Annotated in this window: 36 protein-coding genes, 1 tRNA gene and 1 pseudogene; 19 read left to right on the top strand and 19 right to left on the bottom strand. The window is 69.1% G+C overall.

Translation table 11 applies throughout. The features are described from left to right. Window positions 1-155: 155 nt before the first annotated feature. Window positions 156-1,982, bottom strand: coding sequence for a S9 family peptidase (locus tag L1885_RS01880; RefSeq protein ID WP_235795153.1), 1,827 nt, complete (start codon window positions 1,980-1,982; stop codon window positions 156-158). Window positions 1,983-2,197: 215 nt separating this feature from the next. Continuing rightward, window positions 2,198-2,863: a histone deacetylase gene (locus L1885_RS01875; protein ID WP_372481838.1), complete on the bottom strand. Its 666-nt coding sequence runs from the start codon at window positions 2,861-2,863 to the stop codon at window positions 2,198-2,200. 127 nt (window positions 2,864-2,990) lie between these two features. Between L1885_RS01875 and L1885_RS01870 the strand changes: the two genes are divergently transcribed. The 5 genes from L1885_RS01870 (at window position 2,991) to L1885_RS01850 (ending at window position 11,396) form a co-directional block, all read left to right on the top strand. Further along, complete coding sequence (locus tag L1885_RS01870; protein WP_235795152.1) at window positions 2,991-3,593, top strand: hypothetical protein; 603 nt, start codon at window positions 2,991-2,993, stop codon at window positions 3,591-3,593. Then, window positions 3,590-4,255 carry a hypothetical protein gene (locus L1885_RS01865; RefSeq protein ID WP_235795151.1) on the top strand — a complete coding sequence of 222 codons (666 nt, stop codon included), beginning with the start codon at window positions 3,590-3,592 and terminating at the stop codon, window positions 4,253-4,255. The genes L1885_RS01870 and L1885_RS01865 overlap by 4 nt, the downstream gene beginning before the upstream one ends. Beyond that, complete coding sequence (locus tag L1885_RS01860) at window positions 4,255-8,952, top strand: putative T7SS-secreted protein (RefSeq protein WP_235795150.1); 4,698 nt, start codon at window positions 4,255-4,257, stop codon at window positions 8,950-8,952. Before L1885_RS01865 ends, L1885_RS01860 begins: the two co-directional genes overlap by 1 nt. Before the next feature lie 11 nt (window positions 8,953-8,963). Next, complete coding sequence (locus L1885_RS01855) at window positions 8,964-9,293, top strand: hypothetical protein (RefSeq protein ID WP_235795149.1); 330 nt, start codon at window positions 8,964-8,966, stop codon at window positions 9,291-9,293. A gap of 447 nt (window positions 9,294-9,740) precedes the next feature. Beyond that, entirely contained in the window at window positions 9,741-11,396 is a 1,656-nt protein-coding gene (locus tag L1885_RS01850; protein ID WP_235795148.1) for an N-6 DNA methylase, read from the top strand. A 115-nt stretch (window positions 11,397-11,511) separates the two neighbouring features. Here the strand turns inward: L1885_RS01850 and L1885_RS01845 are convergent, their stop codons facing one another. The 3 genes from L1885_RS01845 to L1885_RS01835 all read right to left on the bottom strand — a co-directional run bounded on the left by L1885_RS01845 (window position 11,512) and on the right by L1885_RS01835 (window position 16,935). After that, on the bottom strand, window positions 11,512-13,647 hold the full coding sequence (locus L1885_RS01845; protein ID WP_235795147.1) for a UvrD-helicase domain-containing protein: 2,136 nt from the start codon (window positions 13,645-13,647) through the stop codon (window positions 11,512-11,514). 88 nt (window positions 13,648-13,735) lie between these two features. Then, window positions 13,736-15,058 carry an McrC family protein gene (locus L1885_RS01840; protein ID WP_372481839.1) on the bottom strand — a complete coding sequence of 441 codons (1,323 nt, stop codon included), beginning with the start codon at window positions 15,056-15,058 and terminating at the stop codon, window positions 13,736-13,738. 62 nt (window positions 15,059-15,120) lie between these two features. Further along, entirely contained in the window at window positions 15,121-16,935 is a 1,815-nt protein-coding gene (locus L1885_RS01835) for a DUF4357 domain-containing protein (RefSeq protein WP_235795155.1), read from the bottom strand. A 465-nt stretch (window positions 16,936-17,400) separates the two neighbouring features. Between L1885_RS01835 and L1885_RS29070 the strand changes: the two genes are divergently transcribed. Next, a complete protein-coding gene (locus L1885_RS29070; RefSeq protein ID WP_235795146.1) occupies window positions 17,401-17,859 on the top strand; it encodes a helix-turn-helix domain-containing protein in 459 nt (152 codons plus the stop codon). A 59-nt stretch (window positions 17,860-17,918) separates the two neighbouring features. After that, entirely contained in the window at window positions 17,919-18,491 is a 573-nt protein-coding gene (locus tag L1885_RS01825) for a PIN domain-containing protein (RefSeq protein WP_235795145.1), read from the top strand. Window positions 18,492-18,498: 7 nt separating this feature from the next. Here L1885_RS01825 and L1885_RS01820 read toward each other — a convergent pair whose 3' ends face one another. After that, a complete protein-coding gene (locus L1885_RS01820; RefSeq protein WP_235795144.1) occupies window positions 18,499-18,654 on the bottom strand; it encodes a hypothetical protein in 156 nt (51 codons plus the stop codon). 514 nt (window positions 18,655-19,168) lie between these two features. Between L1885_RS01820 and L1885_RS01815 the strand changes: the two genes are divergently transcribed. After that, complete coding sequence (locus L1885_RS01815) at window positions 19,169-20,959, top strand: hypothetical protein (protein WP_235795143.1); 1,791 nt, start codon at window positions 19,169-19,171, stop codon at window positions 20,957-20,959. 89 nt (window positions 20,960-21,048) lie between these two features. On the opposite strand, the gene L1885_RS01810 is transcribed toward L1885_RS01815, so the two are convergent. Beyond that, on the bottom strand, window positions 21,049-21,222 hold the full coding sequence (locus tag L1885_RS01810; RefSeq protein WP_235795142.1) for a hypothetical protein: 174 nt from the start codon (window positions 21,220-21,222) through the stop codon (window positions 21,049-21,051). Window positions 21,223-21,231: 9 nt separating this feature from the next. Here L1885_RS01810 and L1885_RS01805 point away from each other — a divergent pair, with 9 nt between their 5' ends. Next, on the top strand, window positions 21,232-21,489 hold the full coding sequence (locus L1885_RS01805) for a hypothetical protein (protein WP_235795141.1): 258 nt from the start codon (window positions 21,232-21,234) through the stop codon (window positions 21,487-21,489). A 14-nt stretch (window positions 21,490-21,503) separates the two neighbouring features. Continuing rightward, the gene (locus L1885_RS01800; RefSeq protein ID WP_235795140.1) at window positions 21,504-22,013 is read left to right on the top strand and encodes a nucleoside deaminase; all 510 of its coding nucleotides are present in this window, start codon (window positions 21,504-21,506) and stop codon (window positions 22,011-22,013) included. Window positions 22,014-22,113: 100 nt separating this feature from the next. Here L1885_RS01800 and L1885_RS01795 read toward each other — a convergent pair whose 3' ends face one another. After that, window positions 22,114-22,566 (bottom strand): ATP-binding protein, encoded by a 453-nt coding sequence (locus L1885_RS01795; RefSeq protein WP_235795139.1) that lies wholly within the window; start codon window positions 22,564-22,566, stop codon window positions 22,114-22,116. Window positions 22,567-22,766: 200 nt separating this feature from the next. Here L1885_RS01795 and L1885_RS01790 point away from each other — a divergent pair, with 200 nt between their 5' ends. The 3 genes from L1885_RS01790 to L1885_RS01780 all read left to right on the top strand — a co-directional run bounded on the left by L1885_RS01790 (window position 22,767) and on the right by L1885_RS01780 (window position 24,945). Further along, window positions 22,767-23,645, top strand: coding sequence for a helix-turn-helix domain-containing protein (locus L1885_RS01790; RefSeq protein ID WP_235795154.1), 879 nt, complete (start codon window positions 22,767-22,769; stop codon window positions 23,643-23,645). After that, window positions 23,642-23,833 (top strand): DUF397 domain-containing protein, encoded by a 192-nt coding sequence (locus L1885_RS01785; protein ID WP_235795138.1) that lies wholly within the window; start codon window positions 23,642-23,644, stop codon window positions 23,831-23,833. Before L1885_RS01790 ends, L1885_RS01785 begins: the two co-directional genes overlap by 4 nt. A gap of 131 nt (window positions 23,834-23,964) precedes the next feature. Next, a complete protein-coding gene (locus L1885_RS01780) occupies window positions 23,965-24,945 on the top strand; it encodes a hypothetical protein (RefSeq protein ID WP_235795137.1) in 981 nt (326 codons plus the stop codon). 49 nt (window positions 24,946-24,994) lie between these two features. Here L1885_RS01780 and L1885_RS01775 read toward each other — a convergent pair whose 3' ends face one another. The 4 genes from L1885_RS01775 to L1885_RS01760 form a co-directional block, all read right to left on the bottom strand. Beyond that, complete coding sequence (locus tag L1885_RS01775; RefSeq protein ID WP_235795136.1) at window positions 24,995-25,813, bottom strand: hypothetical protein; 819 nt, start codon at window positions 25,811-25,813, stop codon at window positions 24,995-24,997. 80 nt (window positions 25,814-25,893) lie between these two features. Then, window positions 25,894-30,018, bottom strand: a complete 4,125-nt coding sequence (locus tag L1885_RS01770; protein WP_235795135.1) for an Eco57I restriction-modification methylase domain-containing protein — start codon at window positions 30,016-30,018, stop codon at window positions 25,894-25,896. Beyond that, entirely contained in the window at window positions 30,018-32,993 is a 2,976-nt protein-coding gene (locus L1885_RS01765) for a DEAD/DEAH box helicase (protein ID WP_235795134.1), read from the bottom strand. Before L1885_RS01765 ends, L1885_RS01770 begins: the two co-directional genes overlap by 1 nt. Window positions 32,994-33,031: 38 nt before the next feature. Then, window positions 33,032-39,397 carry a protein kinase domain-containing protein gene (locus tag L1885_RS01760; RefSeq protein ID WP_235795133.1) on the bottom strand — a complete coding sequence of 2,122 codons (6,366 nt, stop codon included), beginning with the start codon at window positions 39,395-39,397 and terminating at the stop codon, window positions 33,032-33,034. Window positions 39,398-39,701: 304 nt separating this feature from the next. Here L1885_RS01760 and L1885_RS01755 point away from each other — a divergent pair, with 304 nt between their 5' ends. Next, on the top strand, window positions 39,702-42,962 hold the full coding sequence (locus tag L1885_RS01755) for a type ISP restriction/modification enzyme (protein WP_235795132.1): 3,261 nt from the start codon (window positions 39,702-39,704) through the stop codon (window positions 42,960-42,962). A 25-nt stretch (window positions 42,963-42,987) separates the two neighbouring features. Here the strand turns inward: L1885_RS01755 and L1885_RS01750 are convergent, their stop codons facing one another. Then, the gene (locus L1885_RS01750) at window positions 42,988-43,368 is read right to left on the bottom strand and encodes a hypothetical protein (RefSeq protein ID WP_235795131.1); all 381 of its coding nucleotides are present in this window, start codon (window positions 43,366-43,368) and stop codon (window positions 42,988-42,990) included. A gap of 357 nt (window positions 43,369-43,725) precedes the next feature. Next, window positions 43,726-45,018, bottom strand: a complete 1,293-nt coding sequence (locus L1885_RS01745) for a PIN domain-containing protein (protein WP_235795130.1) — start codon at window positions 45,016-45,018, stop codon at window positions 43,726-43,728. An 861-nt stretch (window positions 45,019-45,879) separates the two neighbouring features. Between L1885_RS01745 and L1885_RS01740 the strand changes: the two are divergent. Beyond that, window positions 45,880-46,821 (top strand): annotated as a pseudogene (locus tag L1885_RS01740) (IS481 family transposase); the annotation flags it as partial. A gap of 199 nt (window positions 46,822-47,020) precedes the next feature. On the opposite strand, the gene L1885_RS01735 reads toward L1885_RS01740, so the two are convergent. Beyond that, a tRNA-Pro gene (locus L1885_RS01735) sits at window positions 47,021-47,094 on the bottom strand. 96 nt (window positions 47,095-47,190) lie between these two features. Then, on the bottom strand, window positions 47,191-48,120 hold the full coding sequence (locus L1885_RS01730) for a metallophosphoesterase (RefSeq protein ID WP_235795129.1): 930 nt from the start codon (window positions 48,118-48,120) through the stop codon (window positions 47,191-47,193). A 378-nt stretch (window positions 48,121-48,498) separates the two neighbouring features. On the opposite strand from L1885_RS01730, the gene L1885_RS01725 reads away from it, so the two are divergent. After that, entirely contained in the window at window positions 48,499-48,960 is a 462-nt protein-coding gene (locus tag L1885_RS01725; protein ID WP_235795128.1) for a GatB/YqeY domain-containing protein, read from the top strand. 294 nt (window positions 48,961-49,254) lie between these two features. Here the strand turns inward: L1885_RS01725 and L1885_RS01720 are convergent, their stop codons facing one another. Continuing rightward, window positions 49,255-51,555: a transglycosylase domain-containing protein gene (locus L1885_RS01720; RefSeq protein WP_235795127.1), complete on the bottom strand. Its 2,301-nt coding sequence runs from the start codon at window positions 51,553-51,555 to the stop codon at window positions 49,255-49,257. Window positions 51,556-52,084: 529 nt separating this feature from the next. On the opposite strand from L1885_RS01720, the gene L1885_RS01715 reads away from it, so the two are divergent. Beyond that, window positions 52,085-52,432, top strand: a complete 348-nt coding sequence (locus L1885_RS01715) for a WhiB family transcriptional regulator (protein ID WP_235795126.1) — start codon at window positions 52,085-52,087, stop codon at window positions 52,430-52,432. A 746-nt stretch (window positions 52,433-53,178) separates the two neighbouring features. On the opposite strand, the gene bagB is transcribed toward L1885_RS01715, so the two are convergent. Further along, on the bottom strand, window positions 53,179-54,750 hold the full coding sequence (gene bagB / locus L1885_RS01710; RefSeq protein WP_235795125.1) for an ATPase BagB: 1,572 nt from the start codon (window positions 54,748-54,750) through the stop codon (window positions 53,179-53,181). Continuing rightward, window positions 54,747-55,712: an ATPase BagA gene (gene bagA / locus L1885_RS01705; RefSeq protein ID WP_235795124.1), complete on the bottom strand. Its 966-nt coding sequence runs from the start codon at window positions 55,710-55,712 to the stop codon at window positions 54,747-54,749. The genes bagB and bagA overlap by 4 nt, the downstream gene beginning before the upstream one ends. 94 nt (window positions 55,713-55,806) lie before the next feature. Here bagA and sp36 point away from each other — a divergent pair, with 94 nt between their 5' ends. Together sp36 and L1885_RS01695 are read left to right on the top strand one after the other, a co-directional pair. After that, window positions 55,807-55,968, top strand: a complete 162-nt coding sequence (sp36, locus tag L1885_RS01700; protein ID WP_106965770.1) for a Sp36 family protein — start codon at window positions 55,807-55,809, stop codon at window positions 55,966-55,968. Beyond that, complete coding sequence (locus L1885_RS01695; protein ID WP_235795123.1) at window positions 55,965-56,435, top strand: RidA family protein; 471 nt, start codon at window positions 55,965-55,967, stop codon at window positions 56,433-56,435. Before sp36 ends, L1885_RS01695 begins: the two co-directional genes overlap by 4 nt. The last annotated feature ends 68 nt before the right edge of the window (window positions 56,436-56,503 follow it).

The raw sequence follows: 56,503 nt of genomic DNA, 5'->3' as shown, positions 1-56,503 counted from the left end.
CCCCCCGTAGCCCCCGGGTCCGCCCGCCCCCGTCGCACCGTCCGGCCCCGCCGGCCGTGCCCACCTCGCGGGCCACGGACGACGGCGACGGCAACGGGGCCGGCGACGGCGGCGGGGCCGGCGACGGCGGCGGGACCTTCGCTCAGGGGCTCCGCTCAGAGCGCGAGGTGCTTGGCCGCGAACTCCAGCTCCAGGCGGACCTGCTTGATGCGTTCCTCCACCACCAGGGAGCCGTGTCCCGCGTCGTAGCGGTACACCTCGTGGACCGCGCCCCGGGACGCGAGGCGGTCCACGTAGTTCTCGACCTGCTTGATCGGGCAGCGCGGGTCGTTCACCCCCGCCGAGATGTAGACCGGCGCCCGCACCGCGTCGACGTACGTCAGCGGTGACGAGGCCTCGAACCGCTCGGGCACCTCCTCCGGCGTCCCGCCCAGCAGCGTGCGGTCCATGGCCTTCAGGGCCTCCATCTCGTCGTGGTACGCCGTCACGTAGTCCGCGACGGGCACCGCCGCCAGGCCGACCGCCCAGGCGTCCGGCTGTGTGCCGAGGCCGAGGAGCGTGAGGTAGCCGCCCCACGAGCCGCCCGCCAGCACCAGCCGGTTGGGGTCGGCGAGGCCCGACGACACCGCCCACTCGCGCACCGCGGCGATGTCCTCCAGTTCGATGAGGCCCACGCGGTGCTTGAGGGCGTCCGTCCAGTCCCGCCCGTAGCCCGTCGAGCCGCGGTAGTTGACCCGTACCACCGCGAACCCGTGGTCCACCCAGGCTGCCGGCCCCGCCGCGAAGGCGTCGCTGTCGTGCCACGTCGGCCCGCCGTGGATCTCGAACACCGTCGGCAGGGGGCCCGACGTCCCGGCGGGCCGCTGCACGAGCGCGTGGACGCGCCCGCCGGGGCCCTCCACCCAGGCGTCCTCCACGGGCACGGACTCCGGTGCCTTGTAACCAGGGGCGTCCAGCACCGCGCGCCCGGTGGTGGAGCGCACCGTGGGCGGCTGGGCGGCGGACGACCACAGGTACTCGACGCTGCCGTCCGGCCGGGCCGTGGCGCCGGAGACCGAACCCGCCGGCGTCTCGACCCGCTCCAGAGCGTGCCCCGCCATGTCGTAGCGCCACAGCTCGCTGCGCGCCTCGTAGCTGTGCTCGACCAGCAGGCCGGAGCCGTCCGGATACCACTCGGCGCCCAGGTCGCCGGGCAGCTCGATCGCCAGATCGCTCTGCTCGCCGGTCAGCGGGTTCCACACCATCGGCTCCCAGCGGCCGCGCCGCTGGTGGCCGACGAGCAGCCGGCTGTCGCCCGCGACGGGGGAGAACCCCAGGACCTCGAGCCCCAGCTCGCGGGTGCCGCCCTCGGTGTCGTCCAGCTCCGCGACCGTCGTCCCGTCCAGGCGCACCACTCGCAGCGCGGAGTGCATGGCGTCCCCGTGCTCGGTGTGCTCGATCGCCAGCAGGTCGCCGTCGTACGACAGGTCGCCGACGCCCGCGGACTCCCGGTGCCGGTAGATCTCCACCGGCGCCTCGCCCGCGCCGCGCACGACGTGGATCGTCGTACCGTCCTCGTCGGTGGAGCGGCCCACGGCCGCGAGCCCGGACCGCCCCAGCGCGAGGCCCGCGGGGAAGGAAGGGGCCAGGCCGGGCACCGCGGGCTCGTCGGCGCCGCCGTCGGGCCGGCCCTCGAAGGGCTGGCGCATCCACACGCCGAACTCGTCGCCGTCCGTGTCCGAGAACCACCAGATCGACGCGCCGTCGGGCGCCAGCACGCCGTCCGTCGTCCCGTTCGGCCGGTCGGTCGCCTGGCGCTGCGCGCCCGTGGCGCGGTCCCACGCGTACAACTCGTACGTGCCCGTCGCGTTGGAGACGAACAACGCCTTGTCCGGCGCGTCCTCCGCCCAGTCGGGCAGGGAGACCCGAGGCGCCCGGAAGCGCTTCTCCCAGTCGGGCAGCGCGGCCGACGGGGAACTGGAGGAGTCGGTGATCTCAGTCATGGCTACATTCTGCTCCCGCCGACCGACACCGCGCCGGGCCCCGCCCCCACCCTGTGGAAAACTTCCCGCGCACCCGCGCCCGACCGCGTCGCCGGCGACGCCACCGCCGGCTCCGCACACACCCCGGGCGGTGCCGCAGCGGTCGCGACGGGGAGTGGTCACGTCCGGCGGTGGGTCGCGTTCGGGAGGGGTCGTGTCCGGGGGCGTGCGCGACGTCAGCCCAGCGACCCCGCCAGCTCGGCCACGCCGGCCACGTCCCACTGCCCGGCGACGCCCGGCCACTGCTCCAGATAGCGCGCCACGGCCTCCGCGTCGCCGGCGCCGGACTCCACGAGCCCGGCCGCGATCTGCGCGAGGTACGGGCCCGCGGGCGCGTTGGGCTCGACGTCGCGCACGCCCCACGGCGCGGTGAACGTCAGCACGGGCGCCCCCTCGTACGATCCCGGGTGCACGAGGGTCTCGTACCGCCCGCCCCCCAGCCGGGCCCGCCCCGCCGCCAGCACCTCCGCGAGGTCGAGTTCCGCGCCGGGGCCGGTGCCGGGGGCACGCCCCATCTCCTGGGCCACGACGTCCGCGAACTGCTCGACCGTGATCAGATGCGCGCGGACCCACACGCTGCCCGGCGTACCCGGAAGCACGGTGTCGGGGTCGTAGAACGCCCGCCCGCCGGTCCACACGTCGGACTCGGTCGCGAAGTACAGCGCCCCGGGCAGCCGCGTCAGTACGGAGGCCGCCGGCGGACGAGGATCGCGGCACCCCGGATACGTGTGCGCCGCACCGTGCGGACGCCCCCCGGCCAGGTAGCAACCGAAGCGCGCCCCGCGCATGTTGGAGCCGTAGGAGGCGTACCAGACGCGGGGCACGGAGGAGTCGGAGGCCACCCGCCCATCGTACGACCGGCCGCGTCACCTCCCGCCGCATGTGGAACGCCCCGGCCGCAGCGCTCTGTGACGTACGCGTGACGTGATGTCGTTGCGGCGCCTTTCGGGCCGTTGCGATGATGGGGGCATGTCCAACGACGGGGGCGAGGGTGCCAGGCTGCGGCTGGCCGACGTGGCGGGCAGCGATCAAGCCGGTCCTGCTGCCGGGCACCAGGGACGCACAGGGCCTCCGCTCGAGGCCGAGGCCGAGACCCCAGGGTCCCCGGGCGCGGCCGACCGGGATGCTCCGGGTCCGGCGAGCGGGTCCGAGCCGGACGGTGGCCCGGCTGCCGCGGTGAGACGCCGGCGGTTCGCCGAGTTGCTGGGCGAGTTCCGCCGTTCTGCCGTGCTGGTGCCCCTGGGCGAGGACGCGGGCGACGAGGGCCGGGGCGGGTTCCTCACGGCTGATTTCAACGGGATCCGCTTCATCCTGGCGTTCTCGGACGAGCACGCGTTGGCGCGCTACGCGGTGGCGCGGGGTGAGCCGGCGCGGGAGTGGGCCTACCAGTCGGTCCTCGGTGCGAAGTTGCTGGATGTGGCGGTGCCCGCGGCGGGGGTGCCGTGCGGTGTGGCGCTGGACTGTGCGGACGGCGAGAACGGCATGGTCTTCCCGCCGGTGCGCGGGATCGTGCCGGATGCGGCAGCGGTGGATGTCGGGGAAGACGGCGAGGACTCGGGGGGCGGCGCGTGAGCGGGGACGGCGGCAAGGACCTTGAGACCGACGGGCTCGGTCTGATAGCACAAGGGCTGAACGACGCCCTCTCCGAACTCGGGGAGCTGGGCATGGCCGGGGCGGCTGGCGCGGGTCGGGGGTTCAGCGGCATCGCCCTGTCCGGCCTCCAGTTGGGACATGAGGGCCTCACGGGTGAGTTGCAGACGTTCTGCGACCGCTGGGAGTGGGGTGTGCGGGCGTTGATCGGCGAAGGCAACGACCTCGCCGTGAAGACGGGTATCTCCGCGGGCACCCACTACCAGACCGAGCAGTATCTGGAGGGCAGCTTCAAGGTCGTCACCAATGCCGCCGTCGGCAATCCGTACGCGTCGGAGGACGACGTGGAGAAGATGGGGTGGAAGGACATCGCCACCTCGGGCATGAACGTGGACTTCAGCAAGGAGTCCTTCGACAAGGCCGCGGCCAACAGCGAGCAGGGCTGGAAGGACGCCGGACGGGACGTCATGACGTCCCACACCCTGGGGCCGATGGGCCTGAACCCCGAGAATCTGCACAGCCTCGCGGGCGTGTCCGACGAGCAGTACGACGACTACCTCGACCAGACCTTCGGGCCCTCGCCCGAGGCGCGGGCCGAGGCGGCTCAGCAGGACGGCGGCGGCCGGCAGGACGGGACGAACTGATGGGCCTGTTCGGGGACATCGGTGACGGGATCAACAAGGGCCTCGGCTACGGCGAGCATCTCGTCGACGAGGGCAAGAAGAAGGTCGGCGAGGGTGTCGACTGGGCCACCAACAAGGTCGGCGACGGCCTGGACCACGTCGGCCTGCACGACTGGGCCGACACGGTTGAGGACTGGGGCGACGGTGTCGCCTCCGACCTGGGGGCCACCCCCGGCGAGCAGCAGCTCGGGCAGACCGAGGAGGCGAACGAGCTCGTCCACGGCGACCCGGGCAAGATCGGCGAGAGCGCCAAGCACCTGACCGATTTCCACACGGCCTTCGACAAGGTCTCCTCCGGGCTGAAGAAGATCGACTCCTCGGGGTGGAAGGGGGAGGGCGGCGACGCGTTCCGTGAGAAGTTCGGTGTCCACCCGGCCAAGTGGGCCGAGGCGTCCGCCGCGTGCGAGGCGGCGGCGGGTGCGCTGGGCGCGTACGCCCACACCGTCACCTGGGCCCAGGGGCAGGCCAAGGAGGCCGTCGCCCTCTACAAGAAGGGCGTCCAGGCGTCCAAGGACGCGAGCGACGCCTACAACAAGAAGGTCGAGGCCTACAACGCGAAGATCGACGCGAACCAGGACCCGGGCCCGAAACCTGATCCGTTCGTCGACCCGGGCAAAGCCGACGTCAAAGCGGCCCGCGAGAAGCTGGCGGAGGCCCGCAAACAGCGCAACACCGCCGCCTCCGAGGCGCAGGGCAAGATCAAGGCCGCCCTCGCCCACGCACCCGCCGAGCCGCCGCCGCTGTCCCGCCTGCGGAACGACTTCACCGACGGCTTCCAGGCCGCGAACATCGAACTCGCCCACTTCGACGGCGGCATCCTCAAGGGCACGGCGGGCCTCGTCACGTTCGCCCGCGGCCTCAACCCGATGGACCCGTACAACCTCACCCACCCGGCGGCCTACGCGCAGAACGTCAGCATGACGCTGTCGGGCCTGGTGTCGACCGCCGCGCACCCCGAACGCATGGTCGAGGCCGCGGTCGACGGCTTCACGAAGGACCCCTCCGAGTTCCTCGGCCGCCTCGTGCCCCAGCTCATCGGCACCGACGGAGCGGGGCTGGCAGCGGGCGGACTCCGACTCGGTCTGAAGACCGCCGTCAAGGAGGGCCTGGAGGACGGCGCGGAGAGCGCGGCACGCACCGCCGTCAAGGACGGGGCCGAAGACGTCGCGCGGCGGGAGGGTGAGAAGGTCTGCGCGAAGGACCCCGTGGACGTCGCGACCGGCCGCATGGTGCTCCCCGCCACCGACGTCTCACTGCCGGGCGTGCTGCCGCTCGTCCTGAGCCGGCAGTTCGAGTCGTCGTACCGGCTGGGCGGGTGGTTCGGACCGACGTGGTCCTCCACCCTCGATCAGCGCCTGGAGATCGATGCCGAGGGCGTCCTCCTGCTCGGGGAGGACGGCCTGGTCCTGGCCTATCCGCACCCCGCCCCCGGCGTCCCCACCCTGCCATCTCACGGCCCGCGCCGGCCGCTCGACCGGGTCGACGGCGGATACACGGTCACCGACCCCGCGACGGGGGTGACATGGCACTTCGAGGACCTGAGCGACCGACTCGCCGTGCTGGCGCAACTCGACGACCGCAACGGCAACTGGATCACGTTCGGGCACGACGCCGAGGGCACCCCCGACTCCGTGACTCACAGCGCCGGCCACCGCCTCGTCATCACCACCGAGGACGGCCGCGTCACCGCCGTCCGGCTGGCCGGTGCCGGGGCGGACGGACACGACCAGGAACTGCTGCGCTACGGATACACCGGGGGCCATCTCACGGAGGTCACCGGATCCTCGGGCCTGCCGACCCGATTCGGCTACGACGAGCGCGGCCGCGTCGTCTCCTGGACCGACACGAACGACAGCCACTTCACGTACGTCTACGACGAGCAGGACCGCTGCACCCATCAGGAGGGCGCTGCCGGACACCTGCGCTCGGACTTCGCCTACGGTCCGGTCGACGCGTCGACGGGCGAGCACACCACGACGATCACCGACTCACTCGGTCACTCCACCCGCTATCTGATCAACGGCCGCTGCCAGGTGATCGCCGAAACCGATCCGCTCGGCGGGACCACCCGCTACCAGCGCGACCGGCACAACCGGCTGCTGGCACACACCGACGCCCTGGGCGCCACGACCACCTTCCGCTACGACGGGACGGGGAACCTGCTCACGCTGACCCGACCCGACGGATGCGAGACGACGGCCGAGTACAACGCGCTGGGGCTGCCGACGAAGATCCGGCACACCGACGGCACAATCGTCCGGCAGGACTTCGACGCATCCGGCAACCGCACGTCGCTGACCGGGCCCGAGGGGCAGACCACTCGCTTCGCCTACGACACGGCAGGCCACCTGGCTTCCGTCACGGACCCGCTCGGCAACACGACGACCATCACCTGCGACCGGGCCGGCCTGCCCCTGCGCGTCACGGATCCACTGGGCGCCACCACACGCTACGAACGCGACGCCTTCGGCCGCCCGACCACGATCACCGACCCGACGGGCGCCACGACACTCCTCGCCTGGACCGTCGAGGGCCGCCTCGCGCACCGCACGGCACCCGACGGCGCGAGCGAGTCCTGGACGTACGACGGCGAGGGCAACTGCACCGGCCACACCGACCCCTTGGGCGGCGTGACCACCTACGAGTACACGCACTTCGACCTGCTGACGGCACGCACCGCTCCGGACGGTGTGCGCCACACGTTCGGCCACGACACCGAACTGCGCCTGACGACGGTCACCAACCCGCAAGGGCTGGTCTGGAGTTACACCTACGACGCGGCGGGCCGCCTCACCGGGGAGACCGACTTCGACGGCAGGCACCTCGCCTATTCCCGTGACGCCGTCGGCCGTCTGACCGCGAGAGTCGACGCCCTCAGCCAGACGACGACCTTCGCCTACAACGCACTGGGCCAAGTCGTGAGCCGTAATGCGGCGGGCCGTGTCACCACGTACAGCTATGACTTCACGGACGAGCTGGCCCAGGCCACGGGTCCGGACGGCTCCACGCTGACGGTGCTGCGGGACCGTTACGGCCGAGTGAGGGAGGAGGTTGTGGACGGCCGCCGCATGACGTACTCCTACGATCGCGCAGGGCGCCGGGCGGGTCGTAGAACACCCAGTGGGGCAACGACCACCTGGTCCTACGATGCCGCCGGACGCCGGGACCGGATGCTGGCCTCGGGCAGAGCTGTCGACTTCCTGTACGACGGAGCCGGGAACGAACTGACTCGAAGCATCGACGCCACACTCACTCTGGAGCAGACCTTCGACAGCCTCGGGCGCCTGACCAACCAAAACGTGGGTGTTCAGGGGAGGCAGGTCCAGCGGCGTGCATACACCTACCGTGCGGACGGCCACTTGATCGGGATGCACGACAGCCTGTCCGGCCCGCGGAGTTTCGATCTCGACACGGCCGGCCGAGTGATGGCTGTGCGCGCCGCCGATTGGACGGAAACCTACGCTTACGACAAGGCGGGCAACCAGACTGACGGGACCTGGCCTGCGCACCATCCGCATCAGGACGCCGTAGGCATTCGTTCCTACACGGGAACGAGGATCACTCGCGCAGGCGATGTGCGCTACGAGCATGACGGTCTTGGAAGGATCGTTCTGCGCCAACGGACCCGTCTGTCGCGCAAACCGGACACGTGGCGCTACGTGTGGGACGCCGAGGACCATCTGGTCCTGGTCGTCACTCCCGACGGCACCCGCTGGCAGTACAGGTACGACCCTCTGGGACGCCGCACCGAGAAGGTCCGCCTGGGCAAGGACGGCAAGACGGTCGTGGAGAAGGTGGTGTTCACGTGGGACGGAACCACTCTGTGCGAGCAGACCACGACTTCCGCCGAACTACCGCACATGGTCACCCTCACCTGGGATCATCAGGGTCTGCACCCCCTGGGCCAGACGGAACGCATTACCGCTGTGGACATGCCCGAAGACGAGATCGATTCCCGATTCTTCGCCATCGTGACCGATCTCGTCGGTACCCCCAGCGAACTCGTCGGGGAAGACGGTCGGATTGCGTGGCGTTCCCGCGCCACCCTCTGGGGGACCGCTGCCTGGGCGGCCGACAGCACGACGTACACACCTCTTCGTTTTCCAGGGCAGTACTTCGATCCGGAAACGGGTCTCCACTACAATTACGCCCGCCACTACGACCCCACGACAGCTCGCTACGCGAGCCCGGACCCGCTCGGTTTGGACGCAGCACCAAACCCTGTGGCGTACGTTCTCAATCCGCATGCCTGGACCGATCCGCTGGGGCTGACACCCTGTCCCCCTCGTGTCAAGGACGGCGGGTGGGACGTGAGGGGGCGCAATCCGCTCAGTGTTGTCCCCGACGACGCCGAAATGCGGATCCTCAAACCGGACCCGAATGGCGGAGCTCAATTGGGTGTTGAGTACAAATGGAAAGATCCGGAGACGGGCAACACGGTTCGCCTGCGCGTGCACGACCGAGATGGGACGGCGCCCGCCGGTTCGAACGCGGCGAAAGGCGATGTCTACCGCTTGTCTATTGGAGGGCGTTATCAGGATGAGGCGGGTAACCTCTACCATCGGCAGGTTCACAACCCCAACAGCCCGCACTATAATCCCGGCGCTGCGAACAGTACACATATTCCTTGGCCGAGCCAGTTCCCGCTTCCGTACTAGTCTGCAAGTGGATGAAATTGATGAGATCTCACGAATTCCTCGCCATCCTGCGCATGCTCTTGGATGCCGATCCGAAGGTTCGGGAAGGCGTGGCAGATGAGATTACCGACCGTCTGAGTTCGTATGCACCGGCCCAGGCTTCGGCCTTGGCGACACTGCTTGCAGCGACAGCAGTCGCCGAAAAAGACGCCGCCGCTCTGGAGGCTGAATTGCATGCGATCCTTGAACTTGCGTCGACAGGACACGTTGCCGTCGAGCATATTTCATCACTTGAAGAGTTGAATCGTGATGAACTGTTGCCGGAATTGCGGGAATATGTCGAGGACTTGCTGTCTGGCTGACGGAAGGATGCTCCGGCGGGTACTCCTGCCGGGTAGGGTGGCAGCACTCCAGTGTCAACCGGACTGCCGGCTGTGAATTCCGTACCGGGAATTACCGGCCCCAGTCGGGGAGCTGCGCAGCGGAAATGCAGAGGAGTATTCTGTGGCTGCCCGTCCAAGGACGACCCTCGGCGGACCACCGGCATCCTGGTCCTCGCTCCAGCCTGCCCTCCCAGCCGGTTGCCCTGAGGCCCGAGGGGATTACGCGTCCGCCGCGATCTTCGGCACCCGCACGGCGCCGCTCCCTCTGGGGTGATCTCGGCTGTTGCGGTGTAGATGCGGCGGGCTGCGATCCAAGCGCACGCTCGCGACGGAGTGCGTGCACGCGAGAAGTTCACGAAGTGTGTGTATTCCGTCAACATGCCACGCGAATGCATTGCGCCGGTGCTGCCCGTGTACGCTGGAACTATGATGGACCATGCCTCCTCCCCCTCCGGTCCTCTCGTCACAGGTTCCGAGATCGCGCGGCTGGCCGGTGTCACCCGGGCCGCAGTCTCCAACTGGCGTCGCCGTTATGAGGACTTTCCCCCTCCCGCCGGAGGCGCGGCGAACAGCCCGCTCTACGCTCTCGCAGACGTCCAGCGGTGGTTGGACAAGCAGCGTAAGGGGCAGGAGGTTTCGCCCGAGGTCGAGTTGTGGCAGGCCATGCGCGCTGCCTACGGTGATCAGATGATCGTCGGTCTGTCGGCGGTGGCAGGCGTTCTGGTGGGCGGGCGTGACTCGGGCCCGCCGCGGGAGATCGCTGATCGGGTGCGGTCGCTCGCCCGGACTGAAACGCCCGTCGGTCTGGTGAACGGACTGACAGAGCGGTTCATGGACTCCGCCAGGCGTACCGGGTCAGATCAGGTCTCTTCCGCGCGTGTGGTGCACGCCGTCCGGCACTTTGCTCCCGAGCTGCGCCCCGGTGCCACGGTCTTTGATCCTGCCTGTGGAATCGGGGTGCTGCTCCTTTCCGGCGTCGCAGGAACAGGCATCTGCTACCGCGGACAGGATCTGGACGCGGACAGCGCTCGATTCGCAGGGCTCCGTGCACAGATCATGGAGCGGCCACATGTGCGCCTTGAAGCGGGGGATTCCCTGCGCGCAGACGCATGGCCCGACCTGAAGGCGGACCTCGTCGTGTGCGATCCGCCGGCCGGTGTGACGGAGTGGGGCCGGGAGGAGTTGTTGCTCGATTCCCGTTGGGAGCTCGGTACCCCGTCCAAGGCGGAGGGCGAGCTCGCGTGGCTTCAGCACGCCTACGCGCACACTGGGCCGGGCGGCCAGGTACTCATGGTCATGCCCGCGTCGGTCGCCTATCGCAAGGCCGGCCGGCGTATTCGTGCGGAGCTCGTGCGCCGAGGCATCGTGCGCCAGGTGGTTGCGCTGCCCCCGGGAACGGCGACGTCCCATGCGCTGCCTGTGCACATCTGGTGTCTTCGGCGCCCTGAGGGAGGCGGGGATTCGGACGCCAACCTCACTGTGCGGATGATCGACCTGACGGGAAACGGTCCTGACGGGAGTCTGGAACCACGCCCCGATCAGGTGGCCGATGTGCGGTTGATCGATCTGCTCGACGACGTGGTCGATCTGACGCCCGGCAGCCACCTCCGAGCCGGCCACCGCGACTACCCCGGCGAGTACGCGGCGCTGCGCGAGGAGTTGGAGGACGAGATCCGTCGGCTCGCGACGGTACTCCCGGAGCTCTCACGGGGTGACGGGCCGAGCTGGCTCGACGGTGCCACGGCCAGCGTTTCGGATCTGACCCGTGCGGGACTTGTCGCGTACGACGGCACCGAGCCCGTCTCGGCAAGCGAACAGCTCGACACCGACTATCTCCAGGGCTTCCTGCGCAGTTCCGCCAGCACACGCCGGGCCACGAGCGCGAGCGGCACCTACCGACCTGACGTCAAGGGTTCACGCATTCCTCGTATGAGTATCGAGCAGCAGCGCCGGTACGGCTCCGCCTTCCGAGCCGTGTCCGCGTTCGAGGAAGGGATGCGGAAGGTCGACGAGCTGAGCGGGCGGCTCGCCGAGGTGGCCCGCCACGGCCTCGCCTCGGGAGCCCTCACACCCCAGGACTGAGCGCCCGAGAAGAGCTCTGATGTCAGAGCTCCGCGGGCCGGCGCCAGTCGGCTGTGGGGTGCGCTCGGTAGGGCGATCGAGCGGTTCCCGCAGCCCGGTGCCGTCGACCCGTTCGTCAGACGGCACCCGTCAGGAACGGGCTCGGGACTCCGCTCCACGTCACATGCAGGGCTTCGCGGGCGCGTGTACAGGCCACGAAGAGGAGGCAGCGTTCCCGCAGCAGATCGGCGTCGTGCTGCAGCGGATCCGCCTCACGCGGGGTGATCTCGCGTGAGAACGGGACGCTGCCCTCCCCGACGCCGAGGACGGACACTGCCCGGAACTCCAGGCCCTTCATCGCATGCATCGTTGCGAGCCGCACTCCCTGGGTACCCTGCGTGCCCTGCCCCTTGACACGCAGCACCGGGATGCCCGCCGCCTTGAGTTTGTCCTCGGCGGCGTCCAGCGAGAGGTTGAACCGCGCGCACACGCCGATCTCGCGCGGTGCGAGGCCGTCGGCGAGCAGTTCCCGTACGCGCGCCACCACGGCTTCGGCCTCCTCTTGGCGGCTTGTGTACCCCTTCGCCTGGGGCAGTCGTCCGTGCAGCAGGGAGCGGTAGCCGACCAGCGAGTCCGTGCCCTCGCCTTCGAGGGCGTCGACCGCGACCGGTGCGAGGAGCCGTGCCGACCAGGCGAGGATTTCCTCGGTGGAGCGGTAGTTGAGCCGCAGGCGGTAGCTGCGTCCCGTCGTCGCGATCCCCAGAGAGCCGAGTGACACGCGGGAGTCGTAGATCCGCTGGTGGGGATCGCCGGTGAGGAAGAGGTCGTCGGGGCCGCGGGACACGGCGGTACGCAGTACACGCCACTGGGCGGGATGCAGGTCCTGTGCCTCGTCCACGACGACATGGCGGTACGGCGCTGGCCCGTCGGCGAGCAGGTCCGCCGCGCGCGTGCAGACCCGCAGGTGGGTGGTCTCCCCGCGGTCGCGCAGGAGCTGTTCGAACCGCTCGACCCCGCTCCAGACCTCCCTGCGCCGTGCGGGGCCGAGCCCCGTGCCACGTCCGCGCCTGCTCGCGGCCAGATACGCGTCGAGGTCGCGCAGATCCTGGCCGAGGACGACGTGGCGGTACTCCTGGGCGAAGAACTGAGCGGTGAAGGGGAGTTTCAGCTGCTTGACGGTCTTCTCCCACAGCTGACGCTGTTCGCGGTCACCGATCGGTTTCGGCACCGTGGCCGACTTGGTGCGCACAACGCCGTTCGCGTACGCGTCGACGGTCGTCACGTCGACGCGCGCCAGCAGCTTCTCGTCCTGGTCGAGGAGCAGTTCCAGCATGTCGCGCAGCCCGGCCGCGAGCGCGTTGGTGAACGTGGTGAGCAGGACCCGCCCGTCTTCGGACGTACCCAGCAGATGCTTCACACGGTGCAGGGCGGCCACCGTCTTGCCCGTCCCCGGCCCGCCGCTGACCTGAACAGGTCCACCGTACGAGGCGCGGTAGGCGATGCGTCGCTGGGAGGGGTGGAGGAAGACCCGCCAGGCCTCGAAGGGCTTCTCCAGCATCTCCTGAAGTTCCTGCGGCCCGGTGACCAGTCTGATGCGCGCGGGAGTGTTGGCGATCACGGTGGCCAGGTCCTCCACCGGCTCGGCGGGTGCGTCGACCGGTCGGCGGACGGCGACGACATCCTGGTAGACCTCTTCCGGGGTGAAGCCCTCGGCAAGGTATTGCAGGACCTCCAACTGGTCCTCGGGAAGGAGAGTCGCGAACGCCTCCAGTTGGGCCTTGTCCACGAGGGAACGGGCAGCGCGCAACACCTGGTCGTCGACACCGAGTTCCCGGAGAGTTCCGTCGGAGACGCCCGCGAGCAGGAGCCGGGGCGCTGTGCGGGCGGCATCTTCGTAGAGCGGTGTCAATTCGTCGATGGCGGCAGCGTCGCGGACCTCCAGGGCGCGGGTCGCGGTGTTCGCGCTGTACAGGCGCTTCGCCGCCCAGGTGTAGGCGTCGTCGTGCGGCAAGACGTTGACTAGGAGGAACACGTCGCTGCCGTCGTCGGGCGCGAGGACGACACCCCGCCAGAAGTCGGTGATGCGGATCGTGCGCATCCGTCCGTCCCTGGCGTTTTCCACGGATTCCAGGTGCAGTCCCTTGTCCGCGTTGAGCTGGGCCACGGTCAGGGCATGGAACTTGGCCATGGCCTTGCGCACGCCGGATCGGACGGGCTTCTCCAGCGCGTCGTAGCCGTCCCAGAAGCTCTGAGCGAAGGCGAGCCGAGGCATGGCCTTTCCTTTCTGCCTGGTCGGGGCCGACCGTGGTCCGACTCCGGTCGAGGAGAGGGCCCCGGGTGAGGGGCGCTCTCTGTGTCTTTCATGATCGTGAATGTGCGTGTGCAGCGGCCAGCCGTTCAGCGATACCCGCCAGAGACGCCAGGAGTTGACCGGACGGCTGAGCGATGTCGAGGCTGTGCTGATACAGGCGTACACCCTGTCCGGCCGTCCCGGGTGCCGTTCCGGCCGTTGCCGCCGCTCTTCCCGTTCCGAGGGCACTCGCGCCCTCCGGTCCCCGGACCTCGTAGACGCGTTCGGGCTGTTCCCCGGCCGGATACACCAGATGCGCCTCGCGCAGGCCGAGGGCCGTGGCGTAGGCGAGGGCCTGATACAGGTCCGCGTTGTGGTTCTTGCCGGGCTTTCGCACCTTGTACTTGGCGTCGACGACAGCGAGTGGAGCGCGTCCGTCACCAATACGGACGACAAGGTCGGGGCGCATGGCCACGTGCCCTCCGACGTCCAGGTGGTGACCGTCCTGGAGATGCGCGGTCAGACCGTGCTTCCGCAGCGCCTCGCGCAGGGCGACGGTGACGAAGTCCTCGAAGAGCTGATTCATGTCGAGGAGGAAACCGTCGACGGCGAGCGGTTCGTCCCCGGCCGGCCGGTGCTCGGGAGAGATGCCGCGCAGCAGCGCCTCGGCGAGGTGGAGTGCTCTCTGGTAGCGCGCGTTGAGACGTGACGGCTGCCAGCGGGGCAGCTCCTGTCCGCGTACCAGGGGCTGGGCGTCGGCGAGCCGTACGCGCTGGTGGGCGAGTCGCCGGCGGACCAGTGCCGGGACGCCGGGGAGTCGCATCAGCCGTTCGGCAGCAGCGCGCAGAATGCGGTTCTCGGCCGTGTCTGCGGTGTAGGCGTCGTAGCTGACCTCCACGGGCGGTGTGCGGCCGAAGTGGCGCCGGATCTGGTCACCCTCGCGCAGCCGCCCACGGAAGACCAGCGCCGACTCCTCCACCGTCCGGTAGCCCTGGAGAACCCCCCGCTGGAGTGCGGCGTCGATCCCTCGCTCCACCGCGTGGGCGAGGGCAGGGACGACATCGTCGTAGGAGCCCGTATCGACGCTGCCTTCCCTGCTGTCGCGCCACGCGCGCGCCGGATCAAGACTGAAGCCGAGGAGGAAGAACAGCCGGTTCACCGGGGTTTTGGGCATGATGCGTACGAGGAGGCCTCCCGCTGTGCGCACGGCACCCACGCGGCTGCCCGCGCGCAGCAGCCAGTGTCCGCTGCGTTCGGGATCGGGCGTCGCGCTCCGCAGAATGCCGGAGTCGGCCAGGCTCCGCCCGTTGGCGGCGGAGAGGGGAACGGAGACCGCGCTACCCCACTCACGCAGCACCACCTCGGGTGCGGACGAATCCGGTGCGCCGACCAGAGCCGTACGTGTCGCGGCCCGCGCACCTGCGCCCGCGCTCGTGCCCCTCACGGGCGCCGGGCTCATGCCGGCCCCTGCGGGTCGCGCAACGCGTCGAGGCCGTAGCGGTCGGCGATGTCGATGCCTTCGCCGTAGTGGTGCTCTTCGAGCAGCGGGAGGATCTTCGTCCGCCAGGTCCGTTCGAGCCCGCCCTCACGGTACACACCGGGCTTCATGAGATACGAGGGTCCGATGGCGAAGTCGGGATCGCCGATGCGTGTGTTGAGGGCGTCGAGGAGGCGGGCGGGCTCGGAGTCCCGGCCCTCGTGCTCCAGCCAGCGACCGAGCAGTCCCGAGGTCGGCTCGGTGCGCGGAGACAGCTCCACGAAGGCGAAGCGACGCCGCATCGCGGCGTCAACCAGCGCGATCGACCGGTCCGCCGTGTTCATGGTGCCGATCACGAAGAGGTTCTGCGGGAGCGCGAAGTCGTCACCGGAGTAGGTGAGCCGCACGGACTTCCTGCGGTACTCCAGGAGGAAGTACAGCTCTCCGAAGACCTTTGCCAGGTTGGCGCGGTTGATCTCGTCGATGATCAGGAAGTGCGGGATGTGCCGGCTGCCCTCGCGGGAGGCCAGGTCCGCGAGTTCCCGCAGGGGGCCCGCCGTCAGCCTGAAGGCCACCTCGTGCGTCTCGGGGTCCTCAACGGGACGGAAGCCCTCGAAGAAGTCCTCGTACGAGTAGGAAGGGTGGAACTGCACGATCTTGACCTGCTCCGGGCCGCCGCCGAAGTGCTCGGCCAGCTTCATCGCCAGATACGTCTTGCCCGTTCCCGGAGGCCCGTAGAACACCAACTGCTGCTCATCGAGCAGGAGCTCCCGTATCTCGGAGAGCCATGCCGGGTCGTGGACGAGGAGTTCGCGGGTGAGCTCCTCGCCCACGTCGGGAAGGGACAGCTCCCGGTGGACCGGCCTGGGGGCAGCCTGGCGCTCGGCCGTCGTGCCGACTGGTGACAGGGGCCCCGTGAGTACGTCCAGTGCCTCCAGGACCCCGGTCAGATCGACAACGTCCCGCTGCGCGGAGAACCGCTGCTGCACGTCCGCGGGCAGCGCTTCGTACGCGTGGCTCTCCGCTTGCCACGCGGTCGCTCTGCGCAGATTGGACAGACCGTCCGGTGAGGCCGTCTGCGTGGCGTCCCCGGCGATGACTCCGGCGTACAGACGGCCGTCCGCCATGGTCACCACCGTGTCGCCGACGCGCATCTGCGTGAGGAAGGCGTGCAGTTCGTCGACAAGGCCCTGCTTCTGGTTGTAGGAGGCGGCCCCTTCGTAGCCCTCTTCGACGAAGCGGCGCAGCGTGCTCTTCGTCGGTTCACTCTCCTCCAGGCGGTGCAGGTACGCGCCCGCCAGCGACACGAATCCGTCCTTCAGCCACAGACGCTGGACCAGGTTGTGCCCCGAGACGTTGTTGCCGCGCACCAGCCAGGCCTTGCGAGGAGGCCGCCAGGCCGACAGGTAGTCGCCGAGCTGGTGACCCTCGGCGGTGCGCCAGGACTCGGGGCCGGAGGCGTCGTAGCCGTACACCAGACCGGCGGCGGCCGAGGAGGAGTTGCACACGATGTCGCGGCTCGCCACCCAGTGGGACGGCGCCGAGGGCCGGCCCGGATCAGGGGCGGCGTCGACAAGCCCGCCGTCCGTGCGTAGTTCCGTGCGGATGCGGCGCGCGTGGTCCCCGATTCCGGGACGCGCCCGTGGGTCGACCGCCGACCCCTTCAGCAGGAGGAACGTGTGCGAGCCGTTGCCGCCCAGCTCCGCGAGCAGATGTCCGTGTGCCTCTCCCATGCCGTTGGGGAGCTTGATGCGGACGTCCGGCATGTCGGGAAGGCGGTCGAGCTGCGGCATCGGCACCTCCGGGTACGCCGAGATGTGCAAGCACGGAAGACTGTACTACCTGTTGACGTCGTCAATGGACTCTCTATGTATTTGCCGTGACCCTCTCGACGGCCCATCGGGGCTTTCTCTTGAGCGTATGCGCAGGTCGGGCCGAGTGAGCAGGTTTCATTGCGGCGTTGACGTCGTAAACAATTTGACCTGCCGGGTTGACCGTCTCCATCGCATCCGGTGGTCGCGCGCTCGGGATGGCGACGCAGCCACGCCCTGTGGCCGTCCGGGCTTCCCGGGCGGCGCCTTCTGAGGGAAGTCTCCGCAGGTCGTGGCCGCCGCGGGCGCTCCGACCCCCTCGGGGCGCGCGTTTAAGTGTTGCATTTGCTGCGAATATTTCGGATACTACGTTCAGTGAGTGCTGGTGCAGCAGCCCTCGCGCGCACCCGCACGCCACTCTGCGATCGTCCCGACCAGAGGTGCACCGTGACAAAGACAGACATCAGGCCCGTCAAACTCCCCCCGAACCAGGCTGAAGCGGCGAACCACGCTCTCACGCGAGTCCGCAGCTACCTGGACACACACCAGGACCGAGCCGAGGTCACCGTCACCGTCGAGGACGGAGAGCCGGAGCCCCTCACGCTCCCCAGAGAGGTTGTCGAACTCCTGGCCCGCATGCTCGGTCATCTGGGGGCCGGCCGAGGGGTGTCCATCGTGCCCGCCGACGCCGAACTCACCACCCAGCAGGCCGCGGACATGCTCAACGTGTCGCGTCCGTTCCTGATCGGGCTCCTCGACGCCGGTGAGATCGAGTACAGGACGGTGGGAACCCATCGGCGCATCAAGGCGTCGTCCCTCTTCGAGTACAAGCAGCAGGACGACACACGGCGTCAGGCTGCCGCCGACGAGCTGCTCCAGCTCGATCAGGAGATGGGACTGATGTAGTCGATGCCCCTCGTCGCCGTCTACGACGCGAACGTGCTCTACCCGGAACTCTGCGCCACGTGCTCTTCCGCGTGGCGCAGGCCGGTCTGGTCCGTGCCAAGTGGACCGAAGAGATCCTCGACGAGATGTTCCGCAACCTGAAGAACAACCGGCCCGACCTGGACGCGGACAAGCTCGACGTGATGCGCGCCAAGATGCGGACGTCGGTTCGTGACTGGCGCGTCGCGGGCTACGAGCCCATCGTCGCGAGCCTCGAACTACCCGATCCGGGCGACCGCCACGTCCTGGCCGCGGCCATCCGGGCGAAGGCCCAGTGCATCGTGACCGCCAACCTCCGCGACTTCCCTCGCGAGGCCCTGGAACCCTGGAACGTCGAGGCCGTGCATCCCGACGACTTCCTGGAAGCTCGCATCTCCGAGGCCCCTGAGACCGTGTACGGGATCATCGAGAAGATCTCCAACCTGTGCAGGCGTCCCCCGCTCAGCACCGCGGACGTGATCGAAACCCTGGCCAAGACTCAGATGCCGAACAGTGTGGAGGCGCTCCGCCGCCTCGACGTCCGGATCGTTCGGCAGGTCGATCGGGTCTCCGTGCCCGGTCGCCAGAATCCTCCCGGGGACCCGGGCGTCTGAGAACGCGCTACGCGGCACCGCGGTGGGCGGCTTCGTCGGGGTCGCCCACCGGCCGGGTAAGCGTGGCCCGGTCGCGGGGCAGGAGGTGGTCGAGCTCACCCTGCGCGATGACGGCCCGAGTGCACTTCTCGCACTGCCACATGCCGCCGTCCAACTCGGTCATTGTCTCTTTGGGCCCGCGGTTGTCACATCCACCGGCCGCGCAGGCCACCGTGTTCGCGTCGTCATCCATGGGGCCGATGGTTGGCCCGCCGGGGTGCGGGCGGGGAGGTGGCGTTCGGGGGCGTACGGGCGCGTCCGGGCAGCTCAACGCACCAGATGGCCCCCGCGGAGCCTCCCGTCCCGGACACCGCGGTGCGCGGCTCCTGTCGCTCCAGGCCGATGACAACACAGCGGCGCACCGGGTGGGAGCGCGTAGGCCTCGCACGAGTCAGGTCGGGACGGTGACGGCGGGGACTGCGCCGGAGGGGGCGCGGCATGAAACCGGGCGGCTTGCCCGTCGTCGTCAATCACCGGACTTTGACATTGGCGCCGTCCCGCCGCCGCTCGGTCCGTGCTTCAGCCTCCTTGACGTCGGCACAGATACAGACATCCGGAGCTCCGTCGCCGTCCGTAGGATGAAGGTTCGGAAGGCAGGGCGCGACGGGTTTCTCGCGGACGGGGGAGAGTGAGCCTTCATGACGTCGGATCGTCGGCAGGGCGGCCGACAGAGGTTAGGGATCTGGGTCGCTGCGGTGACTGTCGCGGGCACGATTCCGCTGGCGGTGCTGAACCCGGCGGGCGACAGCCGGGTGATGGGATCGACACAGGTCAGCGTGGCGTTCTTCGCGACGATTCTGACCGGTGAGGCCGTGATCTTCGCGCTGTCGTTCTCCGCTTCGAGTGCGTGGCCGTCGTTGAAGGAGATCGACGCGCATATCGCCTTCCGTGCGTGGGTGGTGATCGGTTGGCTGGGGGCAATGCTGCTGGGCGTCGGTCTCCTGACCGGTGTGCACACCCTCTCCACCTTGGGAGCGGTGCTGTTCCTGCTCGCTGACGCGCTGGGAATCTTCTCCTTCGCCCGGCTGTTCGGTCTGGCCAGCTCAGGCGGACGCAAGCGCCTGCTGAGCAAGGCCCTGGAGCGGCGTCTCGCCGACAGGCACGAGCCGATCGCGGCGGTGTCCAGACGGGTCGCCACCGACGACCTGCTGAGTGCCTACCTGCGCGAACTGGATGCGGCAGTGGTGGCCAATGACGGCAACGGCGTGCGGGACCGCGTCGAGGAGCTCACCGCGCTGCCGAGCGCCTTCGCCGGGGCGCATGGGCGGGCCGGCCTCCACCTGGAGGTGCTGCACCGGCTGGCCAAGGCCGCCTTGGCAGGGCGCCTGGACAGCACGGTCGCCGCGGCGTCCGCGCAACGGCTCGTCGACTCCCTGCTGGTTCAGATCGACACCGCACGGGGGCAAGACCGTGCAGGAGCGCTGACACGGGACGAGGCCGCCGCGCTTGCCGGGCACCTCGGCCGCTATCTTGCCTGGCTGGCCGGCACGGCGTGGATCATGTCCACACGTCACGTCACCGCTCCCGCCGCCGCACGAGACCTGGTGGCTTTCAGCGTTCGCGCCCGGGACACCATCACCTTCACCCTGGACCCGGACCCGCCGTTCGCCGACACGGACACCGCATTGGGTACCGCTGTCGACAGCCCGCTCGGCGTCCTTGCATGGATCCGGCAGTTCGTGGAGTTCCACGGCTCGGCCCAGGCGAATGCCTTCTATCCGGCGTTCGAGTTGCTCACCGGCACCAAGTTCCGAGGCAATTACTGGGACGGTGCGTCCATCCTCACCGAGCTGCGTGCGGCACTGTTCGGTAGCGAAGAGGCCCGCGTGGACTCCCCGCAGGCGGACCGCGCCAGGGACGCGTTCGTCAACGTCGAGGAGTTCGACCGCACCTGGACGCTGGTGTCGGTAGGCGCCCTGACGACTCTGCGGAACACGTCCGTGCCCCACCCGGCGGCCCTTGTCCGTCCCGAGTTCACCCCCGACCGCCGCCTTCTGGCGGCTTATGTACGTACCTACGCCTCCCACCGGTACGTCTCCACCGCCGACGAGGCCCGTATCGCGCTCATGCGCCTGATGGGCCGCGGCGAACATCCGACGTCCCTGTGGTCCCGCAGCAGCGCCTTGCTGGGATCGTGCAGCTACCCCGTGCCCGTTCCGCTGATCGAGCCCCGGCAGCGGATCGCCGGCTGTGTTCTGGCCATCGCCTGCCGTCTGGCGCCTTTACGCCCGGAGGACGGCGCCGGGCAACTGCGTCTGTTCCTGGAACGTCTCCCGGAAGATGTGATCGCCGTCGTCCACCAGCTTGCTGCCCGTACCCTGCCCATCCCGGACGATCAGCCATCCTCGGCCGGTCCTGTGGAGGAAATCATCCGGCGCCTCGGCATCATCCAGTGGGCCGACCCCGTGGCCACGGCAGGTGCGGCATGACCGCCACCGCCTTCGACGCCTCCGTCTGGCGCCACGCGTTGCCCCGCCAACGCTCCCACCGCTTCGACCGGCTTCTGGTCGTGCAGTGCTCACTCGACTGGCTGCGCCCTGGCCAATTGGCCTTGCGTGAGGAAGTCGACGACTTCCTGCTCGACCTGTGTGTGCGCCGATCCGATCTGCGTGTCGACCGTCTGGTGCTCCACAATCTCCCGACGGCGCGGGGCGCCTTGGACGGGGACCTCGCTGTGCTCAATGCCGCTCATGAAGAGTGGATGTACGGACTCAGCTGCAGCTCGGTCCTCCTCAACCACCCTGGACTGCGCATCCACCGGCTGATCATCGGCGGAGATCAGACCGACGTGGGCGTCGAGGATGTCATCACCACGCACCGGGACGGAACGTGGACGAACCCGGAACTGGCAGCTCCAGTAGTGGAACTGCTGTCACGGGGGAGGAGCACGACACCGCTCAGCGGGTACGTAGACCTTCAGGGTCCGCTCGCGGACACGGACCCGTCGTTCTACCTGTAGCAAAAGGAGCAGCCATGCCGGACGGCTCACTCAGCCAGATGGATCTGAAGTACTTGCAGCAAGCAGTCGACATCTCGCGCCACGCCCTGGAAGACGGCGGGAACACCCCGTTCGGGGCGCTGGTCGTGGCCAACGGGGAGATCGTCGGCGAAGGCACCAGCTCCGTGGTCAAACTGCGTGACCCGACAGCTCATGCCGAGGTGATGGCTCTGCGGGCATCGGGACAGGCGCTGGGGCGGCACCTGTTCGAAGACGGCGTGATGTACGCCAGCAGCGAGCCGTGCCCGATGTGCCTGGTCGCCTGCTATTGGGCGCGGATCCCGAGGCTGGTGTTCGGGGCCAGCAGCCGGGACGTAGCCGCCCACGGATTCGAAGACCTCCAGCTCTACCGTGAACTCACGTTGCCGAACGACCATCGATCCCTCCAAGAGGAAGGCGCGGACGGCGAAATCAAGACGGACGCCGTCTCCGTGCTGAAGGCGTGGGCGGATGGCCTGCCCGAGCCAGTGGTTCCCAAGCTGTAGCCCGGGACGTCTGCTGGCGGTAGCGAGGTTCCTTTCGGGCTCCTGGCCTCCCTCGGCACGACCGTGCTCATGAACGCTGTCGAGCGGGGCGGGCGATCGCTCAGTTGCGACCGGGGGTGATGAGGGTCGCGCGGACGGTCTTGCCGCTGGGCGGGTAGGGAACGGTCTCCCAGTGGTCGGCGAGGGCGTCGACGAGCAGCAGGCCGCGTCCGCCCGTGCTGAGACCGTCCGACGCTGCTTCCACTGGGGGCGGCTGTGGGTGGCGCTCCCCGCAGGCATCGGTGACCTCGACGGTGAGCCGGCTGCCCGCCCCGTCGAGGGTGAGCCCGAGACAGAAGTCGCGGCCGTTCACTCGGCCGTGCAGGACGGCGTTGGCGGCGAGTTCCCCGACGACGAGTTCGGCACGCTCCGTGAGGGCGGGAGGGGCGCCCCAGGAGTGCAGCTCGGTCACTGTGAGGAGCCGCGCGAGCCGAGCTCCCCGCCGGGTCGAGGAGAGCAACTGCGCGAAGGTGAGGGTGGGAGCGGTCCGCGCGGGCGGCACGAGCTGGTTCATGGCGCCACAGTGGCCGCCGGGAACCGGGTGGGGCCAGCACCGCGCCCCGTACGCGGAGTCAGCGTACGGGCACGGAGGGTGGACGGTACGGGCTGTGATCCGTCACGCTGAGTCGGCGCGGGCGTAGAGTTCGTGACGGCTCGTCACGGGGCGTCCTGCCGGGAAGGGGCTGCGGGATGGGCGACGTCGGCGCGGGCGTGATGGACGGGGCGGAGGGAGGGGCGGGCGGCGAGGGTCGCGCCGTCGCCGTGGCGGGGGAGTGTGAGCGGGAGCCGCATCCGTCGGACAGTCTGCGTACCTTCGGGGCGGTCGTCCAGGCCCTGCGCGAACACGCCGGGCTCAGCCGCGTCGAACTCGGTGAGCGCGTCCGGTTCTCGAAGCACACGGTGGAGTCGGTGGAGCTGGGCCGCCGCATGCCGGACGAGGCGTTCGTCGAACGGGCGGAGAAGGTCCTGGGCAACACCGGTGCCCTGCGCAAGGCTTCGGCCCACCTCACGCGGGGCGAGGTGGGCCTCGCTGCGTGGTTCCGGCGCTGGGCGCGGCTGGAGCGGGAGGCGGTGAGCCTCTGCACGTACGAGTGCCGGCTGGTGCCGGGCCTGTTGCAGTCTGAGGCGTATGCGCGGGCGGTGTTCGAGGGCACGATCCCACTGCGGACCGACGAGGAGCTTGAGGCGCAGCTCGCCGCGCGAATGGAGCGGCAGGCCATGATGCGGGACCGGCCGAGGGTGCCGTTCAGCTTCATCGTGGAAGAGCACGTGTTCCGGCGGCGGTTCGGCGACGCGCAGGCCATGCGCGAGCTGTTCGACCACGTCGTCGAGCGCACGGCGCCGCGCAACGTGACGTTGCAGGTGGTGCCGTTGGACGCTGGGTTGCATGCGTGCCTGGATGGGCCCCTTCGGCTCCTGGAGACCGCTGATGGGCAGAAGGTGGGCTACTCCGAGGGGCAGCAGAACGGGCGTCTGATCTCCGACCGTAAAGAGGTGGGCTTGCTCTCCCAACGCTATGACACACTGCGCTCACAGGCCCTGAACCCCAGAGAATCTCGGGACCTGCTGGAGCGACTGCGAGGAGAGCTATGAGCAACGGCATGAAGGAACTTGCCTGGTTCAAGTCCAGCTACAGCGGCAGCCAGGGTGATGACTGTGTTGAGGTCGCAGTCACTGAACGAGGCATCCACGTAAGGGACTCGAAGGACAAAACCCGACCGGACTTCACGGTCGGGCGCCACAGTTGGGCGCAGTTCGTGCGTTTCTCTTCCGGCGGCTGAGCAGACCGGCGGACACCACGCCGTGCCACCCTGTGTGAGAGGCGTGGTACTTTCTGTCACGACAAACTCAATATGCGACCCCGGCAGCGCGCCAACGCCCCGGGGTCCGGCACAAGGAGCAGCAACTCCCCATGCAGATCCATCGTAGCCGCCCCACGCGCGGTTTCACCGTCCTGCCCAACGCGGTTTTGCAGGACCGGCGGTTGTCCTACACTGCCCGCGGCCTGCTGGTCGACCTCCTGTCGAGGCCGGACGGCTGGCGCGAAGACGGCCGGAAGATGGCCGACACCAGCCCCCAGGGTCGTCACGCCGTGGCGAAGGCCCTGCGTGAACTCACCTCGTTCAGTTACTACCTCGTCGAGCGGGTACGGCGCGCGGACGGCACGTTCAGCAGTCACGCACACGTGTACGACGTGCCCCGGGGGGCCTGGACGGAGCCGCCGAGTGCCGAGGACCCGGGGCCCGGCCCCGTGGCGGCCGGAGAGACGGGCGCCCACCCAGTAAAGGACCGGGGGAAAGAACCCACCCTCCCTCCTGAGCTGCCGGCGACCGTCACCGTGACGGACGCGGAAGCGGGCGGGCAGGAGGCATGCGCCTCCACCGCAGGTGAAGGCGAGCCCGAATCCGTACCCACCTTCCCCGAAGGTTCCGACCCTGCCATGGGCGAGGCGGCGGCGCTCCTCCACCGCGTGACCGCACAGGAGCCGCGTCTGCTCCTCGGCGCGGCGGAGGCACTGGCACTCGCCCCGCTGGTGGCGCCCTGGCTGGCACGCGGCCACGGCCCCCGCGAGCTCGCCCACGCCCTCCTGGGCGGCCTGCCCGGACAGATCCACAGCGTCTCCGCCCTCCTCCGCGACCGCCTCACCCGCAAACTCCCGCCGGCCGTGGAGCCGCCCGCCGCACCCAAGGCGCCGCGCTGGCACGAATGCACCTCCTGCGGCCGGCCAACGGCAGATGAGGGCACCTGCCGCCACTGCGAGGACCTGGACGCACCACGCCCGGACACGGCATCCGAACACACCGCAGCGGCCATCCGGGGCCGGGCCTTGGTGCGTCAGCTCCTTGCGGGTGGGCTTACCGAGGCCGGGCCACTGGCACCCGCCGGGGCGTGAATGGCGCTCGACCAGCTTCGCGGCCGGGGGAAGGCGCTGTGCGGGAGCATCACTGTTGCTGCACCTGGTCTGCGCCTTGGACCCCCTCAACGTCTACGCCCTTCACCCGCGTTGGTCGGTGTGAGGGTTTGGTCAGCTCCAAGCTCGACAGGTGCTTCTTGAGTCTTCTGGCCATGGGAAGGTAAGTCGCAAGCGTGAGTCCGCCTGAGACGACGGCACCGACGACAGGGATGGCCTTCGAGACGGTCTTCGCGAAGGTCTGCTTTGTCATCTCAACACCGAGGTAGCTCGCGACCTTTTTTACAATCGGGTAGATGACGCCTTGGGTGAGTGCCTTCTGCGGTAGCTTCCTGGCGACCTCCTTCGACATCATCTCGGCGACCTTGCCCACAGCAGTGTTCGCCGACTGGGTCCCGAACATCACGCCGAAGAAGAGCGTGAGTGCTCCCTTGGTCGCGTCGTCGAGGTCGTCACTGTCGGTGGCGAAGAGATCTGGCCAGCTGTAGAGATAGGCCAGTTTCTGTGCGATGCGCAACATGTGGCCGAAGTACTGGGCCAGATCGGCGGGCACGGTCGCGGGGAGGGCGACGAATCCGGGTATCCCGGCAGCGGCGGAGAGCGCGCTGGCCTTGGCGGCTTCGTACTTGATGGAGTCGGTGGCTGCCTTGTCCAGGGTCTCGATGGGGATGCCCGCCCGTGCGGGCGTCTCCTCGATCGCGCTGCGAATCTCGTCATCGGAGCAGTAGCGGGCCAGCGCCTTTCGGAGGTACGCCTCCCTGTCGATGCGCACCCCCGGCAGCCTTGCCGCGGCCGCCAGCACTGCGGAGAAGCGTGACTCTGGGTTCTCGATGTCTTTGCTCTTGGCCATCACTGTCTCCCTGCATCCGTCGTTCAGGCTGTTGTTGACGTTGCGCTGCGCGCATCGCGGGCCAAACTGTGTCGCCGGTATCAGGTGTGGCGGGGGCCCCGGCCGGGAGGCGGGGTCAGGGTCGAGCGGTAGGTGCCGCCCTCGCCCTCGATGAGGGGATTCTCCAGAGTGAGACCTGCGGCGGCCATGCGGTCGTACTCGGCGAGAATCAGGTCCTTGGTGCGGTAGGTGCCGTGCGCCTTGATGTCGTTGTCTCGGGTGACGTTGAACGTGTCCATGATGTATGCCGTGTCGTCGCGGGTGATTCCGTAGAGGTGGAAGAAAAGGGCGTCGAGTTCGGCTCGGATGATGGCTCGACGGGTTTCGTCCCAGACGAAGGGGGCGCCTGAATCACCAAGTTCGCGGGCGAAGGAAAGCATATCGGTGGCAGTGTAAATTAGTTCCAGTACACGTGAATTGGCGAAGGTGGTATGAATATCCAGCGAGTCTGGGTGAGGCACTGGAAGTTGACGCCACGTGAAATACTTCATGCTGGTGCCGCCAAGCTTTTGGCGACTTGCGTAGTCGAAAATGAATGACGTTTGGCAGGTGCCCAGCAAGGCAATCAAATTCGTCGGGACTCCGGGGAGCTCAAGGAGGAATTTATCCCCAACGCCAGAAACGGGCAGGAAAGCGGGAATTGACGTCCTGGAGTCACTCGCTCGGCAGATGTCGCGCCAGCCGAGCAGCCAACTGTGAGTCCAACCCTTCGCGGCCAGCCGACTCTGAACGCCCGGTGCCTTGATCTCCTCGTTGTTCTTGTCCAGCTTGCCGGTAGGAATGTCCTCCGCGGGAACCCAGTAGCGTGGCAGCGGAGCCGCTTCCGGGTTCTGATGCTGATCCACGGTAAACCTTGGGAGGGTTCCTTTATTCAGTTGTTTCTCTGTAGCATTTTCATACGTCGAGAAGCGGTGGTCGTAGTGGTGGAGCATCTTCGCCTCGTACAGAGGGAGCAGACGTTTGTCTCCCCGGCTCAGGATGTTCCCTTGAAGACTCCAGCCGTCCTTGAGGAGATCGTCAAATGTCTCGCCGCTCTGTGCGTCCGGGCGGAACAAGTGGGAATCATTGGACATATGAAACATGGACATGAATGTGATGTCCCAGGGGTTCCCAGCCGTCCCTCTGACCTCGTTGATCAGAACCGGAATGCGACGATAGATGCCGAGGGCGATGTCTGCATCGCGCCTGCTGCTGAATACGGGGCAGGTGCCCGTATTCGGGTTCAGTGTAAGGATGTCTTCGCCTGTCAACAGATAGGAGCGCTCTGCGACTTGTCCAGGCTGTCGAACCTTGAATACCATTCGTGCAGGGTCGTGCAGATTCCCCGACCCTCGCAGCATGAACAGGCAAAACCGCATCTGGTTGTGGACTCCGGGGAAAATCTTGTCCTCGTTTTCGAAGTCATACAGCGCGGAGAGTTGCCCCTTCGTGACGATGTCTTTGAAGAAGAACTGCGTCGTCGCGTCCGTGGCGATCCCAGTCGGGACGATGACCCCCGTCCGTCCGCGCGCCCCCGTGAGCGTGCGACCCGTCTCCGTGAAGACCGCATACGTGTTGATGTCCCCCCGCCCCGTCAGTGGGAACCGGTCGCTGACCCGCAGGAAGTGGCTCTCGCCCTCCGCGCGGCGCTTCGCGGCCTCGAAGTCAGCTGCGAGGGCGGCGCCGTCCGGGTCCTGGCGCAGCGCGAGGATGAGTCGCTTGCGAGCCGCCGCGTTCGTCGCCGTCGCGATTTCCGGGCTGCGCTGGGCGAAGAACTCCTGCTCCTGGAGCTTGACGCGCTCCCACGGCGGATTCCCCACCACCGCGTCGAACCCGCCCGCCCACCCCGTCCCCGGCTGCACGCCCGCCCCCGACTCCGGGACCGCGAACACCTCCGGGAACTCCAGGTGCCAGTGGAAGAAGTGGTACTGGTCCCGAAGCCGCAGGATCTCGGCATGGGTCGTGTCCGGGGCTGCGGACTGGTCCCGGCCACGCAGCGCGCGGAAGACCTGGTCCGTCGGGGCCTCCGGGGCGCCCGGGTGCTTCGGCCAGACGAAGGCCGCGCACCAGGCGTCGGCGGCGTGTACGTCCTGGACGTACGCGGCGGACTCGACGTACTCCCCGTACGCGCGCTCCTGGGCGTGGACGTCCTCCAGGCGGTCGGCACGGACCCCCGTGATACGGGTCATCGCGGCGGCGTACGCGTCATTACCGGGCAGCGTGTCCGCGCCGAACAGCAGCTCGTACTGACCGGCCCGCTGGGCCTTGTTGCGCTTGACCAGACCGGACGCGTACTTCTTGTCGTCGCCCTCGATCGGCTTGAACGCCTCGTCCGGCACACCCCCTGCCAGCAGCTTCGGCGTAGCCCCGATCAGCCCGTTCCCCCGCTTGATGTGCGCGTCCAGGAAGCTCAGCGGCTTGCCCGGTTCCAGGGCCTCCAACCACAGGGAGACCTTCGCCAGGTCCACGGCCATCGGATTGAGGTCCACGCCGTAGACGCAGCGCGCGATGACCTCGTGCAGGGCGTGGCGTACGGCGTCGGTCGTCGGTTCCGGGTTGTGTTCGCGTACCGATGCCACGCGCTTGGCGATGCGGCGGGCCGAGGCGACGAGGAAGTGGCCCGAACCGCAGGCCGGGTCGCAGACCGTCAGCGACAGCAGTTCGCTGACGATGTCCTCGGCCGGGTCGGGGCGGCCGGCCTCCCCGGCGCGCTTCTCGCCGCGCTTGACCGCATCGTCGATCACCGGGTCGAGCGTCGTGTCGAGCAGGCACTCGATGAGCGATGACGGGGTGTAGTAACTTCCGGTCGTCTTGCGGCTGTTGCCCGCCACCTCGATGAGTTCGAAGGAGCGGTCCGTCGCCGAGTGCTTGGGCTCAAGCTCCAGCAGCGACTCGTAGACCGAGCCCAGTTCCTCGGCGTCCAGGTGGTGGTAGTCGATGGAGCGCCAGCGGCGGGCGCCCACGTCGCGCATCTGCGCGAGGTGGCGGACGGCGGTCAGCAGCGACTCGTTGGACAGGCTGAGCCCGTCGAGCGGGGCGTCGGCGTCCGTGCGGGAGAACAGGCCGCCGAGTCCCGGCAGGGCGAGTTCCGGCCGGCCGCCCTCGGTGCCGAGGGCGTCGAGGACGATGCGCAGCGCGGCGTACTGGTCGCCGTGGGCGGTGCCCTGGCGGCGGCGGGCTCGTTCGCGCAGCCGGACCGAGGAGAAGTAGCGCTCGTACGCCTCGCGTTGCCGCTTGTCGGCGTCCGGGTCGAGCAGGGCGTCACGGTCCTCGGCGACGAAGACGAACAGTAGGCGGTAGACCAGGCGGAGCAGTGCGTCCTTGAGGGCCTTCGGGTCGGTGTTCTCGCGCAGCGCGCTGTTGTCCGGGTGGCGCAGGAAGCCGGTGCCGAGCGCGGTCAGCGCGTTCTGCACGCCCAGGCGCAACTGGTCGAGGGCGCGGGCGCCGGAGGTGACGGCCTCGGTGCGCCACTTCTCCAGCCAGCACCCCGAAGCCGCCGTCCCCTCCGCGACCTCGAAGCGGGAGGCGTGCAGCACGCAGTACAGCAGGACGAACTCGCTGAACAGCTCGCCGTCGAAGATGGCCTCCAGGTCGAACTCCACGTACGCGGCGGTCGCGAAGGACGAGGAGTCGCGCAGCAGGCGCAGCCGGCGGCCGTTGGTGAGGACGGCCCACAGGTGCGCCTCGGTGCGGTTCAGGCAGTCCTGGAGCATGGACTGCGCGGGGACCTGGCCGGGCGCGGGCCGCTTGTCCGGCTCGTGGTTCCAGGGCATGAGGTGCACGAGCGCGGGGCCGTGGCGGTGGGAGACGGGGAAGCGCTTGTCCGGGTCGGTGTCGGCCGGGATGCCTCCCGGGCCGACCTCGGTGAGCGTGCCGAAGTCCAGCTTCCGGAAGAGCTGGGCGAGCCAGTCGGTGCCGGCGCGGCCGGTGGGGTCGGCGGCGGGCGCCCCGGTCTCCGGGTCGGCGGGCAGGGCGGCGCGCAGGTCGCGCCAGAGCGGCTTGAGGTACTCCCAGGCGCGTTCGGCCTCGTCGCGTACGGGGACGGAGGCGGGCAGGCCGTAGTCCGCCGACTTGGTGCCGGGAAGGTTCCGGGCCTCGGCGACGCGCAGCAGCATGTCGGCCGGGAGCAGCCCGCCGACCGTGGTGACGGCGGTGAAGGCCAGGGCGGTGCGGGTGGCGGCGGGCATCAGGCTTCGGCTCCCGTGACGGTGGCGGCAGGGGCGGGGGAGGCCCCGGCGGCGGGTTGGTGCGGCAGGTAGACGTAGACGCCGAGGACGTCCGCCGGTTCCTGCGGGACGACCTTCAGGCCGCGGACGATCTCCTCGTTGGCCTTGCGGACCCGGCGGTGCGAGGCGTCGAGCTCAGCGGCGAGGCCCTTGCCGTACTCCGTCAGGTGCCCGGAGAGGTCGGGCAGGCCGTCCAGGGCGCGGGTGATCTGGTTGCGGGCCAGCTGCTCGTGCGTGTTCGCGGTCGCGAGAGCCGCGACGAGCGCGGCGGCTGCTTCGTCGTCCAGCCAGCGGGCGCGGGACGGGGCGCCCTCGTAGGCGAGCAGCCGGGCGTCCTCGGCGACCAGTTGGCGTTCGCCGCTGCGGGAGGGCAGGGTGAGGTGGAAGCGGTAGCGGACCAGCAGGAGCGTCGTGCGGATGGCGACCGCGTCCGTGGTCACCACACCGCAGCGGCGGGCCGGCCGGGGGCCGGGCGCGTTCGGGTCGAGCGCCGAGTCCAGGACGTACGAGGCGACCGCGCCGATCGCCGGGTCGGTGCGGACGAGGGCCGCCTCGCCGCGCGCGATCGCCGGAGTGGCGCGGAAGGGGATCTCGCGGTCCTCCTCGACGAGCCGGCCGCCGAGGGTGGCGGCGAGCGCGTCGCGAAGACCCGCCGGGGTGCCGCCGACCTGCGCGGTGAAGTCGCCGCTGCCGTCGCGCGGGTCACGCACGAGCGCGTCCAGCCCGCGCAGCGCCTCCAGGGCGAAGTCGCGGACCTCGCCGGCGCCGCCGAGGGCGGCGCGTACGGCGGCGACCTCGCGGGCCACCTCCTCGGGGTGGATTGCGCGCTGGGCATAGCGGGAGCGGGAGGTGGTCTCCCGCTCGGCGGCCGAGCTCCACTCCCGGTCGATCCGGTCGAACGACTCCTGGTGGCCGTCGAGGTCGAACAGGGACTCCTGGCTGCCCTGCCGGCCGTGCAGCAGCAGCCACTCCACCACCGCGTCGGTGACGCCCGAGGCGGTCTCGTCGGGCACGGAGACGGAGATGCCGAGGTCCTTCTTGATCTGCCGGTGTTTGGCGAACAGGACCTCCAGAACCTTGCCGTCGATGCCGTTGTCCTCGCCGAACATGGTGATGACCCGCACCTGGTCCCGCTTTTGCCCGTAGCGGTCGACACGGCCCTCGCGCTGGTCGTGGCGGGTCGGGTTCCAGGCCAGGTCGTAGTGGACTACGGCGTCGAAGTGGTGCTGGAGGTTGACGCCCTCGGAGAGGCAGTCGGTGGCGATCAGCACGCGGCGTACGGCCGGGTCGCCGGCCTCCTCCGAGGAGGCGGCGCCGAGCTGTTCGACGCGCTCCAGCCGCTGCTGCGGGGAGAGCGTGCCGGTCACGGCCGCGACCTTCGTCTTCTTGCCGAGCTTGCCGTCCAGCTGTTCGCGCAGGTACTCGGCGGTCGGGATGTACCGGCAGAAGACGATCGGGTGGTAGCCGTCGGCGACGAGGCCCTTGAGGTGGCGGGTCAGCGCCTTCAGTTTCGCGTCCTCCGCGGGTCCTGTGAGCTGGCTGGCGCGTTCGGCGAGTTCGAGCAGCCGGGCGCCGGCCTCCTCCGTCTCGGCGGCCCCAGGCGCCACGTCCATGCCCTCCAGCCGGTCGCTGTCCGCGGAGTCGGCGGACACCGGGGCCCCCAGCAGGTCCGCCTCCCGGGCGGTGCGGGCCGCGGCGGACTCGGAGCGCGTCTTCAGGGTCTGGGCGGCGGCGGCCGGGGAGGAGACCATTGAGCGCAGCAGCGCGATCACCGACCACCAGGCGATACGGGCCTCGCGCCCGCCCTGCTCCCCGGCGGCCTGGACGCGGTCCCTGGCGTAGGCGATGGCGTCGTCGAGCAGGGCCCGGTAGGCGGGCGTCAGCTTGTACGGCTCGTCCTTGGTCCAGCGGTCGGACGGGAACGCGGTCCGCTCGGCCAGCGAGTCGTCCGCCAGGCCGTCCTCGGTGGTGAGGTAGGAGCGGACGTCGGCACGCTTGCGGGCCACGAAATGCTCGGCGAGAGCTGCTCGTCCGGCCGGCTCGTCCAGGTCGAGCGACGCCAGTTCGGGGCGCACCAGGCCGAGCAGGTTGCGGAACGCCGACTCCTTGCCTGAGTGCGGGGTCGCGGTCAGCAGCAGCAGATGGCGGTCGGCGTTAGCGGAGATCCTGCGGAGCAGTTCGTAGCGGAGCTGGTGCGAGGCCGGTGAGGACGAGGCAGCCCCCTGCGCGTCGTCGGCCGCGACGCAGCTGTGGGCCTCGTCGACGATGACGAGGTCCGGGCAGTGCCGTACGAAGTCCTCGCGGTGGCGGGTCGACTTGATGAAGTCCGTCGAGATGATGGTGAACGGATGCCGGTCGAAGAGGGACTGGCCCAGCTCCAGGGCACGTTCGAGACGGGAGACCGTGGAGGCGAGGACCAGCTCGGCCTCGATGCCGAACTTCTCCCGCAGCTCGCCCTGCCACTGCTCGGCGAGCGCCGGCGAGCACAGCACGGCCAGCCGGCTCGCCTCGCCCTGCGCGAGCAGCTCCTTGGCGATCAGTCCCGCCTCGACGGTCTTGCCGATGCCGACGTCGTCGGAGATCAGCAGGCGCACAGTGGACTGGCGGAGCGCCATCAGCAGCGGGACGAGCTGGTAGGCGCGGGGCTCCACGGCGATCGACGCCAGGGAACGGAAGGGGCCGGCCCCCGAGCGGAAGCCGACGCGCAGCGCCGTGCGCAGCAGGCCGGCGGCGCGCTGGTCGCCGAGGTCGGCCGCGCTCGGTGCGGCGAACTCGGCGGGCCGCACCTCCTCGAACGCGGGGAACACCGCGGCGACGTCGTCCTCGCTCCCGCCCAGAGGGCGCAACACCAGCATGTCGGCGGCGCTCTCGGGCAGCACCACCCATTCACGGCCGCGGGCGGCGACCAGCGAACCGGCGGTGTACGTGAGGCTCATGAGATTCCTCGGTTCCTTGGGGTCGGATGCGGCGGACGTCAACGGGTGTGGAAGTAGGAGGAGGCATGGAGGTCCACGATGGCGTCCCAGTCGGCGTCCACCGGGAAGGACAGGACGTCCCAGCCCGCGTCCTCCAGGCGGTAGCGGGCGTCCATGTCGCGGGTCGAATCGGCCTCGTGGCCGGGGAGGTCGACGAACACCGCGAGATTGGCGCCCTCCAGACGGAAGACGAGGTCGGGGCGCGCGTCGGCCTGCTCCACGACGGTGTTGACCTCGTCCGGCTGGCGGTAGCCCTTGGCCTTGAGCCAGCCGAGCAGGTCGCCGGCGGCGACGAGGGCCGCGAGATCGGCCTCCAGCGCCGTCGGGACGGTGATGGGCTCGGCGCCGGGCCCCTCGGCGGCGGCACCCCTCATCTCCCGGGCGAGCCGGTGGAACTGCTCGCTGCGGGACTCGCCGCGGTCCTCCCGCTCGGTGAGGGAGGCGGCCAGCCGGAGCAGCAGTGGGCGGGCGGCGTGCCGGCTCAGGCTGCGGTGGTGCGTCTGGTTGCCGTAGGTGAGCAGGCACGCGTAGCAGCCGCGGGCGCACTTCTCGCCCTCCGACGGACCCCCCTGGTCCTCGCCCGTCTCGGGATCGAAGTGGCAGATGTCCAGGGCGGTCCGGGCGGCAAGGGCCAGTGCTTCCTTGTCGTGCTGGATCCTGCGCAGCACGCCCGCACCGCCCTCGGCGGCCTCCGTGAAGAGCATGCGGCGGTACGGGCCGCCGTCCGGCGGTAGCAGTTCCGCCGTCAGCTCCGAGTCCTCCAGCTCGAACGCGGCCTCGATGCCCCGCTCCAGCGCGTACAGGAACGACAGGGCCACCGGTTCGGGCTGCGGCTCGTCCAGGGTGAGGACGAGGATGTTGCGCCGGTCCTCCACGTACGGGAGGACCCGCCTCTTGCGGCGCTTCTCGTTGCCGTCCTCGTCGACCACGGGCATGCCGGTGCCCTCGATCGCGTCGGCGGCGGCCCGGTCGTTGAGCCAGCGTCCGTCACCGAGATCCAGCCAGTAGCCGTCCGGCTCGCCCGGCTTGTCCCGGACCCGTCCGAGGTTGGTGATGCGGACGGTCGCCGAGTCGCCGTAGTCCAGGTCGAGTACCGGTGTCCCGCTCACCTCGGCCACATGGGAGGTCAGGCGTCCTTTGCGGGCGCCGTGGTCCTGGAAGGCGTAGGAGGTCTCCAGGCGGAAGCCGGCCCGGCGGCGCTCCTCCTCGTCGGAGGAGATCCGCTCACGAGGGGTGGTGTACACGGTGTGCAGGTGGAGCAGGTGGGTGCGCTTCGTCCCGGCCCTCAGCGGCTCGCGGCACATCGTGCAGATATCGGTGCCCGCCTGCACGTCGTAGTGGTATCCGCAGCCCTCGCAGCGCCGTGCCTCCGCCGTCGCCAGGTCGCCCGAGGCGTCCGGGGGCATCTGGACCCGTGTCACCTGGTAGCGCGCGCCCTCGTGGTAGATCAGGGCGCCCGGGCCGAACTCGCGGATCGCCAGGAACCGGGGGCGCTGGAGGTAGTCGCCGTCGGCGTTGCGGCGGTTGCCGGAGCGCGGGATGTACGCGGCCAGCGGGAGTCGCGGGAAGCTGTAGCCGGGCAGGAATCCCTCGGACGCCAGATAGCGGTACGGACCGAAGTCGCTCATCACCGACTTGTTGTCGCTGGAGCGGTTCAGCAGCAGGTTCGTCTGCGTCTCGGCCTCGCGGCGCCGGGAGCGGGCCTGGCCCTGCTGGCCCGGGGACAGGGTGTGGTCGACGACGCGCCTGTTCTGCTCGTACTGGTCGATGACGGCCGCCCGGAACAGCTGGCGCCACCGGTCGAAGGCGGCGTCGAACTTGTCCGGCGCCCGCTCGACGCGGTCCTCGATCCACTCGTCGTACCACCAGGTGGTCTCCTGGAAGGTACTGATCAGTGGGGCCAGTACGGTCCGAGCGGCGGCGACAGCACGTCGGCGGGCGTCCTCGTCCAGGGCCAGGTCGCGGATGTGGGGCAGAAGCGGCAGCTCCATACGCGGGTCGGGGCGGTCACCCGCGTCAGGATCGTAGGCGACGTCCACGACGTCGGGGATCGCGGAACCCAGCTTCATGCCCGTCTCGGCCAGCCAGATGCCCTGAAGGTGCGAGCGGACCAGGTCCTCGTTGGCGAGGTCCAGCCGTGGCGGTGCGACCTGCCCCGAGACCATCTCCTCGGAGCGGCGGAAGTAGTACTGGTCATGGCTGTTGCCCGTCGCGCAGTACGTGGTCACGAGCGCGGGCTGACCGCTGCGGCCCGCCCGGCCGGAGCGCTGGGCGTAGTTCGCCGGAGTCGGCGGGACGTTGCGCATGAGCACGGCGTTGAGTGAGGAGATGTCCACCCCCAGCTCCATGGTCGGCGAGCAGTACAGCAGAGGCAGTTCCGCCGTACGGAACTCCTCCTCGCGGCGCAGCCGGTCCTCCGGGGTGACCTGTGCGGTGTGTTCCCGGGCGAACAGGCCGGCCAGCTCGGCGGCCGCCGTCCGGTACAGATCGCGGAAGAACGGGTTGACCCTCGGGCCCTCGCCACGGCTGTACGTGCGCGCCAGCGGGTCTACGCTGCCCCGCACCCCGTCGCCGGCCCGCCAGATCAGGGCGGCGGCCGAGACCCGGAAACCGGTACGCCTGTCGGCGACCCGGCGGCGGAAGGCAGGGCCGGAGCGTTCCGGAACCACCTCGACCTCACTGACCAGGTTGGTCTTCCGCAGCACCGTCAGCAGATCCTCGATCACCTTCTGGACGTCACTGACCGGAAGGTCGCGCAGAGCGGGCATGTTCCGCCTGAGGTACTTGCCGAACTTGCCGCGAGCCGACAGGAACAGAGCAGAACGCTCCATGCCGGGCCGCGACCCGTACGGGTACGCGGTGCCCACGGCCGGCCGGTCGCTCTCGCCCAGCACCCAGGGCCCGCCGAGCCGCTCCTCGCTCGCCCGTTGCAGGGTGTCGAAGTCGTCGCGGAAGTACTGCACATCGATGGCGAGTGCGCGCCGCATGTGATCGAGCAGAGCGCGGGCGACCTCTTCCCGCAGCGCCGGGTCGGCGCCGCGCAGCGCCGCGTGCGCGCCGCTCCAGCGCTCGTCCTGCCCGGCGAGCCAGGGCAGGTCGGCGTAGTCGATGCGCAGCAGCCCCGTCTGCTCCAGGTTCGGCATCGTGACGCGCCAGCCGCGCTCCAGGTCACGGTAGAGGCGGTACCCGACGACATCCCGGAACGCCTTGGCGGCCCGCCGCTCCATGGACGGCGCCAGCTCCCCACCGGCACCGTAGTCGCGGGGCGAGAGCCCCATCACCCCGGTGACGGCTTCGGCGAGGTCCTCGTGTTGCAGCCCCTCGTCACCCGCCCGCAGCGCGGCCTGGTACAGCGCGCCACGCAACTGCGTGACCTGCGCGAAGTCGTTGAAGTGGCCGGCCTGCAGCGAGGCGTCCTGCCGGTTGTCGACGAAGGTGAGGAGCTTGCGGGCCTCCTTGCCGAGGCTCTGGGCGGGCACCGCCCTGAGGGACTTCACGATCGACGCCGAGATCAGGGACGTCGCCGAGGAACGTCCTTCCTGCGCCAGAGTCGCCAGTTGGGCGAAGTCCAGGCCGCGCGTCCGCTCGTAGGAGACCTGGCAGTGGACGCAGAACAGGAACGGCGCCGGGATGAAGGCCGCGGCCAGGCCCTCGCCGGACTCGTTGCCGTGTCCGTCCACGACGACGCGCTTCGGCAGGCGGTGGGCGTACGACTTCTTGACCACCATCACATCCTGCGCGTCCCGCTCCAGCCACGACTCGGGGAGCCGCTTCTCGACCACGGCGCGCTGCGCGTCGGCCGGCCACTCGTAGTCCTCGCCGGGGATGCCCAGGTACAGATATCCCTCACCGTCGCGCCCACCGGAGGCGGACGTGTCCCGGCGCGGCTCGTAGCGGAAGGTGCCGCCCTCGTCGATGCGCCAGACGGGCAGGTACTCCTGGCCGCACTCACGGCAGAAGGAGAGCGGGAAGAGCGGTTTGCCGTCGCTGTCCGGCTGCTCCAACTGGTACCTGCGCGTCAGCGGCCGGGTGAGCGGATCCTCGAGCGTCGTGTAGACGGTGTCGCCCTTGGAGAGGAACTGGTGCAGCCGGAAGGCGAACAGGGGCCGTTCCGTCACCGGGTGCTTCGCCTGCCCACCCGCTTCCAAGGTCGTCCGGATCGCCTCACGCACCCTCTCCTCGCCCACCCCGGACGCCGCGGTGAGCTCGGCCGCTGCCTGCTCGACCGTGGCAGGGGCGCAGCGGCGCAGCCGACCCGTCCCGTCCTCGCGTTCCAGGCCGAAGCGGGACTCGATCCACCGGGCCAGCGAATCCTTCGTCAGTGATTCGTAGGAACGGGGAGCCGCGGGCACCCGCAGGCGCTCCGCCGGCACCGTCTCCGGCGGCTCGTCGGTGGCGCGGACCAGGGTCTCCCCGATGACCCTCTTCGGCAGCAGCGTCGTGCCGAAGAGACGGCCCGCAACCTTCGCCACCTCCCGCTGCTGGTCCTCCCAGGACCCTTCGGTCGACATGGTTGCCGACGTGCCGATGCACTGGAGGGACTCCGAGGCACGACACGCCTCACGGACGCGTCGGATCAGGAACGCCACGTCGGCGCCCTGCCGGCCCCGGTAGGTGTGCAACTCGTCGAAGACGAGGAACTGCAGGCCCTCGGCCATGCGGATCAGGCTGGAACGGTCGTCCGGCCGGGTCAGCATCAGCTCCAGCATCACGTAGTTGGTCAGCAGGATGTCCGGGGGGTTCCTGCGCAGTTCACGACGCTGCTCCTCGGACTCCTGACCGGTGTAGCGCGCGAAGGTGACAGGCTCGCGCCCCTCGCCGAAACCGTGGCTCAGGTATTTCTCCAGCTCCAGCAGCTGGGAGTTGGCGAGGGCGTTCATCGGATAGACGATGATTGCGCGCACCCGGCCACCCGCGCCTCCCGCCGCCTCGCGCTCCCTCAGGACCCGGTCCACGATCGGCACGATGTACGACAGGGACTTGCCCGAACCGGTGCCCGTGGTCAGGACGTAGGAGTCCCCGGCCTGCGCCGCCTCGATTGCCTGACGCTGGTGGAGATGGAAGGTCAGGGGCCTGCCGTCGGGGCGGGGAGAGGTCTTCTTCTTCCCCGCCTGGAAGATCTCCGCACAGCGGGAGTGCAGCATCCCGTCCCTGACGAGGTCGGTGACCTGGCCGCCGTCCGCGAAGAACGGGTTGAGCGACAGCCACGGGTCGGGCCACTGAGACTTGGCTTCCAGGTCCTCCTCGACGAACCCCGAGATCCGGGCGTCCCGGATCACCGTGCCGCTCTTGGTGAAGTTCTCGTACTCACTGATCAGGTCGGCGTGGATGCCGAAGACGTCCATGGCCTCCGGCAGACGCGGCTCCCTGCGCGGCACGGGCGCAGGCGAGGCGGGGGCGGGCTCGGACAGCAGGGTGCGCAGCCGCGCCACCGGGTCCATTGCCTGCCAGTGCGGCGCGAGGAGGGCGGCCGTGTCGTCCGGAGCGAACGCCAGGGGGACGAGTGCCTCACGGACGAGAGCAGCGTTCTCGGGCCGCAGTTCCGCGTCCTTCTCCAAGAGGCGGTCCACCAGCCGGACCAGCTCCGCAGGCAGGTCGGGGCGTACGAGCTTCAGTTGCGGCGGCTGCTCGTGCTGATGCTGTTCGGACAGCTCGTATGCGGTCCGTGCAGAGAACGGCGGCCGTCCGATGAGCAGTTCGTACAGGATGCAGCCGAGCGCGTACAGGTCGGCGGAGGCGGAGACAGGTTCCGCACGGAACTGCTCCGGAGCCATGTAGCGGGCCGTGCCGACGCTGACTCCCGTGCTGGTGAGGCGCGTCTGGTCCGGGTCGTCGACGACCGACCCCATGCCGAAGTCGAGGATCTTCACCGTGCCGTCGCGGGTGAGCATGACGTTGGCCGGCTTCAGGTCGCGGTGGACCACCCCGGCCGTGTGGGCGGCGGCGAGTCCACCGGACATCTGCGCCCCGAGCGCGGCGACCCAGGACACCGGGAGCTGGGGCTCCTCGTCGATGAGGTCGGCCAGCGGGTTGCCGTCGAGGAGCTCCATGGCCAGGTAGGGCAGCCCGTTGTCACCTACCGTCTCGTCGACGCCGCCGTCGATCAGCAGCGTGAGGTTCGGGTGGCCTTTGGAGAGCATGCGCATGATCCGCACTTCGCGGCGGAAACGCTCCACCTCCTTGCCGGACCCCGATGCGTCGAACGCGATGCCGGTACGGCTTCGCAGCACGGTTTTGACCGCCACCTCGCGGTGCGGGGAGTCCGATGCGGCCCGGAGATCCTCGGCCCGGTGCACCTCGCCCATGTTCCCGCGCCCCACGATCCCCGTGATCCGGAACCGTCCGTCGACCGTGTCCACGCTCACCGACCCTCGCCCTCCCCGTTCGCATCATCGGGTGCAAGGTGACTACGCCCGCAAGAGCAGGAGCGTACACCTCGAACTATGCACAGGGTGAATCCTATGCGTGTACGTTGTCAACATGCTTGCGTGCGTCATGAGTGACGCTGGTCCTCGGCGGCCTTCCCGGCGGAGATTCGCCAACGGAAGGTGAAATGATGAAATCACAGCGGGTCTTTGCAGGATGACTGAGCGTGGGTACGATCGGCGACCTGACTCGATCCGTGGGGGGAAGATGTCAGGGGGGTTAGACGGCTGGCTGCTTGCCGCTGTGGCGGAGTTCGGACGATCCTGCAAGGTCAAGCTCTCGGGCGGAGGCAGTCCGGAAGCCTCCATCCGCGCTCCGTTGGAGGCGTTGCTCCAGGCGGTAGGACACCGATACGAGCAGACCGAGGTTTCCTGGCATGACGAGTTCCGGGTTGCCGACCTCGGAGTGCGCCCCGACTATGCGGTCCGCGCGAGCGGTGAACTGACGGGTTACATCGAGCTCAAGAGGCCGGGCCTGTCCGTCGACCCGAACTCCTTCGGCAGGAGCAACCGGGAGCAGTGGGAAAAGCTCCGCAACCTCCCCAACCTCTTGTACACCAACGGAACCGAGTGGCGACTGTTCCGTGACGGTCAGCAACTTGGCGGAGCCGTCCATCTGGAAGGCTCCCTTCGCACCGCGGGCGACAGGCTGGTGCCGGCTGACCCTTCTGCCCTGGACGCGTTACTGAGGCAGTTCCTCCACTGGAGACCACCCGCCATCAAGCACGTCTTCCGGCTCGTCCAACACGTGGCGCCTCTGTGCCGGCTGCTCAGGGGTGCGGTGCTCGAACAGCTGGCGGCCGAAGCCCGGTCGGCTGACCCTGCAGACGACATCCGCGCCAGGCCATTCACCGGGCTGAAGAACGACTGGCGCCGGATGCTCTTCCCCTCCGCCGACGAGGCCACCTTCGCCGACGGATACGCCCAAGCCGTTACCTTCGCGCTGCTCCTCGCACGGTCCGAGAACGTATTGAGCAAGGAGGCCGGCCTCCACGACATCGGCCGGTTGCTGGACGACGGCCACGCACTCATGGGAAAGGCGCTGCAACTCCTGACGGACAATGTGAACGAACGCTTCACCGTCACCCTGGAGTTACTGCGCCGCACCATCGCCACGGTGGACTGGCCGGCCATCCGGTCGGGTAACCGAGACGCCTATCTGCACCTGTACGAGCATTTCCTCACCGTGTACGACCCGCTCCTGCGCCAGAGGAGCGGCTCGTACTACACACCACACGAGGTCGTCGAGGAGATGGTGCGCCTCACTGAGGATGTCCTGCGTACCAGGCTGAACCAGCCCGACGCCTTCGGCAGTGAAGGTGTACGGATCGTCGACCCCGCCATGGGGACAGGGACCTACCTGCACACCATCATCGAGCGTGTGGCCGAACAGGCGGCGGACCGTTCCGGCCGTGCGATGGCCACCGACGCCATAGCCCGGCTGGCCCCACGCCTGTATGGATTCGAGATGCAGATGGGGCCCTTCGCCGTAGCCGAGCTGCGGACGTCCGATCTCCTCAGGAGACACGGGACCCATCCGCCCCGGGGCGGTCTCAATCTCTTCGTCACCGACACCCTGGACAACCCGTTCGTCGAAGAGGAGTACCTGGCATCCACGTACGACGCCCTCTCCGAGTCACGGAGGCGCGCCAACAACGTGAAGGCGAACGTGCCGGTGACCGTGGTGATCGCCAACCCGCCCTACGACGACAAGGCCGAAGACCGTGGCGGGTGGATCGAGAAACGTGCGGACCGCAGCGAGGCGCCTCTGCTGGATGCCTTCCGGTATCCGGGCAACGGCCGCTACGAACACATCCTCAAGAACATGTACGTGTACTTCTGGCGTTGGGCCACGTGGAAGGTCTTCGACGCGCACGACGACGAACGCCATGGCGTCGTCTGCCTGATCACGCCGACGGGCTGGGCGACCGGCCCCGGTGGCCGCGGGATGCGCGAGTACCTGCGCCGGACCTGCGACGAGGGCTGGATCATCAATTTGTCACCGGAGGGCCATCGTTCGGACGTCGCCACTCGCCCTTTCTCGGGCGTGGCCCAGCCGCTGGCGATCTCGATCTTCGTGCGAAAGGCCGGCACCCGGCGGAGCGAGGATCACCGGGCGAAGGTGCACTATCGCGCCCTTGCTGGGCGTCGTGGTGACAAGTTCCGGCAACTGCGTGAAGTGCAGCTCGATGACGACGGTTGGCGCGACACGCACGACCGATCCCCTCGGCCGTTCACTCCCCGTGCTGTCTCGGGATGGGAGGACTACCCGGCACTGGACGATCTCTTCCCCTGGGGGACCCTGGGGGTGACGTCAAACCGATCGTGGGTGACTGATCCTTCCGCGGATGTTCTCCGTGAACGCTGGTCAACATTGGTGCGCTCCATTGATCCCGTTCTCAGGGCCGAGCAGTTCAAGGAGACCCGGGACCGGAAGCTGGACTCAACCAGGGACGCTTTACCGGGGCGACCCGGTCACTCGCAGTCGGTGGGCCAGGAGGCAAACGTTCGCCCTGGCGTCATACGTACGGCCCTACGAAGCTTCGACCGGCAGTGGCTGATCGCTGACAGCCGTGTAATCGACTACCCGCGCCCCGACCTGTGGGCCTCCCTCCAGGCCGGCCAGATCTTCCTCAACCAGCAGTCGTCCCAAGCGATCGACTCCGGTCCAGCGGTTACGGTCACCGAACTCATTCCGGATACACATCACTTCAACGGCCGCGGGGGGCGAGTCCTCCCGATCCTCCATCCCGACGGAACCCCCAATGCGACTCCAGGCCTTCTTCCTTTTCTGGCCCGCACCCTGGGCTGCGGCCGGGTCGGGGCAGTCGACCTGGCCGCATACGTAGTGGCGATATCCGGACAGCAGGCCTTCACCGAGAGGTTCGTAGAAGAGCTGCTGACCCCAGGAGTTCGGATACCTTTGACTTGCGACAGGGCGCTGTGGTCTCGTGCCGTTGCCCTGGGACAGGAGATCCTGTGGGCGTCTACGTATGGCGAGCGCTGCGCCAACCCAAGTGCGGGCCGGCCGACCGGGCAAGTGCAGTTCGCTCCGGACGACCCGCGCCAGGTCCGCTATCTCACACCCATCGGTGATCCGATTCCCGATCGTATGATCTACGACGCCGAGACGGGGACGCTGCACGCGGGCTCCGGGGCGTTCGGTCCAGTACCAGAGGATGTTTGGGCGTACGATGTCGGAGGCATGAAGATCGTCGGCCATTGGTTCGGCTACAGAAAGTCCAAACCAACCAGCAAGCGGACGAGTCCGCTGGATGACATCCATGCCGGCCGCTGGCTGCACGAGTGGACGACCGAACTCATCGACATGCTATCCGTGCTGCGTCGTCTCACCGACTTGGCCGACGCGCAGAGGCAACTGTTGGATCACATTGTGGCCGGTCCCGTGATCACCGAGGCGGAACTTTCCGTGGCCGGGATATTGCCAGTACCAGCCGCCGCGCGGCGGGTCCGGCGTCACGCAGCCGGCACCCTGTTCGGCTGAGCTCGGGTGCTGCCCCGGGCCCTCTTCAGGTTGCTTCCTCCAGGGAGAGGAGGGCTTGCGGAAGGGAGCAGGAACCTTCTGCTACCCCGCGAATGGCGCGGGCGAGGCGGGGGACCGTGTCCTCACCCCGCTCAGCAAGCCGGACCACCTCGCTGAGCCGCTCCTGGGAGGACTCGAAAAGCGCCCGGAAGTGGACGGCGGCGCCAAGGTCGGTCAGCATCAGTGACCCCTCGGCCACGTCGACCAGTCTCATCCAACGAAGCGACGGTAGATCGGCCCGGATGAAATCAGCTTCGAGGCCATCCGCGGCCAGCGCACGCGTGAAGGCTGGGCGGTCGGTGGGGACGGGGAGGGAACCCAGGGCCAGCCGGGCAAGGAGTCGGCGCTGGTTTTCGGTGAGGTCCACATGGGGCAGCGGTGCCGCAGAGTGCATGAGGGCATGCCTAGCACACAAGCTAGACGGTCATGCGAAGTATCGGGCGACTCTGCCAATCGGTACTACCCGTGTCACATAGACGGTCAGACACACCGCGCCCTGAGGCGGATCACCTGTCCAGGCCCTTTGCTGTGCAAGGGCTTGCCCCTTGACAGCTCCGGTGCCGGCACCTCACGAACTCAACCCGTTGCGGGTGGCGTGCAGCCTGCCGCACTTGAACCCGCCTTGTGCCTCCGTTTAAGAAGCAAAGCCGCCTTTCCCAGGAGACGCTGGGTGTGGCGGCAGGCTGCAAACACCCGGCGGTTCGGAGCACCCAGGCCAACTGGCCTACTGGTCCTCGTCATCCGCCAAGTCGTTGATCAGCGGCACTAGAAGAGGATCGATCTTGAATCCGGAGGCCCGACCTGAGCCACTCTGGTACTCGGCGGCTAGGACTGGAACGGCAGAATCCGGGATGACCCCTTGCTCCACCAGCTTTTCGCTGATCCGCCTAATCGGTTTCGTAAAGCCTCTGAGACTCCGGTCGTCGTCGTAATCACAGATGTCGTAGACGGACACTGCCTCGATATAGCCATCCATGTCGGCCGCGTAGCGGATCACGTCGACCCGGTTGCCGTATCCCTCATACGTGAGGCCGTTGAAGAGTTCCTCAATCGCGGCTGTAGTCCAGCCGCCCCGAGAGGGCTCGGTCTCGATACGTTCCACGCGCTCGATATCTTCCACGGAGCCAGCTTGGAGACTTAGCTGCAAGATGGGGGCGGCCACTTCGAGGAACTGCTTCGGCGACAACAGGAACAGTCGACCACCGCCCCGTCTGCGGAGTTCCGCGGACAGCTCTGGCCGGGGGCCTCTGTTGTGACCATGCTCCTTCCGCCACCAGTCCTCTTTTACGTCTCCGGTCACAAAGAGGACGTCGCTCTCGCACTCAGATGCTGCGCGCAGAAGCTGCTCCCAAACGAAGAAGTCGCCTACCGCGCCATCGCCATCCTTCTTGGCATCCATGTAGCCCGGCGGCACACGCTTCTTGATCCGTTCTCCGCCTACCTCGGTGAGTTTGAGGATTTCCTCAGGGTTGAAGGGTGATCCAGCGCGGCCGGCGAGGGCACGTTCCAAACCGGGAATCACTGGATCAATACCTGTGTCCGGAGTGATGCTCTGCCACTCACCCTCGCCGATCTCAGTGATTTTCTTCTGTACCTCATCAAAGACACCCGTCAATCGATCGCGGAGGCTCGTGAAGTCCTCGTCGCTCAGGGCTACCCGATTGGCCCAAGTGCGGAGCGTCTGCACTGCTGTGAGGGTATGGCTGCTCATCTCCTGGGCCGCGTTCGTGCTCGTCGACCGGGCATCGGTGATGACGCTTTCTCTGTTCCGCCAGAACTCTTCAACGACCTGGTGTGGAACGAAGAGACGGTCCCCGAGCGCACCTAGAGTGCGCAGGAGGTCGGTCCGAGCCTGCTCCGTGTACCGATAGAGATTCAGCAGCACGTTCGCATCGGGAGCGACCAACCCGTCTTTGAGTACCGCAGTGAAGTCCGAGGTTGTTGGGGTCTGGTAGGCCCCGAAGTCATCGAACAGACCACGCCCGGCGTTGGGTATCGCATCGGTCACCACAGCCACCCCCACCTACATGCGCGTAGGCTCCGCTTCGCCCACGCCTCCAACGATGACTTTAGTGTTTCTTCGACGCGGTGATGGCGAAAAGCAAGTAACACAGGGGCAGCGCTGTCTGCCGCCGGTGGGTGGATCCCTTGCGCTAGAGGCTCCGGGGCGAGGCTTGATTGAAAGAGGCTACTCAGGGTGACCTCCGAGGGGTGGCGTGTGATACGGATCAGATCCTGGCCTGATACTTCGCTGCGAGGCGTGGCGGGCGTGGAACCGTAATCTCTCCGCCTCGAAGCGATTTGGGCCACCACACGGCCCGGGCTCAGCCCGTCCGGTGATCTCACGAATCAGGTAACACCCACCGAGTGACCGAGGGCCGACTCGGGTCACGTGGCTGGAGCGTCGGGCGGCGTCGAACCGTCGGAAACCTCCACGGTGTCCATGACGCCACAACTCATCCTGGCAGCAACCGGCACGACGGAACGAGCCAATTGCCTAACTCGGTTATCTGGGCGCGTGGATATGCGTCTCCGCAGGCTGCCTTGCGTGTGATTTCCCCACCATAGCCCGACAAGCGTTCGATCGTGCGGCAGTTCCGCACGGCGCAAGCAGGGCTCGCAGTTGCGTTTCCCCAGTTCAGCTCCTCGTGAGGCGTTCGACGCATCGAGTCGTTGCAGGTGCCCCGTGCAGGAACCGGGATCCAGCGCTTGAGCTCATGGATGGGCACACGAGTCGTCGCCCATGGCGCCTAGCTGTTCTGTCCGGGGAGGTTGTGGACGGGTGAGCAAGGTCTCTGCTGAGGGATCTTGAAATGGGTGAGGGCCTTCTGGCCTGGTGTGGATTGCGACATCTGCACCGGCGACCAGAGAGGCCCTCGTGCCCCACCGTAATGCACCCCTGACTGAGACCGGACGGCTGCGTCTGGCCCGCTGCGTCGTGGACGGCGGCTGGCCCCTGAGGCGAGCCGCCGAGCGCTTCCAGGTCTCCCCGACCACGGCCCAGCGTTGGGCTGCCCGCTACCGCGAGTTCGGGGAGGCTGGAATGAGTGACCGTTCAAGCCGTCCCCGCACGAGCCCGCGCCAGACTCCTACCCGCACCGAACGGCGGATCATCAAGGTCCGCCTTGCTCGCCGCTGGGGCCCGGCCCGCATCGCCCACCTGCTCGGACTGGTGCCCTCGACCGTGCACCGCGTCCTGGTCCGCTACCGCATAGCCCGCCTGGCCCACCTGGACCGCGCAACCGGCCGGCCCGTGCGCCGCTACGAACGTGACCGGCCCGGCGAACTCGTCCACGTCGACATCAAGAAACTCGGCAACATCCCCGACGGCGGAGGACACAAGGTCCTGGGCCGTCAGGCAGGACGCAAGACCCGTTCGAAGATGGGCTACAGCTACCTGCACACCGCCGTCGACGACCACTCCCGCCTTGCCTACAGCGAGATCCTCACGGACGAGAAGAAGGAGACCGCCACCGGCTTCTGGCAGCGGGCCCAGGCCTTCTTCCATGACTGCGGGATCAGCATCGAACGAGTCCTGACCGACAACGGCTCCTGCTACCGCTCTCGCGACTGGCGCGACCTACTGGCCGAGGCCGGCATCGCACACAAGCGCACCCGGCCCTACCGGCCGCAGACCAACGGCAAGGTCGAACGCTTCAACCGCGCCCTGCTCGACGAGTGGGCCTACGCCCGGCCCTACCGCTCCGAGCAGGATCGACGCGACGCCTTCCCCGCCTGGCTGCATACCTACAATCACCACCGCGGCCACACCGCGCTGAAAGGCCAACCACCAGCCAGCCGCGTCCGAACCTCACGAGGCAATACACCTAGCGCTTTGGAGAGCTTGGGCGTTCGGTTGGGGCGGCCGAGCCTCGTGCTAACACGGGCGCGGAAGCGACGGACGAGGCACTTCGGCTCCCAGGGTCGGGGGCGATGACGCGAATCGGTTGGCCCCCTGTGTGGCGCCTGAGCACGCCAAAGGCCCACTCGCGATCATGCGAATGGGCCTTTGGCCTGTGTCGGGGTGGCGGGATTTGAACCCACGACCTCTTCGTCCCGAACGAAGCGCGCTGCCAAGCTGCGCTACACCCCGATCGCTGCCTCGTACTGCGGCAACGACGTTTACTTTAGCCCACCGGCGGCCCCAGGCGAAATCCGGTTTCGAGGGGGCCGCCGCGGAGCTCGCGGCTCAGGCCGGGCGGGACGTCAGGGTCAGCAGGGTGGCCTCCGGGGGGCAGGCGAAGCGGACCGGGGTGTACCGGTTGGTGCCGCAGCCGGCCGATACGTGGAGGTACGAGGTGTGGCCCGCGGAGCGGTGGGTGGAGAGGCCCTTCACGCGGTCCGTGTCCAGGTCGCAGTTCGTGACCAGCGCACCGTAGAAGGGGATGCAGAGCTGGCCGCCGTGCGTGTGGCCGGCGAGGACGAGCGGGTAGCCGTCCGCGGTGAACGAGTCGAGCACGCGCAGGTACGGAGCGTGCACGACGCCGATCGAGAGGTCCGCGTCCGCCTCCGGGCCGCCCTCGACCTCGGCGTACCTGTCCCGCTTGATGTGGGGGTCGTCGAGGCCCGTGAAGGCGAGTTCGTAGCGGTCGAGCTTGAGGCGGCCGCGGGTGTTGGTGAGGTTCGTCCAGCCGGCCGCGTCGAACGCGTCGCGCATGGGCTCCCACGGGTTGTGGATCGCTTGTACGGCAGGGGCGTTGCCGTTCAGGCCGTGCTTGCCCTGCGCCTTCTCGAAGAGGTAGCGGGCGGGGTTGCGCAGCTTGGGCCCGTAGTAGTCGTTGGAGCCGAAGACGTAGACGCCGGGGAACTCCATCAGCGGTCCGAGCGCGTCCAGGACCTCCGGCACGGCCTCCGGGTCGGACAGGTTGTCGCCGGTGTTCACGATGAAGTCCGGACGCAGCCCGGCGAGCGACTGCAGCCAGCGCTTCTTCTTGCGCTGGCCGCGCACCATGTGGATGTCCGAGATCTGGAGAACCCGCAGGTCACGCATGCCGGGGGGCAGCACGGGCACGGTCACCCGGCGCAGTCGGAACGACCGGACTTCGATACCCGCGGCGTAGGCGACGCCTGCCGCGCCGGCCGCCGCGATGGACAAGGGGACTCCGTAGCGTGCGCGCATACGCCCATGGTCGCAGACCGGGGGTGAGGCCGGTCACTCGCCCGGTTCGGTCGGGCAACCATCGTCGTCCGCTGTTCGCGTCGGTCCGCTCCTCCGTCCGCTGAGGTGGGTCCCGTGAGGTCGCTTGGGGGTGGTGGGTCCCGTGAGGTGTGGTCGGTCCGGTGAGGTGTGACCCGTGGGACGGCGGGTCGTGTGCAGGAGCGTGGAGGAGACGAGACGTGCGGGCCCGCGCCGTGCCGACGGCCGGGCGCGTCGGCACGGCCCAGACTGCGTTCGGTCGGAGCCGGGTGCCCCGCCCCTCCCGCACCGGGCGGCCCCGCCGCCGGCCCCGCGTAATTGGGCCGCCCGAGGCCTCCCGGGCCTGCGACACTTGATCCCATGACCAGCCTCAAGTCCAAGCTCAAGGAAGACCTCACGACGGCCATCAAGGCCCGCGACGAGCTGCGTTCCGCGACGCTCCGTCTCACCCTCTCCGCGGTCACCAAGGAGGAGGTCTCCGGCGCGTCCGCTCGGGAGCTCGACGACGACGAGGTGCAGAAGGTGATCGCCCACGAGGCGAAGAAGCGCCGCGAGGCCGCCGACGCCTTCGCGAAGGGCGGGCGGACCGCGCAGGCCGAGCGCGAGCTGGCCGAGCGCGAGGTGCTCGCCGTGTACCTGCCGCAGCCGCTCACGGACGACGAGCTGGAGTCCATCGTCGCCGAGGCGGTCGCGGAGGCGAAGGCAGGCGGCGCGGAGGGTCGGAGCGCCATGGGCGCCGTCATGAAGATCGTGACGCCGCGCGTGGACGGACGGGCCGAGGGCGGCCGCGTCGCGGGCATCGTGAAGCGCCTCCTCGGCTAGTTCTCGCGCAGGTCTCGCGCGGGGACCGGGCCGCCGTCGGTTCCGGCGGGCTCAGCCGGTCCACCGGCCCAGCCGGAAGAGGTGCGCTCCGCCGCCGCCCGGCCGGTCCGGGAGGTGAGGGTTCGCGACGACCCCGACCGGTCCGAGACGATCCCGCAGCCGCCCCCTGCGCCGGCCGAACGCATACGCAAGGGCGCCCGCACCGGTTCGCACCGGGGCGGGCGCCCTTTTGATCATGCGGGGCGGGAGCGGGCCCCTGGGGGGCCGGGTGCTCCGCCGGGGGCTTCGGCGGTGTCAGTGGCCGTTGCCGCCGCCGAAGAAGTTGAAGCCGCCGTTGTCGCCGTTGCCGCCGCCGTTGTTGCCGGCCCCGCCGTTCTGGCCGGTGCCGGGCGGGGTGCCGGTGCCGCCGTCCTGGCCGGCCCCGCCGTTCGCGGCGCCGGCGTCGGCGCCCGCGGTGTCGCCGTTGTTGCCGTCGTCACCGCCGCCGGGCTTGCCGCCGTGGTCCCCCTTCGGGGGCTTCGGGTCCTTCTTCTTCATGTCGGGGAGGTTGATCGTCGGCAGCGGCGGCGACGTCGTGCCCGCCAGCGCACCGCTCATCGCGGCCTTCCAGATCGGGCCCGGGGTGTCGGCACCCATGACCTGCTGGTGGTACTGGCCGCCGATGGTGATGTTGCGCATCGAGACGTTGCCGCTCGGGCCGCCGACCCAGACCGCACCCGCCATGTCCGAGGTGTAGCCCACGAACCAGGCGGCGTTGATGTCGTCCGTCGTACCGGTCTTGCCCGCGCTGTCGCGGTCCGTGAGGCCGGCGAGCGTACCCGTACCGTCCTCGACCACGCCCTTCAGCAGCGAGTTGAGGACCGTGGCCGTGTGCTCGGACATCGCCTGCTTGCACTCCGACTTCGGCACCGGCAGCGACTTGCCGTGCGTGTCGGTGATCGACAGCACCGCGACCGGCGAGCAGTAGACGCCCTTGTTGGCGAACGTCGCGTACGCGTTGGCCATGGTCAGCGGCGAGACCAGCTGCGTGCCCAGCGTGAGGGACGGCACCTGGTCGAGCTTCTTGCCGTCGGCGCGCTGCACGCCCATCTGCGTCGCCATCTTCGTCACCGGGCAGACGCCGATCTGGCTGATCAGCTGCACGAAGTAGGTGTTGACCGACTTGGCCATCGCCTCCTTCATGTTCATCGGGCCGACCTCGGACTTCGACTCGTTCTCGACGGTCGCGGGGTCGGTCGTGCTGTTCTGCCAGGTCTTGTCGCAGGTCTGCACCGGCGACGGGTAGTTCATCTTGTTCGGGGCCGCCTCGACCTTGCCCGGGTCGGTGCCGCCGTCGATCGCGGCCGCGGCCGTGATCGGCTTGAACGTCGAGCCGGACTGGAAGCCGGTGCCGCCGCCCATGTCGTGGTTGACGCTGAGGTTGATCTGCGTCTCGTTCTTCCCCAGGCCGTAGGGGCGCGACTGCCCCATCGCGACGATCTTGCCCGTGCCGGGCTGCACCAGTGTCACGGCCGTCGCGACCGAGTCCGACTTGTAGACGTGGTTCTCGATCGCGTTCTGGACCGAGCCCTGGGCCTTCGGGTCGAGCGTCGTCTTGATCGTCAGGCCGCCGGTGTTCCAGCGCTTGGCCCGGTCCTCGGCCGTCTTGCCGAAGGACGGGTCGTTCAGCAGCGCGTCGCGCACGTAGTCGCAGAAGAAGCCCGCGCCCTTGACCGCCGTCGTGCAGCCGCTCTTCGGGTGGGTCACCTTGAGCTTGATCGGCGTCTTCATCGCCTTGTCCGCCTCGGACTGCGAGATGTCGCCGAGCTGCGCCATCCGCGCGAGCACGGTGTTGCGCCGCTTGAGCGCCGTCGGCTCGTCGTTGATCGGGTCGTACTGGCTCGGCGACTGGACCAGGCCCGCGAGCAGGGCCGCCTCGTCCAGGTCGAGGTCCTTGGCGTGCTTGGAGAAGTAGCGCTCCGACGCGGCCTCGACGCCGTACGCCTGCTCACCGAAGAACGTGATGTTCAGGTAGTTCTCGAGGATCTTCTTCTTGCCGAGCTCGTCCTCGACCTGGATCGCGTACTTCAGCTCCTGGACCTTGCGGCCCATCGTCTGCTGCGTGGCCTGGGCGACCTTGTCGGGGTCGTCGCCGGCCTCCTCGATGAAGACGTTCTTCACGTACTGCTGCGTCAGCGTCGAGGCGCCCTGCGAGACACCTCCCGACTGCGCGTTCTTGTTGAGCGCGCGGGCGACGCCCTTGATGTCGATCGCCCCGTGCTCGTAGTAGCGCGAGTCCTCGATCGCGACGAGCGCCCTCTGCATGTAGGGGGAGATGTCCTTCAGCGGCACCACGGTGCGGTCGCGCGAGTAGACGTCGGCGATCTTGCCGCCGTCCGCGTCGAGGATGGTGGTGCGCTGGCTCAGCGGCGGCGTCTTGAGGTTGGCCGGGAGTTCGTCGAACCCCTTGACCGTCCCCTTGGCCGCGAGACCCAACGACCCGACGGCCGGCAGCGCGATGCCGGCGAGCACCGCGCCGGCGAGCACGCTGACTCCCAGGAACTTGGCGGCCTGCTGGGTCTTGGACAGGCCCCCGCCCGAGCGCTTCTTTGGCATGGGTGCAGCCTACGTTCTGATTCGCCGGACAATGGTCAAGGCTCTGGCCTAAGCTGCACTCGACTGTCACGATCTCGCACGGCGGGAACCGGATGCGTCCCGGCGGCATCCCCCTCCGCCGGAGCGGGCCGGCCGCGGTGCCGAGAGGGGCAGTGGAGCACCGAGGGGCCGAGGAGTACCACGAGGCCCGATCGATTCCGGCCAGAGTCACACGTTCGAGTGGTCTTGAGGCACGAGCTTCCGGCGATCCCGAACGCCGGACGGGCGCCCTCCGGTACCGCGTCGTGTGGCGCGTGGCGTCGGCTGTGACAAGGCTTAATCAGCTGGTCGTACGGGTTTGTCCCTGACGCCTTCTGTTCACTCCCCTGGGTGATCTTTCGAGCACGCATAGTCCGTTCGGACCATTCAAGATTGGGCACGAAGGGGGTGTTGCGCTGTGCCCGCCGCCCGTAACGTCCTCAACTGGCAGCGGTGAATATGCCGCTTGCCGCCGTGGGGGAGCCTCGATTCGGGAGAGGACGGCGCCGGCATGGGCTGGGTAACCGACTGGAGTGCGCAGGCAGCCTGCCGCACTACCGATCCGGATGAACTGTTCGTTCAAGGTGCAGCGCAGAACAGGGCCAAGGCGGTGTGCACCGGATGCCCGGTGCGTACGGAGTGCCTGGCCGACGCGCTCGACCACCGCGTCGAGTTCGGCGTGTGGGGCGGGATGACCGAGCGGGAGCGGCGCGCGCTGCTGCGCAGGCGGCCGACGGTCACGTCGTGGCGGCGCCTGCTGGAGACGGCGCGTACGGAGTACGAGCGCGGCGCGGGCCTGCTGCCCGCCGGGCTCGAAGAGGACGAGGAGAGCTTCGAGTCGTACGCGGCGGTCGGCTAGCGCGGGGCGCTGCCGGCAGCCGCCGCGCCGCGTGGCACATGCCCGACGCCACGCGCGGGCGGCCCAGTCGGCAGGAGGCCGCTCGCGCTACGGGCGCCCTGGCGGGCACTGCCCGTGCCGGAAGCGTGGGCCGGGTGTGTCATGCCTGGTGCGCGCGTACGGGCAGGTGCGCGTACAGGGCGGATGCCTGCCGTCCGATGGCTCATGGCCTCACGGCGGCCTGGGTGACGGCGAGCGCCCGACGCCGGGGTGAGGTGCGACGGCGTGCGTCGGGTCGGCGTGCGCCCAGACGGTTGGTGGCGCGGCGAAGCCGGGTGCCCGATGCCGGCGCGCGCAGGGCCGGGTGCCCGGGACCGGGTGTGCCGGACCGGGCGCGTGAGACCGACGCGGGATCGAAGACGCGGGGTCGAACCGGATGCGGCGGGCACCTCCGGCAGGGGTGTGCCAGGCCGAGCGCCTGACGCGTCGGCGCAGGTCAGCGGTGAATGGAGGGAGTGCGCCGTCCGCTGTTGAGATTCCCGAGCGACGCGCGACTGCTTCCGCTCCGCGTCACGCGTCCACGGGTGCGGTCGAGGCGCCTGGACGTACGGGGTCGTGGGCGGACGATGGGTCCAGGCATCCGCGTGTGGCTGAACATGTCTGGTGAGAGGGGCGATGCACGCCCTGGCCGTCGAGCGCGCGGAGCAAGGCCCGGCGATCGGCGCGGTCGGAGGCCGCACAGTGTGGAAATCGCAGGTCGGGGGCCGTCAGGCCGTGGCGTCGTCCCCTGCCAGCCGGTCGCCCACGGCGCGCAGGCCCACCAGGTCGTGCACGTCTCCGGGGAGGGCGGGCACGGCGATCACCGGCACCTCGGGATGGAGTGCCGTGAAGCGGTCCCGCGTGCGCTGTTCGCGCGCCATCACGTGCATCCGGTCGGCGTGCAGGCGCAGCAGACCGGCCGTCAGCTGTTCCACAGTTGTGACAGAGCCGGCGGACGAGGGATCGGAACTGTCGGGCGAGCCGGTCGAATCGGACGCCCGGCCGTCCGACGCTTCTGAGCCGTGGACGCGGTGCGGGTCGTTCGAGTCGTTCGAGTCGTCTGCGTGAGGCCCACCGTGGTCGTCCGCGCGGTCGTCTCGGTTTTCGGGTGTCCCGGACGGCCCGGAGGTCTCGGGAGAGAGGCCGTCGCTCGGGGGAGTGGTGCTGCTGGGCGCGCCGGGGGGAGTGGCGCCACGGACACCATTCCCGGGCGCCTGATCCACAATGCCGTCCTCTTCAAGATTTTCCGCGGCGGCCCGCGCCCGGTCGGCGGACAGTCGGCGTGCGCTGCTGTCGTGGACGCGGTTGAGGACCAGGCCCGCGAGCGGCATCCGCTCGGCGGCCAACCGGCTGACGAAATAGGCGGCTTCGCGCAGCGCGTCCCGCTCGGGCGCCGCCACCACGAGGAAGGCCGTGCCGGGCGCCTGCAGCAGCCGGTACGTGGCGTCCGCGCGGGTGCGGAAGCCGCCGAACATGGTGTCCATCGCCGCCACGAACGTCTGCACGTCGTTGAGGAACTGCCCGCCGAGCACCTTGCCGAGCGTGCCCGTCATCATCGTCATGCCGACGTTGAGGAACCTCATCCCGGCCCGGCCGCCGGCCTTCGCCGGGGCCATCAGCAGGCGGATGAACCGGCCGTCCAGGAAGGAGCCGAGGCGCTTCGGCGCGTCCAGGAAGTCGAGCGCGGAACGCGACGGCGGGGTGTCGACGACGATCAGGTCCCACTCGTCGCGCGCCCGCAGCTGGCCGAGCTTCTCCATCGCCATGTACTCCTGCGTACCGGCGAAACCTGCCGACAGGGACTGGTAGAAGGGGTTCTGCAGGATGGCCTGCGCCCGGGCCGCGTCCGCGTGCGACTCGACGATCTCGTCGAACGTCCGCTTCATGTCCAGCATCATCGCGTGCAGTTCGCCCGGGCCCTCGACGCCCTTGACCTGGCGCGGGGTGTTGTCGAGCGAGTCGATGCCCATGGACTGCGCGAGCCGGCGCGCCGGGTCGATCGTCAGGACGACGACCTTGCGGCCGCGCTCGGCAGCCCGCACGCCGAGCGCCGCGGCCGTCGTCGTCTTGCCGACACCGCCGGAGCCGCAGCAGACGATGATGCGGGTGGAGCGGTCGTCGAGGAGGGCGTCCACGTCGAGAGCGGGCGTGTCCGAGGGGACCCCGGTGGGCGCGGAGCCGGCGGAGTCGTGCGCGGCGCGGGCGCCGCGAGAACCGCTGCCCGCCGCAGGCGCGCCGGCCGCCCGGCTGTCGCGCCCGGCTTCTTCCCGTACCCCGCCGGGGCTCTGGGGCTTGCTCATGCGAAAGCCTTCCCGAGCTGTCGTAGCTCCCTGGCCAGCTGGTAGAGGCCCGCGAGATCGACGCCGTCGCCGAGGAGCGGCAGCTCGTAGCGCGGGACGCCGACGCTCTCCAGTACGGCGCGCTGCTCGCGCTCCAGCTCGACGCGCTGCGCGTGCTCGGCGGCCTGCTCCAGCAGCGGGCCCACCAGTTTCGTCGGCGCGGACAGGCCGGCCGCCGCCAGCACCTTGGTGATCTCCTTGCGCCGGTCGCCCGACGCGGCGCGCACCGCGGCCTCGTCGAGCAGGTGGGGGCGGACCATGTTCACGATCACGTTGCCGACGGGCAGCTCCGCCGCGCGCAGCTCCGCGATGCCGTCCGCCGTCTCCTGGACGGGCATCTCCTCCAGCTGCGTCACCAGGTGCACCGCCGTCTCGCGCGAGCGCAGGACGCGCATCACGGCCTGCGCCTGGTTGTGTATGGGGCCGATCTTCGCGAGCCCGGCCACCTCGTAGTTCACGTTGAGGAAGCGCGTGATGCGGCCCGTGGGCGGCGCGTCCATCACGACGTGGTCGTACGCGAACCTGCCGTTGCGATCGCGGCGGCGCACGGCCTCGCACGCCTTGCCCGTCAGCAGGACGTCCCGGACACCGGGCGCGATGGTGGTCGCGAAGTCGATCGCGCCGATCTTGTTCAGCGCGCGGCCCGCGCTGCCCAGCTTGTAGAACATCTGGAGGTAGTCGAGGAGGGCCTGCTCCGCGTCGATGGCCAGCGCGAAGACCTCGCCGCCGCCGGACGCCACGGCGATCTTCCGTTCCTCGTAGGGCAGCGCCTCGGTCTCGAAGAGCTGCGCGATGCCCTGCCTGCCCTCGACCTCCACGAGGAGAGTCCGCTTGCCCTCTGTCGCGAGGGACAGCGCGAGAGCGGCGGCCACCGTCGTCTTACCGGTACCGCCCTTGCCGCTGACGACCTGGAGCCTGCTCACACATTCGAGCCTAACCAGTCGGGTCCCGGGTCACGCACATGGCCGCCCCCGGGGTTTCTCGGGGTGCCCCTGAGGTTGCGACTACAGTCGCCCCATGACCAAGTGGGAATACGCCACCGTGCCGCTTCTCGTGCACGCGACCAAGCAGATCCTGGACACCTGGGGCGAGGACGGCTGGGAGCTCGTCCAGGTCGTGCCCGGACCCAACAACCCCGAGCAGCTCGTCGCCTACCTGAAGCGGGAGAAGGGCGCGTGAGCGGCACGGTCGAGGCCGCGATCGCCGCGCAGGGGCTGACCCTGCCGGAGGTCGCCGCGCCGATCGCCTCCTACAAGCCCGCCGTCCGCAGCGGCGCCCACGTCTACACGGCGGGACAGCTGCCGCTCGTGGACGGGAAGCTTCCGCTGACCGGCAAGGTCGGCGCCGAGGTCACCGCGGAGGAGGCCAAGGAGCTCGCCGCCACCTGCGCGCTGAACGCGCTCGCCGCAGTGAAATCCGTCACGGGCGACCTCGACCGCATCGCGCGCGTCGTGAAGGTCGTCGGGTACGTGGCCTCCGCCGCGGACTTCACCGGCCAGCCGGGCGTGATCAACGGCGCGAGCGAGCTGCTCGGCCGGGTCCTCGGCGACAAGGGCGTGCACGCGCGCAGCGCCGTCGGAGTGGCCGTGCTGCCGCTGGACGCGCCGGTCGAGGTCGAGATCCAGGTGGAACTCACCGAGGACTGAGCCGTTCGGGGCGCCGCCCGCCGCCCGCCGCCCGCCGCCCGCGCCAACCCCGGTGTGCGCTGGAACAT

Origin of the sequence: Streptomyces fuscigenes (assembly GCF_021556455.1) — a bacterium.
Classification (GTDB): Bacteria; Actinomycetota; Actinomycetes; order Streptomycetales; family Streptomycetaceae; genus Streptomyces; species Streptomyces fuscigenes.
This window is presented reverse-complemented; position numbering and strand designations above follow the sequence as displayed.

Coding starts and splice junctions, on each gene's coding strand:
- L1885_RS01725 (WP_235795128.1), top strand. CDS start 48,499: ATGACCAGCCTCAAGTCCAAGCTCAAGGAAGACCTCACGACGGCCATC.
- sp36 (WP_106965770.1), top strand. CDS start 55,807: ATGACCAAGTGGGAATACGCCACCGTGCCGCTTCTCGTGCACGCGACC.
- L1885_RS01720 (WP_235795127.1), bottom strand. CDS start 51,555: ATGCCAAAGAAGCGCTCGGGCGGGGGCCTGTCCAAGACCCAGCAGGCC.
- L1885_RS01800 (WP_235795140.1), top strand. CDS start 21,504: ATGCCGGACGGCTCACTCAGCCAGATGGATCTGAAGTACTTGCAGCAA.
- L1885_RS01770 (WP_235795135.1), bottom strand. CDS start 30,018: ATGCCCGCCGCCACCCGCACCGCCCTGGCCTTCACCGCCGTCACCACG.
- L1885_RS01805 (WP_235795141.1), top strand. CDS start 21,232: ATGTACGGACTCAGCTGCAGCTCGGTCCTCCTCAACCACCCTGGACTG.
- L1885_RS01820 (WP_235795144.1), bottom strand. CDS start 18,654: ATGACCGAGTTGGACGGCGGCATGTGGCAGTGCGAGAAGTGCACTCGG.
- L1885_RS01810 (WP_235795142.1), bottom strand. CDS start 21,222: ATGAGCGGCATTGAGCACAGCGAGGTCCCCGTCCAAGGCGCCCCGCGC.
- L1885_RS01855 (WP_235795149.1), top strand. CDS start 8,964: ATGAAATTGATGAGATCTCACGAATTCCTCGCCATCCTGCGCATGCTC.
- L1885_RS01785 (WP_235795138.1), top strand. CDS start 23,642: ATGAGCAACGGCATGAAGGAACTTGCCTGGTTCAAGTCCAGCTACAGC.
- L1885_RS01850 (WP_235795148.1), top strand. CDS start 9,741: ATGATGGACCATGCCTCCTCCCCCTCCGGTCCTCTCGTCACAGGTTCC.
- L1885_RS01715 (WP_235795126.1), top strand. CDS start 52,085: ATGGGCTGGGTAACCGACTGGAGTGCGCAGGCAGCCTGCCGCACTACC.
- L1885_RS01845 (WP_235795147.1), bottom strand. CDS start 13,647: ATGCCTCGGCTCGCCTTCGCTCAGAGCTTCTGGGACGGCTACGACGCG.
- L1885_RS01775 (WP_235795136.1), bottom strand. CDS start 25,813: ATGGCCAAGAGCAAAGACATCGAGAACCCAGAGTCACGCTTCTCCGCA.
- L1885_RS01860 (WP_235795150.1), top strand. CDS start 4,255: ATGGGCCTGTTCGGGGACATCGGTGACGGGATCAACAAGGGCCTCGGC.
- L1885_RS01730 (WP_235795129.1), bottom strand. CDS start 48,120: ATGCGCGCACGCTACGGAGTCCCCTTGTCCATCGCGGCGGCCGGCGCG.
- L1885_RS01795 (WP_235795139.1), bottom strand. CDS start 22,566: ATGAACCAGCTCGTGCCGCCCGCGCGGACCGCTCCCACCCTCACCTTC.
- L1885_RS01765 (WP_235795134.1), bottom strand. CDS start 32,993: ATGAGCCTCACGTACACCGCCGGTTCGCTGGTCGCCGCCCGCGGCCGT.
- L1885_RS01790 (WP_235795154.1), top strand. CDS start 22,767: ATGGACGGGGCGGAGGGAGGGGCGGGCGGCGAGGGTCGCGCCGTCGCC.
- L1885_RS01880 (WP_235795153.1), bottom strand. CDS start 1,982: ATGACTGAGATCACCGACTCCTCCAGTTCCCCGTCGGCCGCGCTGCCC.
- L1885_RS01835 (WP_235795155.1), bottom strand. CDS start 16,935: ATGCCGCAGCTCGACCGCCTTCCCGACATGCCGGACGTCCGCATCAAG.
- L1885_RS01815 (WP_235795143.1), top strand. CDS start 19,169: ATGACGTCGGATCGTCGGCAGGGCGGCCGACAGAGGTTAGGGATCTGG.
- L1885_RS01870 (WP_235795152.1), top strand. CDS start 2,991: ATGTCCAACGACGGGGGCGAGGGTGCCAGGCTGCGGCTGGCCGACGTG.
- bagB (WP_235795125.1), bottom strand. CDS start 54,750: ATGAGCAAGCCCCAGAGCCCCGGCGGGGTACGGGAAGAAGCCGGGCGC.
- L1885_RS01780 (WP_235795137.1), top strand. CDS start 23,965: ATGCAGATCCATCGTAGCCGCCCCACGCGCGGTTTCACCGTCCTGCCC.